The organism is Pseudomonadota bacterium (assembly GCA_027624955.1).
Lineage (GTDB): Bacteria > Pseudomonadota > Alphaproteobacteria > UBA828 > UBA828 > PTKB01.
In genome coordinates this window covers 1-57,671 of the sequence record JAQBTG010000003.1, presented here as the reverse complement: position 1 = coordinate 57,671, position 57,671 = coordinate 1, and the positions used below count along the sequence as shown (strand labels likewise).

48 protein-coding genes and 1 tRNA gene (1 of these 49 running past the window's edge) are annotated in these 57,671 nt (G+C 56.9%); 28 read left to right on the top strand and 21 right to left on the bottom strand.

The annotated features are described in order from the left end of the window. Window positions 1-1,194 carry the 5' portion of a class I poly(R)-hydroxyalkanoic acid synthase gene (gene phaC, locus O3A94_01900; protein MDA1355003.1) on the bottom strand. Its footprint begins 588 nt before the window's first position, so 1,194 of the gene's 1,782 nt are visible here — the first part of the coding sequence; it begins with the start codon at window positions 1,192-1,194; the stop codon falls past the left edge of the window. Window positions 1,195-1,351: 157 nt separating this feature from the next. Here phaC and O3A94_01895 point away from each other — a divergent pair, with 157 nt between their 5' ends. The 6 genes from O3A94_01895 (at window position 1,352) to O3A94_01870 (ending at window position 7,847) form a co-directional block, all read left to right on the top strand. Next, the gene (locus O3A94_01895) at window positions 1,352-2,551 is read left to right on the top strand and encodes an OmpA family protein (protein ID MDA1355002.1); all 1,200 of its coding nucleotides are present in this window, start codon (window positions 1,352-1,354) and stop codon (window positions 2,549-2,551) included. 85 nt (window positions 2,552-2,636) lie between these two features. Continuing rightward, window positions 2,637-3,947, top strand: a complete 1,311-nt coding sequence (locus O3A94_01890) for a homoserine dehydrogenase (protein MDA1355001.1) — start codon at window positions 2,637-2,639, stop codon at window positions 3,945-3,947. Between the two features lie 27 nt (window positions 3,948-3,974). Beyond that, a complete protein-coding gene (gene glpX / locus O3A94_01885; GenBank protein MDA1355000.1) occupies window positions 3,975-4,952 on the top strand; it encodes a class II fructose-bisphosphatase in 978 nt (325 codons plus the stop codon). A gap of 17 nt (window positions 4,953-4,969) precedes the next feature. After that, window positions 4,970-6,775: a single-stranded-DNA-specific exonuclease RecJ gene (recJ, locus tag O3A94_01880; GenBank protein MDA1354999.1), complete on the top strand. Its 1,806-nt coding sequence runs from the start codon at window positions 4,970-4,972 to the stop codon at window positions 6,773-6,775. A gap of 99 nt (window positions 6,776-6,874) precedes the next feature. After that, window positions 6,875-6,949, top strand: a tRNA-Glu gene (locus O3A94_01875). 70 nt (window positions 6,950-7,019) lie between these two features. Next, the gene (locus O3A94_01870) at window positions 7,020-7,847 is read left to right on the top strand and encodes a sterol desaturase family protein (protein MDA1354998.1); all 828 of its coding nucleotides are present in this window, start codon (window positions 7,020-7,022) and stop codon (window positions 7,845-7,847) included. A gap of 605 nt (window positions 7,848-8,452) precedes the next feature. Here the strand turns inward: O3A94_01870 and O3A94_01865 are convergent. Further along, window positions 8,453-8,662 (bottom strand): cold-shock protein, encoded by a 210-nt coding sequence (locus O3A94_01865; protein MDA1354997.1) that lies wholly within the window; start codon window positions 8,660-8,662, stop codon window positions 8,453-8,455. A gap of 309 nt (window positions 8,663-8,971) precedes the next feature. Between O3A94_01865 and O3A94_01860 the strand changes: the two genes are divergently transcribed. Then, a complete protein-coding gene (locus O3A94_01860; protein MDA1354996.1) occupies window positions 8,972-9,589 on the top strand; it encodes a BON domain-containing protein in 618 nt (205 codons plus the stop codon). A 44-nt stretch (window positions 9,590-9,633) separates the two neighbouring features. Here O3A94_01860 and O3A94_01855 read toward each other — a convergent pair whose 3' ends face one another. Next, window positions 9,634-10,986, bottom strand: a complete 1,353-nt coding sequence (locus tag O3A94_01855) for a HAMP domain-containing sensor histidine kinase (GenBank protein ID MDA1354995.1) — start codon at window positions 10,984-10,986, stop codon at window positions 9,634-9,636. 217 nt (window positions 10,987-11,203) lie between these two features. Between O3A94_01855 and O3A94_01850 the strand changes: the two genes are divergently transcribed. Continuing rightward, window positions 11,204-12,583 carry an aspartate aminotransferase family protein gene (locus O3A94_01850; GenBank protein MDA1354994.1) on the top strand — a complete coding sequence of 460 codons (1,380 nt, stop codon included), beginning with the start codon at window positions 11,204-11,206 and terminating at the stop codon, window positions 12,581-12,583. Window positions 12,584-12,587: 4 nt separating this feature from the next. On the opposite strand, the gene O3A94_01845 is transcribed toward O3A94_01850, so the two are convergent. Both O3A94_01845 and O3A94_01840 read right to left on the bottom strand, forming a co-directional pair. Then, window positions 12,588-13,361 (bottom strand): aspartate/glutamate racemase family protein, encoded by a 774-nt coding sequence (locus O3A94_01845; GenBank protein ID MDA1354993.1) that lies wholly within the window; start codon window positions 13,359-13,361, stop codon window positions 12,588-12,590. 57 nt (window positions 13,362-13,418) lie between these two features. Further along, on the bottom strand, window positions 13,419-14,705 hold the full coding sequence (locus tag O3A94_01840; GenBank protein ID MDA1354992.1) for an MBL fold metallo-hydrolase: 1,287 nt from the start codon (window positions 14,703-14,705) through the stop codon (window positions 13,419-13,421). Window positions 14,706-14,821: 116 nt separating this feature from the next. Between O3A94_01840 and nagA the strand changes: the two genes are divergently transcribed. Next, on the top strand, window positions 14,822-15,958 hold the full coding sequence (nagA, locus tag O3A94_01835) for an N-acetylglucosamine-6-phosphate deacetylase (GenBank protein ID MDA1354991.1): 1,137 nt from the start codon (window positions 14,822-14,824) through the stop codon (window positions 15,956-15,958). Continuing rightward, a complete protein-coding gene (locus O3A94_01830; protein ID MDA1354990.1) occupies window positions 15,951-16,853 on the top strand; it encodes an ROK family protein in 903 nt (300 codons plus the stop codon). The genes nagA and O3A94_01830 overlap by 8 nt, the downstream gene beginning before the upstream one ends. Window positions 16,854-16,873: 20 nt before the next feature. Here the strand turns inward: O3A94_01830 and O3A94_01825 are convergent, their stop codons facing one another. The 3 genes from O3A94_01825 to O3A94_01815 all read right to left on the bottom strand — a co-directional run bounded on the left by O3A94_01825 (window position 16,874) and on the right by O3A94_01815 (window position 19,515). Continuing rightward, window positions 16,874-18,007, bottom strand: a complete 1,134-nt coding sequence (locus O3A94_01825) for an ATP-binding protein (protein MDA1354989.1) — start codon at window positions 18,005-18,007, stop codon at window positions 16,874-16,876. A gap of 196 nt (window positions 18,008-18,203) precedes the next feature. Continuing rightward, window positions 18,204-18,671, bottom strand: a complete 468-nt coding sequence (locus O3A94_01820) for a nuclear transport factor 2 family protein (protein MDA1354988.1) — start codon at window positions 18,669-18,671, stop codon at window positions 18,204-18,206. 40 nt (window positions 18,672-18,711) lie between these two features. Next, window positions 18,712-19,515: an enoyl-CoA hydratase gene (locus O3A94_01815; protein ID MDA1354987.1), complete on the bottom strand. Its 804-nt coding sequence runs from the start codon at window positions 19,513-19,515 to the stop codon at window positions 18,712-18,714. 227 nt (window positions 19,516-19,742) lie between these two features. Here O3A94_01815 and O3A94_01810 point away from each other — a divergent pair, with 227 nt between their 5' ends. Beyond that, window positions 19,743-20,150 carry a RidA family protein gene (locus tag O3A94_01810; protein MDA1354986.1) on the top strand — a complete coding sequence of 136 codons (408 nt, stop codon included), beginning with the start codon at window positions 19,743-19,745 and terminating at the stop codon, window positions 20,148-20,150. Window positions 20,151-20,160: 10 nt separating this feature from the next. Here the strand turns inward: O3A94_01810 and O3A94_01805 are convergent, their stop codons facing one another. Next, complete coding sequence (locus O3A94_01805; protein MDA1354985.1) at window positions 20,161-21,072, bottom strand: phytanoyl-CoA dioxygenase family protein; 912 nt, start codon at window positions 21,070-21,072, stop codon at window positions 20,161-20,163. A 225-nt stretch (window positions 21,073-21,297) separates the two neighbouring features. Between O3A94_01805 and O3A94_01800 the strand changes: the two genes are divergently transcribed. From O3A94_01800 to O3A94_01780, 5 genes are all read left to right on the top strand, one after another. Further along, window positions 21,298-22,002, top strand: coding sequence for a cyclase family protein (locus tag O3A94_01800; GenBank protein ID MDA1354984.1), 705 nt, complete (start codon window positions 21,298-21,300; stop codon window positions 22,000-22,002). 26 nt (window positions 22,003-22,028) lie between these two features. Beyond that, window positions 22,029-23,090: a GTP-binding protein gene (locus O3A94_01795; GenBank protein ID MDA1354983.1), complete on the top strand. Its 1,062-nt coding sequence runs from the start codon at window positions 22,029-22,031 to the stop codon at window positions 23,088-23,090. A 27-nt stretch (window positions 23,091-23,117) separates the two neighbouring features. Then, window positions 23,118-24,545 (top strand): amidase family protein, encoded by a 1,428-nt coding sequence (locus O3A94_01790; GenBank protein MDA1354982.1) that lies wholly within the window; start codon window positions 23,118-23,120, stop codon window positions 24,543-24,545. A gap of 113 nt (window positions 24,546-24,658) precedes the next feature. After that, window positions 24,659-24,796 carry a hypothetical protein gene (locus O3A94_01785; protein ID MDA1354981.1) on the top strand — a complete coding sequence of 46 codons (138 nt, stop codon included), beginning with the start codon at window positions 24,659-24,661 and terminating at the stop codon, window positions 24,794-24,796. Then, entirely contained in the window at window positions 24,783-25,229 is a 447-nt protein-coding gene (locus tag O3A94_01780) for a DUF2155 domain-containing protein (GenBank protein ID MDA1354980.1), read from the top strand. Before O3A94_01785 ends, O3A94_01780 begins: the two co-directional genes overlap by 14 nt. Here the strand turns inward: O3A94_01780 and aat are convergent. From aat to aroQ, 4 genes are read right to left on the bottom strand one after another with little or no spacing between them, the layout of a single operon-like run. Beyond that, window positions 25,169-25,816, bottom strand: coding sequence for a leucyl/phenylalanyl-tRNA--protein transferase (gene aat, locus O3A94_01775; protein ID MDA1354979.1), 648 nt, complete (start codon window positions 25,814-25,816; stop codon window positions 25,169-25,171). The genes O3A94_01780 and aat overlap by 61 nt on opposite strands. 25 nt (window positions 25,817-25,841) lie before the next feature. Further along, on the bottom strand, window positions 25,842-27,182 hold the full coding sequence (gene accC / locus O3A94_01770; protein MDA1354978.1) for an acetyl-CoA carboxylase biotin carboxylase subunit: 1,341 nt from the start codon (window positions 27,180-27,182) through the stop codon (window positions 25,842-25,844). 36 nt (window positions 27,183-27,218) lie between these two features. Continuing rightward, window positions 27,219-27,704, bottom strand: coding sequence for an acetyl-CoA carboxylase, biotin carboxyl carrier protein (locus tag O3A94_01765; protein MDA1354977.1), 486 nt, complete (start codon window positions 27,702-27,704; stop codon window positions 27,219-27,221). Between the two features lie 4 nt (window positions 27,705-27,708). Beyond that, window positions 27,709-28,152, bottom strand: a complete 444-nt coding sequence (gene aroQ, locus O3A94_01760) for a type II 3-dehydroquinate dehydratase (GenBank protein ID MDA1354976.1) — start codon at window positions 28,150-28,152, stop codon at window positions 27,709-27,711. A 217-nt stretch (window positions 28,153-28,369) separates the two neighbouring features. Here aroQ and thiS point away from each other — a divergent pair, with 217 nt between their 5' ends. Beyond that, window positions 28,370-29,365 carry a sulfur carrier protein ThiS gene (thiS, locus tag O3A94_01755; protein MDA1354975.1) on the top strand — a complete coding sequence of 332 codons (996 nt, stop codon included), beginning with the start codon at window positions 28,370-28,372 and terminating at the stop codon, window positions 29,363-29,365. Window positions 29,366-29,762: 397 nt separating this feature from the next. Here the strand turns inward: thiS and O3A94_01750 are convergent, their stop codons facing one another. Further along, window positions 29,763-31,118, bottom strand: a complete 1,356-nt coding sequence (locus O3A94_01750; protein ID MDA1354974.1) for a M48 family metalloprotease — start codon at window positions 31,116-31,118, stop codon at window positions 29,763-29,765. Between the two features lie 127 nt (window positions 31,119-31,245). Here O3A94_01750 and O3A94_01745 point away from each other — a divergent pair, with 127 nt between their 5' ends. Further along, window positions 31,246-32,766 carry a gamma-glutamyltransferase gene (locus O3A94_01745; protein ID MDA1354973.1) on the top strand — a complete coding sequence of 507 codons (1,521 nt, stop codon included), beginning with the start codon at window positions 31,246-31,248 and terminating at the stop codon, window positions 32,764-32,766. A 15-nt stretch (window positions 32,767-32,781) separates the two neighbouring features. After that, window positions 32,782-33,930: an aminotransferase class I/II-fold pyridoxal phosphate-dependent enzyme gene (locus tag O3A94_01740; protein MDA1354972.1), complete on the top strand. Its 1,149-nt coding sequence runs from the start codon at window positions 32,782-32,784 to the stop codon at window positions 33,928-33,930. A 36-nt stretch (window positions 33,931-33,966) separates the two neighbouring features. Here O3A94_01740 and O3A94_01735 read toward each other — a convergent pair whose 3' ends face one another. After that, window positions 33,967-36,669 (bottom strand): ribonuclease E/G, encoded by a 2,703-nt coding sequence (locus O3A94_01735; protein ID MDA1354971.1) that lies wholly within the window; start codon window positions 36,667-36,669, stop codon window positions 33,967-33,969. 494 nt (window positions 36,670-37,163) lie between these two features. Between O3A94_01735 and O3A94_01730 the strand changes: the two genes are divergently transcribed. The 3 genes from O3A94_01730 to prfB all read left to right on the top strand — a co-directional run bounded on the left by O3A94_01730 (window position 37,164) and on the right by prfB (window position 42,153). Continuing rightward, entirely contained in the window at window positions 37,164-38,414 is a 1,251-nt protein-coding gene (locus tag O3A94_01730; protein MDA1354970.1) for an N-acetylmuramoyl-L-alanine amidase, read from the top strand. Between the two features lie 119 nt (window positions 38,415-38,533). After that, window positions 38,534-40,942 carry a penicillin-binding protein 1A gene (locus O3A94_01725; protein MDA1354969.1) on the top strand — a complete coding sequence of 803 codons (2,409 nt, stop codon included), beginning with the start codon at window positions 38,534-38,536 and terminating at the stop codon, window positions 40,940-40,942. A 67-nt stretch (window positions 40,943-41,009) separates the two neighbouring features. Next, a protein-coding gene (gene prfB / locus O3A94_01720; protein MDA1354968.1) for a peptide chain release factor 2 occupies window positions 41,010-42,153 on the top strand; the annotation gives its coding sequence in 2 pieces (ribosomal slippage) (window positions 41,010-41,078 and window positions 41,080-42,153; 1,143 coding nt in all). Between the two features lie 7 nt (window positions 42,154-42,160). Here prfB and O3A94_01715 read toward each other — a convergent pair. Genes O3A94_01715 through O3A94_01705 form a run of 3 tightly spaced genes read right to left on the bottom strand, consistent with a single transcriptional unit; the run spans window position 42,161 to window position 46,396 of the window. Beyond that, the gene (locus O3A94_01715; protein MDA1354967.1) at window positions 42,161-42,997 is read right to left on the bottom strand and encodes a ferritin-like domain-containing protein; all 837 of its coding nucleotides are present in this window, start codon (window positions 42,995-42,997) and stop codon (window positions 42,161-42,163) included. After that, window positions 42,960-43,430 carry a peroxiredoxin gene (locus O3A94_01710; protein MDA1354966.1) on the bottom strand — a complete coding sequence of 157 codons (471 nt, stop codon included), beginning with the start codon at window positions 43,428-43,430 and terminating at the stop codon, window positions 42,960-42,962. Before O3A94_01710 ends, O3A94_01715 begins: the two co-directional genes overlap by 38 nt. Next, window positions 43,427-46,396 carry a bifunctional [glutamine synthetase] adenylyltransferase/[glutamine synthetase]-adenylyl-L-tyrosine phosphorylase gene (locus O3A94_01705; GenBank protein MDA1354965.1) on the bottom strand — a complete coding sequence of 990 codons (2,970 nt, stop codon included), beginning with the start codon at window positions 46,394-46,396 and terminating at the stop codon, window positions 43,427-43,429. Before O3A94_01705 ends, O3A94_01710 begins: the two co-directional genes overlap by 4 nt. A gap of 144 nt (window positions 46,397-46,540) precedes the next feature. On the opposite strand from O3A94_01705, the gene O3A94_01700 reads away from it, so the two are divergent. Next, a complete protein-coding gene (locus O3A94_01700) occupies window positions 46,541-49,672 on the top strand; it encodes an AsmA-like C-terminal domain-containing protein (protein ID MDA1354964.1) in 3,132 nt (1,043 codons plus the stop codon). A 7-nt stretch (window positions 49,673-49,679) separates the two neighbouring features. On the opposite strand, the gene O3A94_01695 is transcribed toward O3A94_01700, so the two are convergent. Both O3A94_01695 and O3A94_01690 read right to left on the bottom strand, forming a co-directional pair. Beyond that, window positions 49,680-50,333 carry a DsbA family oxidoreductase gene (locus O3A94_01695; protein ID MDA1354963.1) on the bottom strand — a complete coding sequence of 218 codons (654 nt, stop codon included), beginning with the start codon at window positions 50,331-50,333 and terminating at the stop codon, window positions 49,680-49,682. A gap of 63 nt (window positions 50,334-50,396) precedes the next feature. Next, window positions 50,397-51,740: a diguanylate cyclase gene (locus O3A94_01690; protein ID MDA1354962.1), complete on the bottom strand. Its 1,344-nt coding sequence runs from the start codon at window positions 51,738-51,740 to the stop codon at window positions 50,397-50,399. Between the two features lie 169 nt (window positions 51,741-51,909). Here O3A94_01690 and O3A94_01685 point away from each other — a divergent pair, with 169 nt between their 5' ends. The 5 genes from O3A94_01685 to O3A94_01665 all read left to right on the top strand — a co-directional run bounded on the left by O3A94_01685 (window position 51,910) and on the right by O3A94_01665 (window position 56,945). Continuing rightward, window positions 51,910-52,188, top strand: a complete 279-nt coding sequence (locus tag O3A94_01685) for a DUF4242 domain-containing protein (GenBank protein MDA1354961.1) — start codon at window positions 51,910-51,912, stop codon at window positions 52,186-52,188. Window positions 52,189-52,324: 136 nt separating this feature from the next. Next, the gene (locus O3A94_01680; protein MDA1354960.1) at window positions 52,325-53,959 is read left to right on the top strand and encodes a long-chain-fatty-acid--CoA ligase; all 1,635 of its coding nucleotides are present in this window, start codon (window positions 52,325-52,327) and stop codon (window positions 53,957-53,959) included. Between the two features lie 56 nt (window positions 53,960-54,015). Then, window positions 54,016-55,218: an acyl-CoA dehydrogenase family protein gene (locus O3A94_01675; GenBank protein MDA1354959.1), complete on the top strand. Its 1,203-nt coding sequence runs from the start codon at window positions 54,016-54,018 to the stop codon at window positions 55,216-55,218. A gap of 71 nt (window positions 55,219-55,289) precedes the next feature. Beyond that, complete coding sequence (locus tag O3A94_01670; protein MDA1354958.1) at window positions 55,290-55,682, top strand: acyl-CoA thioesterase; 393 nt, start codon at window positions 55,290-55,292, stop codon at window positions 55,680-55,682. A 30-nt stretch (window positions 55,683-55,712) separates the two neighbouring features. After that, window positions 55,713-56,945 (top strand): MFS transporter, encoded by a 1,233-nt coding sequence (locus O3A94_01665; protein ID MDA1354957.1) that lies wholly within the window; start codon window positions 55,713-55,715, stop codon window positions 56,943-56,945. Between the two features lie 62 nt (window positions 56,946-57,007). Here the strand turns inward: O3A94_01665 and O3A94_01660 are convergent, their stop codons facing one another. Further along, the gene (locus O3A94_01660; GenBank protein ID MDA1354956.1) at window positions 57,008-57,373 is read right to left on the bottom strand and encodes a hypothetical protein; all 366 of its coding nucleotides are present in this window, start codon (window positions 57,371-57,373) and stop codon (window positions 57,008-57,010) included. Between the last annotated feature and the right edge of the window lie 298 nt (window positions 57,374-57,671).

Genomic DNA, 57,671 nt, shown 5'->3' with positions numbered 1-57,671 from the left:
AAAAGTGGTCGCCATCTCACGGCCATCTAGATAGCCCTTTTCGCTCATCATCTTTTCCAGGCTGGCGAGCTGCTCCTCGTCGATGAAGACGCCGAGTTCGCCGGGCTCCTCGAAATCTACCAGGGTGGCGAAGAAAGTCGCGCTGGTAATCCGCTTGTCATCCTGCGCCGCCATATAGGCGAGCGTCGCCGACAAGAGAGTCCCGCCGAGGCAATAGCCGACCGCCGCCACCTGTTTTTCGCCGCAAGCCTGTTCGATGGCGTCGAGCGCTGCCAGCGGGCCCTCCCGCATATAATCCTCGAAGCCCTTGTGCGACAGGCGTTCGTCCGGGTTGACCCAAGATATAACGAACACGGTGTAGCCCTGCGCCACGGCCCAGCCGATGAAGGAGTTCTCCGGTTTCAAGTCGAGGATGTAGAATTTGTTGATCCAGGGCGCGATGACGAGAAGCGGGCGGGCATATACGCTATCGCCGGCCGGGGCATACTGGATCAATTGCATGAGATCGTTTTGAAAGACGACCTTTCCCGGCGTCAACGCGAGGTTTCCGCCAACTTCGTATGCGTCTTCGTCGGTCATGCGGATCGCGAGATTGCCGCCGCCGCGCTCGAGATCGTCGAGCATGTTGGCGAGACCACGGACCAAATTCTCGCCGCCACTATCGAGCGTCTCGCGAAGCACCGTCGGATTGCTCATAGCGAAATTGGTCGGAGACACGGCGTCGACGAATTGGCGCGTGTAGAAAGCCAGTTTTTGCGCGCTCTTCTCATCCAAATCGCCGGAGTTTTCTTGTACCGTCGACAGGAACCAGTTCGACGTCAGCAAATAAGATTGCTTGATGAAGTCGTAAAAGGGGTTTTCGCTCCAGTCGGCGGCGCGGAAGCGGCGATCGTCGGATGCGGGCACGACGACGGGTTCGCCCACTTCGCCACCCATCATGCGGGTCGCAGTATGCTGCCAGAGCTTCATATAGCCTTCAAACAGGCCCAATTGTGCCTGCACCAGACGGGCTGGATCGGACAGCATCTGTTGCGTCATGTCGGTGAAAGCCTGCCCGACATCGAACGGACCCTGAGACTTGAGAACGCCTACAGATTGTTGGCGCGCGATGAAATTAGCCACGATACGCTGGCTTTGCGCCGCCATACGCGCGAATTCATTGGCCTTGGCCAAAGTCTCCTCAGCGCCGCTCATCGTCTCATTTTGGTCCATCATTAATCTCTCCGCAGCCAATTGTAGTCCCCGCAAGGGGGCCAAAAAGCGTTGATATGTGGTTGATCTATGCTAGTAACAATGTTTCTTCCGCTCAATAATACAGCCAAATCGAGGCGCCGAAAAATCGCGAGTGCAAATGTCGAGTAGCTGGATCAAACATCGTATTTCCGCCCGCTACCTAGCCCCTGCGGTGCTCGCGCTCGTGTTGACGGGCGCAGTGGCCTGTTCGGCCATCTTAGATGATGCCGGCGGATTTTTCGAAGATGACGAAGTAAACGACCGCGCCTTGTCGCAAGACGGCGGAGATCAAGACTTTCCGAAGTTGAGCGAAGTGCCTGATACGCCAAGACCGGCATCAAGTCCAGAGGATTTGGACCAACTCAGCGAAGGCCTGGTGGCCGATCGAGATGAGGCGCGCTACACCAACGAAACATTGCGCAGCCGCTACGCGGACGATGGCCCTGATGTCGATGAGCCGCAGGTCGCCTCAGTAGCCACCGCGGTCGAGCCAGTTCGCCAACCTGACCCTCTGCCGATACCGGAAACGGATCCCGGCGAATTCATCGAGCGGCAGCCGGTTAGCGACATCGAACCGGCATCGGAATCGGTTTTCCGCGAACGTCAGGCAGCGGAACAGAACGTCGCCGTGACGGCAACGAGCAGCGAAAGCACAGTCAGGCAAATTGAACCCGTGCAAGCGGCGCGCCGCGTGGATGCAAGCGAAACCCGCGTCGCTAAGGTGACCGAGAGCGGCGTAATGGCGATAAACCAGTTCCGCGCGCTGTTCAATGAACGCTTTGATTCTTCGGGCAGCTCGCCTTATCGCCAAGCCAATGTCCAGCAGGTCTCGGCTCAGGTTCGCCAAGGCAGCCTATTGTCAGACCGGCCGCTTTCTAGCGATGGTGCAGATAACATGCCGGCGTCACTGTCGTCAGAGACGCCGTTCAGCGACCAAATTGCTGGCACCTCCGCCGGCTCCATATCTTTTCAGGCTGCTAGTATTCCGTTTTCCACCGGTTCCACCGCTCTCAATTCGGCGGACCGCGCAGCGCTCAAGCAGGTCGTCAAGCTACACCAGAAATTTGGCGGCCATGTGCGGGTTATCGGCCATTCCAGCCAGCGCACGCGTGACATGGATTCAGACAGCCATCGCTTGGTGAATTTTCAAATATCACTGGATCGCGCGACCGCCGTATCGATGGAATTAACACGCCTCGGCGTGCCGACCGAAGCGGTGATGGTCGACGCGCGCTCCGACAATGAGCCTCTGAGCTATGAATACATGCCCGCTGGTGAAGCGGAAAATCGCCGCGCCGACATATATATCGAGTTTTAGCGCCCCAGAGAGCTTATATTTAATTGTTATTTATCAACAAACTACACAATCAAATTAATGTAAAAAACGAGCGCCGGGGACAGCGATGAGCGACGCCGTGCGTATCGGTTTGGCCGGGCTGGGCGTTGTCGGCGGCGGCGTGCTAAAATTGCTCGACCAGCAAAACACTCTCCTGCAAAGCCGGCTCGGCCGACGGCTCGACGTAGTCGCTGTGAGCGCTCGCGAGCGCGAAAAGAACCGAACCGTCGATATCTCGTCTCTCAAATGGTACGACAATCCGCTCGATCTTGCGGCCGATCCAGATATCGATGTCGTGTGCGAGTTGATGGGCGGGGGCGACGGCATTGCTCTTGAGCTTTCACAGGCGGCCTTACGGAACGGCAAACATCTGGTCACGGCCAACAAGGCCCTGCTCGCATATCATGGTAATTCTCTCGCCGGTATGGCCGAGGAGAACGCTGTGAATTTGGGCTATGAAGCGGCCGTTGCAGGCGGCATTCCTATCATCAAAGCGCTTCGGGAAGGTCTTATCGCCAACAAATTTTCCGGCGTTTACGGCATTTTGAACGGAACCTGCAATTACATTTTAACTGAAATGCGCGACGGCGTGCGCGCCGGCGTGCCACGCGATTTTGATGCCGTCCTCAAGGAAGCACAGGAATTGGGCTATGCCGAGGCGGATCCGTCAACGGATGTCGACGGCATCGATGCGGCGCATAAGCTCGCGCTTCTCACCAGCTTGGTTTTCGGCTGTCCGGTGGATTTCGAGGCCGTCCAGATCGAGGGCATTCGCCACATTAACCCGATCGACATCCGCTTTGCCGAAGAACTCGGCTATCGCGTCAAGCTGCTAGGGGTCTCACGGGCCAGCGACGCTGGTATCGAGCAAAGCGTACATCCCTGCATGGTGCCCGAGAACACCGCCATCGCGCATGTCGACGGCGTGTTGAACGCGGTCGTCACCGAGGGCGATTTTGTTGGCACAACAACGTTCGAAGGTCCAGGCGCAGGCGCCGGGCCAACCGCGTCCGCCGTTATTTCAGACCTCGCCGATATTTCGCGTGGCTTGGTGGTGCCGGTATTCGGCGTTCCGGTGTCAGCGCTTGTGGCGCGGCCGAAGGCGCCGCCCGGGAGCCATGTCGGCAGCTACTATATCCGTCTCATGGTGGTGGACCGGCCCGGTGTGATCGCCGATATTGCGGCTTGCCTGCGCGACCAAGAGGTTTCAGTTGAATCGCTGCTGCAACACGGCCGCCGGCCCGATGAGGCCGTTCCGGTCGTGCTTACCACCCATGTGGCGGAAGAAGGTGCGCTCGTGCGCGCTCTCGCCGCCATGGACGAGTTGCACACGGTGTTGGAGACGCCGCGCATGATTCGTATCGTCAATTTATCATAAGCGCCACCCCGGCGCCGAGAGGAAATCATGGCCGAAGCTGTTTCTCTAGACCGTAACTTGGCGCTGGATGCCGTCCGCGTCACCGAATCAGCGGCGCGTGCGGCTTCGCACATGACCGGTCTCGGCGACGAAGTCGCAGCGGATCAGGCGGCTGTGGACGCCATGCGACGCGCCCTCAATGCCCTCGATATCGACGGCACGGTGGTCATTGGTGAGGGCGAGCGGGACGAGGCGCCGATGCTTTTTATCGGCGAGAAGGTCGGCACGGGGAACGGTCCCAAGGTCGATGTCGCGCTCGACCCGCTGGAGGGCACCACCATTTGCGCTACCGGCGGACCCAATTCTTTGGCCGTCCTCGCCATGGCCGAAGAAGGCGGCTTTCTCAATGCGCCGGACGTGTACATGGATAAGATCGCTGTCGGCGACGGCCTGCCCGAGGATTTGATCGATATCGACGACACGCCGGTGCAGAACCTCACGCGCCTAGCGCACGCCAAGAAGTGCGAAATTTCTGATCTCATGGTGCTGGTGCTCGACCGCCCGCGCCACAGCGAATTGATCGCCAAGTTGCGTGAAACGCGGGCCCGCATTCAACTTATTCACGACGGCGATGTCGCCGGCGTCATCGCCACGACCCGGCTCAACAGCTCGGTCGATATGTATATCGGCATTGGGGGGGCGCCGGAGGGCGTACTCGCGGCGGCGGCGCTGCGCTGCATCGGCGGGCAAATGATGGCCCGCCTGGTGTTTCGCAACAATGACGAAAAGAAACGTGCGCGCGCTATGGGCGTGACCGACCTGAACCGCAAATATTCGCTACACGAGTTGGCGGGCGGGGATGTCATGTTTGCCGCCACAGGCGTGACAGATGGCGCCATGCTGAAAGGGGTTCATCGTTTCCCCGGCGGCGCGCACACATACTCGGTGGTCATGCGCTCGCGCACCGGGACATTGCGATTGATTGAGGCCGAGCACGATTTCACCCGTCGCCCGCCGCTCGATTGAATTCTGGGGGCGGTGACATGTCAGCCGCTCAAACAGGGTCGGGTGCTTTTCTTAGCGTCGAGCGTTCGGTTTCCGGCAAGTTCTGGCGAGCCCGCCTGGAAGACGACCGGGCTGCACTGGCGCTGGCCCAGCAGTTGGAAATATCCGAGATCCTAGCGCGGGTTCTTGCCGCGCGCGGCATTACCGCGGATGACGCTGAAAGGTTCTTAAACCCGGCGTTGCGAGACACGCTGCCCGACCCATCCGTGCTGCGCGATATGGACAAGGCGGCCGATCTCTTGGCGGCGGCGATTCAATCCGGCGAAAAGATTGCCGTGTTCGGCGATTACGATGTCGATGGCGCCACCTCCGGCGCGCTCATCCTACGCTTCCTAAATGCAGTCGGCAGCACCGGAACTTATTACATTCCCGACCGCATGCGCGAAGGGTATGGCCCCAACGCGCCAGCACTCAAATCCCTGGCTGAACAGGGTGTGGCGCTTGTCGTCACCGTGGATTGTGGTATCTCCGCTTTCGACGCCTTGGACGCGGCCGCGACGGCCGGTCTCTCAGTCATCGTCGTTGATCACCATATCGCCGAGCCGCGCCTGCCGATCGCCACGGCAATCGTCAATCCCAACCGCCTCGACGACGATAGCGGTCTTGGCCAGCTGGCGGCGGTTGGTGTGACTTTTCTCCTGCTGGTGGCGCTCAACAGGACCCTGCGTCGGGCCGGACATTACAAAGCCGACTGCCCAGAACCGGACTTGCTCGGCTTGCTCGACCTGGTGGCACTGGGCACGGTCTGCGATGTCGTGCCGCTCACCGGGCTTAACCGCGCCCTAACGATGCAAGGTTTGAAGGTCATGGCGAAGCGCGGCAATATTGGTTTGGCGGCGCTGTCCGATAGCGCCGGTCTCGACGAGGCGCCAACCGCCTATCATGCCGGCTATGTGCTTGGCCCGCGCGTAAACGCAGGCGGTCGGGTGGGTGAATCGAGCCTCGGCATTCGTCTGCTCACGACCTCGGACGGCGAAGCCGCAAAGGCCATCGCGCTACATTTGGGTGAACTCAACAAGGAACGCCAAGCCATCGAGGCGGATGTTCTTGACGCGGCGACGGCCCAGATCGAGGCACGCGGCGAAACACCGGCGCCGATTATCATCGCCGCCGGCGCTGGCTGGCATGCCGGAGTGGTCGGCATTGTCGCAAGCCGGCTGAAGGAGCGTTTTTCGCGCCCGGCCATCGTCATTGCGGTGGCGGAAGGAATCGGCAAAGCGTCGTGCCGCTCGATCACCGGGGTGGATATCGGGGCGGCGATCACGGCGGCGCGCCAGGCCGGACTGTTGCTCAACGGCGGCGGACATGCGATGGCGGCCGGTTTTACAGTGGCCGAAGACCAGTTGGAGGCGCTTGGCAGCTTTCTAATGGACCGGCTCGCGCCATTTGTGACGGCAGCGCGTCAATCGGTGAGCCTTGGCATCGACGGCGCGCTGACGGTCGAGGGGGCGACGCTCGAACTAGTCGAAGAACTTGCCCAGGTGGGCCCGTTCGGCTCCGGCAATTCCGAGCCGCGCATGGTCATCACCGCGTCGCGCATCGCCAGTGCAAAAGTGGTCGGTAACGGCCATGTCCGCTGTATATTGGCCGGCGCCACGGGCAAACGGCTGACCGGCATCGCGTTCCGCGCGGCGGGCGAGGAATTGGGACATATGTTGCTTTCGCCGTCGGAAGGACCGCTCCACGTGGCCGGGAATCTGCGCATAAACCGCTGGCGAGAACGTGACGACGTGCAACTAATCATTCAGGATGCGGCGCATGCGAGCGGCGCGGACTGGACCTGACGGGGCTTGAACGGCATGAATTTCAGCAAATATCCTTCGCAACGCATTTGCTGCCTTGATTTTACGTCGCCACCCGACTAGATAGCCCCCTTAGCCTTCGACCCCTTCGTCTAGAGGTTAGGACACCACTCTTTCACAGTGGAGACACGAGTTCAATTCTCGTAGGGGTCGCCAATATTTTCACCTCAGATAGGCCGAGCGGTGTGCCTGCGGCGGATATTCCGAGGTAGGAAGAAGGGCAGGCATGGCTGGTTTCGGAGATATCATCGTAACGCTACCGGTCTGGCTAATGATACTTAGCGGCCAACTTTTACTGATTGCCATTCCAGCCGGCGCGGCATTCCTTTTTCTTTATCGGTGGCCGGGCAATCCCTTCCGGGGGCGTAAAATTCAACTTGGTTCTGCGCGCTCGGCGACAATTCGGCGGGAGGTGCGTTATTCGATCCTGACTGCGATGGTCTTCGCGCTGAACGGATTTTGCATCTATTTGCTGATGTCTCGAGGCTGGACACAGGTTTACGCTCAATCATCCGAATTGGGCTGGCTCTACGGTATCTTCAGTTTGATCGCTGCCATCGTCCTGCATGATGCATATTTTTATTGGACGCACCGCTTGATGCACCATCGGCGCCTCTTCCATCTGTTTCATCGGCTGCATCACGAATCGCACAGCCCGTCTCCTTGGGCGGCCTACGCCTTTGCGCCGCTGGAAGCCGTTGTTCAAACCATGTTTCTAACATTCCTAATCTTTGTCCTGCCGCTTCATGTCAGCGTCATATACCTGTTCATGGTTCACATGATCCTGCGCAATGTTGTCGGTCATAGCGGCTTCGAATTGTTTCCGCGTGGCATCGCGACGCATCGGGTGTTCGGCATTTTGACTACCACTACGCATCACGACCTGCACCACAGCGCTAAAGCAGGTAATTACGGCCTGTATTTCACTTGGTGGGACCGTATCTGCGGCACCGAGAATCCGGACTACCTTGAGACCTTCGCGGGTGTAACTGCCGCTCGACGTACTGCGCCTGAGCAGGACCAGGACAACGCGGCCCTCGCACTGAAAGTATAATATTCACCGGAGGGGAGTGGCACCCGGTTGCCCGAACTTGGCGTGCGGAGTAGCCCCGCCAAGGGCATAACATTTATCACTCAACGAGCCAGGCCCTAAACATATCACGGGCGGTGCCTGATCAGTGCGGCCGCATGGGGACGTGCCGCCTTCTGTAACCTGGTCGGCGGCGTGGGTGTGCAGTTCGGGATTGCCGGCGGCAATAGAGAATTTATCTCATCTGCCTGGTGTTGGTGACCAGGTGCTACATAATTAGCTGGTGCGTGGCGTCACATTCAGTACGAATTGCGAGCCTGCTTGGCTAGCCAAAAAGCGGTTTGATTGATGGCGAGGAAATTGAATGCAGGGGCGCCTGGAAAAGGTAAGAACCTCATACACACGGCCCAATATTTGCTTTTTTAGGCCGCATCCCGCCGTCCAGCGTTCGACTGTATTTCGACTGGCAAAAAATGCCAATACGAACGCCATACGCACCGCTCTAGTTGAGGTGGACTGCGGTGCTTCCCGGCGAATAACATAGTCTCGCCGGAACATTAATTAGAGGTCGGTGAGGCGGCAAAGTCCCTCAGTATTTCAAAAGGGATTTGCCACCCCGAAAACGCCTGCTAGTCGGCGAGAACCAAATTTTCAGCCGAACTTTTGCCGTTCTTACCCGGTTGCAGTTCGAACTCGACCCGTTGTCCCTCTGCGAGGCCCGGCAGACCGGCGCTCTCAACAGCGGAAATATGGACGAATGCGTCCTTCGAACCATCGTCCGGGCTAATAAAGCCATACCCCTTGACGGAATTGAACCACTTCACGGTTCCTACACTCATATTACTCTTGCTCTCTTTATCATTGCGATCATCCGCAAAATGCTTTTGCGAACGGTTTACAGCACGCCAATTCGCACGAAGTATTGTAGCTTAGCATAGTCGCCAGGCTGGATACTTCGATTGGTCGAAGGCTGATGTAGCCTATATATGCCCGAGAGCGTCAATATGCAAATAGAAGTATTAAGCAAAACCAACATTTGAAATGTCGATAATGCATAGCCAAATCACTTCATACATCTCAGTTTAGCCACCGAACCAAGTGACTTAACAGGTCGTCCAGACGTCAACCCTTCGGAAAAGAGAGTATTCATGCGCATCCACCTCAGTACCGCACTCCTTGCCGCGATCATCTCGTTTATTGCGTCGTCAGCCGCGCCTCCAGCCTCGGCGGGAATTCTCGACGACATTTTGGTGGCGCCCAAAACCCTGATCGACCGGGCCATTGAAGCACGCAGTAGTTCAGATATTTACAAGGACAATGAGATCGTCGTGAAGGTTAACGCGGTGATGGCGGATCTGGGCACGATCAAGGCGTCGACCGAGATTTACGAACAGCGCCTGCTGATAACGGGGCTGTTCGACGACACACAGCTTTATGAAAAATTCCTCGCCCGAGTGGAGGCTATCAATGGGATCAAGGAACTCTATTGGCATGTCCAATATATGAGCGAAGACGAGCAGGAAGCGCGCAAAGAGGAAATGCTCGATTGGGTGGATGCCCTGGAACTCGATGCACGTGTCGGCATCAGCCTAATCGAAACGGCCGGAATCGCCGACGTTAATTATCGCGTCGCGGTCGATGCATTTTCCAATGTCTATCTTATCGGCCGGGCGCGTTCCGAGGAAGAATTTCGCAAGGCGGTCCAAGTCTCTGCAGAAACGGAGGGCGTCGGCGTGATCGTCAACTATGTCGAAGTGCGCCCATAACGGCGCAGGCAGGCTGGAGGGGCGCTAGTGGAGTGGAACGCGACTCATATCTCAACGGGAGAAGCCGGCAAGGTCACAATAAAGCTGCTTCCCTCGCCGCTCTGGCTTTCCACCCGGATCGTCCCGTGATGCGCTTCCACGGCCGCCCTGACGATCGATAATCCCAGGCCGGTGCCGCCCACCCGTGACGTGCTGCTCACGCGGTAATAGCGTTCGAAGATACGTTCGACTTCGTCCTCGGCAATGCCTTCACCCTGATCGTCAACGCGAATCTCGACACTGTCGTCGCGGCGCGTCACTGTAAGCAAGACTTCGGACTCGCGCGGCGAATATTTAATCGCGTTCGACAGCAGGTTCGAGAGGATTCGTCTAACGATCCCTTCGTCCATAAATGCGGTTTTACAATCTCCGGAAAAATTGATTTTCAATCCCTGGCTTTCCTGGGCGCCAAGGCGCATTTGTCGCAGCATGTCCTCGCAGACATCGGCGAGCTTGATCGCCTCAGGCTGAAAAACGATATCGGTCGCGTCTTCTTCGCCGACCAGCAAAAGATTATCCAGGAGCCGTGTGATCGTTTTTACCTGCCGCGTGACATCGCGGAGGTACTCCGCCCCTTGAGCTTCGTCAATCTTATCGCGGTATCGCAACAGTAGGTCGACACCGGCCTGAATCGTCGTGAGAGGCGTACGAAATTCGTGCGAAGCGGTGGCCAAAAATCGCGATTTTGCGAGGCTGGCCTGATTCGCCGCGTCTCTTGCCTGACGATACCGAGCCGTCGTTTGTTGGTGCCGCATCAACTCGAGTTTCAAACGGCGCTGCGACAAATCATACAGGCTCAAATGAGAAAGCACGGCGCCCGATATGAATATGACGCACAGCGCGGCCGAAAAGATAAACGCCAGCGAGCGCCACTCTCCGACCACCGTCTGCGGAAACTCGTGCCCGGATAGATAGAGCAGGAGCATGGTCAAGAGTCCGGCCGTTGCCAGGAGGCAGGTCAAAATTGCGCCGCGCACGCCAAGAAACAACATGCCGATCACCGGAATCGAGGCAATCCAGGGGATTACGAACGATTGGATGCCGTTGAAATAGTAAAGCGCTGAAAAAATCAGCAGCGAAAACTGCACCAGAGAAGGTACGCTGGCGGCGCGGTAAGATAGTCCCCATTTGATAACAAAGGGATAAACGAAAAAGAGGGCGAACCCGAGGACCAACCAATAGAGGCTCGGTGTCGCAACATCGGCGCCAAAATAGAGCATGGCCGCGATGGCAAGCGCCAGGTTGGGCGACAGGAAATGCGCGACAACAAAAACTTTTGCCCGCAATCTGTCATCGAGGTCTGGGTAATCCTGATCCTTGACCCAGCACGACGCCAAACGGTCCAATGCACGCAACAATCCGATCGGCCGAGAAGTGGGTTGGCCAACTGGGGATTTTGAGTCGTCCCGTTTACCTTGTATCGACACCACTGACCTTATCGCCAAACTGCTTTTGCTTACGGTGTATCGAATCGCGTTTCTCAACTTAAGTCCGGGCGCTATCATGTGCCAGCGTTGCTTTGCATGAATTTATTGAACCACTGTCGAGAAATTATGGACCAGGGAGTTCGAAATAATGTCGCGTGATTGGGATCAATTAGAAAAATGGGACCGTTCCTACTACCTGCACGGTTTGCAAGCGGCGTCTGAACATACCTATGCCCCGGTCGATAGCATGGACGGCAATTGGTTTACGTTAGCGGACGGCACCCGCATGCTCGATTTTATGAGTCAGCTTATATCGGACAGCATGGGCCACCGTCATCCCGCTATCCATGCCGAATTAACACGCGCTATGGAGCGCTACGGCCATGTCTATTTTGGTATGGCCAATGAGTATCGCGCCAGGGCGGCCAAACTGATCATTGAGGATTTGCTCGGCGAGGCGGGCTGGGCTGGCCGGGCAAGGATTTTCTCTTCCGGCACCGATGCGGTGGAAAGCTGCATCACCATGGCACGGCTCTATACCGGGAAATCCGTCATCCTCACCCAGGCGCATTCGTTCCATGGCATGGTCATGGGCTCAACAATGGCGCGTGGGTACCGCGCGAATATCTCGCCGGCCGGAAATTTTAATCAAGTTCAGGACGTCCCCGGATTTCCGGCGCAGGGCTATATTCCCATTCCCGCGCCCGAGTTTGAGGATTGGCAGGGTACGGGTCGTCTTCCATCGCTGGAAGCCACCGAGCAGATCGTCCGTGCCATTGGCGGTGAGAATATTGCGGCGGTGATTACCGAACCCATGCTGGGCGCTGGCGGCACGTTTCCGCACCGTGACTACACCGCCGGCCTCAGGGATATTTCCAAGCGCCACGGCTTCCTGTGGATCGATGACGAAGTGATCTGCGGCGTCGGCCGCCTTGGCGAATGGTTCGGCTATATGCATTGGCCGGGAGTCGAACCTGATCTGATCGCCGCCGGCAAAGGGTTGAACGGCTCGGCATTGCCGGTCGGCGCGGTCATCGCCAGTAAGGAAATTTCTGAGCATTTTGAAGCTGCGCGCTGGTGGAGCGGCAGTACCTGGGATGGCCATCCGCTGGTCTGTGCCACCATCGTCGGCAATCTCGAATACATGCTGGCCAACAACATGCTGCAACAGGTGCGTCAGCGCGGCGCCTACCTCAAAGAGCGCCTCGACGCCCTTGATGAGAAACACCCGTCCATCGGCCGTGTGTCGGGGCGCGGCCTTTTCTATACGGTCGATCTGATAAACGGCGAGGGCACACCGATCGTGCCGGAAGACCGGTATTCGGCATTTACCGGTGATCTCACGCAGATGCCCAATAACATCATCGCCGGCGAAAACGCCAAGCGCGGCATCTTCCTCGGTGGATTCACGCCTAACACTATCAAGCTCGGGCCGCCGTTTACGATCACCCAGGACGAGATTGACCTGGCAATCGATTCTCTAGATCAGGCGCTCGATATTATCGACGACAAGTTCGTCAAGAATTAACGCGTCAATCCTCACCGTCAAAAGCTGCGGCACCATCCATCATGGCGTGGGCCAGATTGAGTTTGAGATAGCTTGGCGGCGGGTAGGCTTTGCGGCTGTGGCTGAGGCCCATGCCGAGCACTGTTTCAGCAAGTTTGTAGGTTAACGGTCCTGGATTAATCACCGGTACTGGCAGCTCGCGCGCTAGGAATTCATGCGCTTCATGCATGGTGGTGGAGCCAAGACAAATTGCCTCTGCGCCCATCTCAACCAATTCCTGGCCGCATTTGAGGAATTGCGGGAATACCACGTCTTCCTTGCCGCCGAGCAGGTTTACGGGATCAGGCGCGAGGCCTGGCGAACGGAAGCCGACGCATTTGTCGGCGAGGCCGTATTCTTGCAAGGTTTTGCGATAGATGATGTCCCAGCGGTCCCACTGGGTCAGGACGCCGAAGCGGGTGGCGAGAAGAAGACACATCAGGTAGGACGCTTTGGCGGGCGCGATGACAGGAATGTCCAATACCGAGCGCAACGCGTTGACGCCGGAATCGCTCATGGTATCGATGCACACTGCGTCATAGCCGTCTTGCTCGGCGCTGAGACCGGCCTCGAACATCGCGACATCGGCCAGGGCAAAATCGTGATAGCTGTCGTAGAGCGCGGGGCCGGCCTTAACCGGGCGATAATCAAACTCAATGTCGGGGCCAAGTTCGACCGAATTTTGCTGCGCCCGTCGTTTGGCAAGACCGCTTTCATCCAGCACCACCGGAACCAAGACCAAGACTCTTCTTTTCGTCATTGTGTGATCTCCGCGTGTGAACTCCGCTGAATTCAGCTTCCGGCGGCGCGATGGGGATTAGGATGGTTTTGAGCGATTGGTTTTCTTCTTGGCAACAGACTTGGTCCGAGGCTTGGCCCCTGATTTGGTTTTAGATTTGGCCGCCGACTTAACTGCTGACTTGGCCGTAACTCTCGACTTGGCTGAGGTTTTTGACTTGGTTGAAGCTTGCGACTTGGCTGAAGCCTTCGACTTGGCTGAAGTTTTCGACTTGGCTGAAGTTTTCGGCTTGGGCGGAGTTGTCGGCTTGGCCGAAGCTTTCGACTTGGACGGAGTTTTCAACTTGGTCGGAACGTTCGCCTTAGTCGCGGCTTCTAACCAGGAAACTGCCTCCAATCTGACCGCCGCCTGTGCATCGGCTGCCGCCTGTTGCTGCGCCGCGGCAGTTGGATGATCCAAGGGTTTGTATTTTTTGTTCTTTGGCGCTTGCTGTTTGCCCAGCGCCACCGACATGCCAAAACTCAATACCCGGCGTTGCTCCACATCGACGTTCATCAAATCCTCGCCGACCAAGATGGGGCCGTCAAAATCAGCACTCACCTGCTGCAACAACTCCTCTTCGTCGAATCGAGTGGGCACAAAATGGCTGAGCACGAGAACGCCAGCTTCCATTTCGCGTGCCACTTTGCCGACTACGTCGGAGCTGGTGTGATAGCTCATCACATTGATGCTGCCTTGATTTTCGCGCATCAACATCCGCTGTGGCGTGCCGTCATGGATATAGACTTCATGCACCAATACATCGACACCCTTGGCGGCCTTGATCAAGGCCGGGCAATAGGTGGTATCGCCGCTGATGGCCAGGCGAGCCGTCGAGGTTTCGAAGAGGAATCCAAAAGCCGGACTGACCGGGTAGTGATCGACTTCGACCGCGGTCACAACCATATCGCCGGAGCGGAAAACTTCACCTGACTCTATTTCCACCACTTCCGCTCCGAGCGCCGCAGTGGTGGAGCGCATCTCATGCGCGATGCGTTGACTGAATTCCGGTTTCCACAGCTTCAGCAAGCCTTCGACATAGCGCTTGGTGCCCTTGGGGCCGTAGATATATTGCGGCCGGTCGCGTCCCTGATGCCAACTCGAAATGAAGAGCTGAAAGAGGTCGACAATGTGGTCCGAATGTAGATGGGTGAGAAAGACGGCGTCCACTGCGGCGCCGTTGCTGCCCGCGCCATAGAGGCGCTGAGTCGTGCCCGAGCCGCAATCGACCAAATAGGTGCCGCCATGATGGCGCACGATTTGCGACGGGCCGAACCGACGGGTATCGACTTGCGGGCAGCCGGTGCCGAGGAGGGTTAAAAGCATGCGCCACGCTACCTAGAGCGCCGGGGCAAAACAAGCGCCGAAACGCTAGAAATTAATCCGCCTAGGTGTGGTGGCCTGATAGGCTGCAACGGCCCGAACGATTCGGAGATGTTTGCTTGTACGCCTTGACGAACTGTCGCATCCATATCGCTTCCAAGCGCCTGGAAGCGCCTGCTGTTCTTATCGAAGGCCGGCATATTTCGGACATTGTGGAAATGTCGGACATCCCGGCCGATATCCCCCAGCACAACTTGGACGGCGGCCATTTGGCACCCGGGTTTATTGATGTTCAGGTCAATGGCGGTGGCGGCGTCATGTTCAATACGGCGCCGACGGTAGAAACCATCGCGCGCATGGCTAAGACTCACCGGCGCTTCGGCACCGTCGGATTTCTGCCGACCCTGATCACGGACGAACGCGGACATATCAGGCAGGCGATTGACGCGGTATGCGAGGCCTTGGCGGCGGCAACGCCTGGCGTGCTCGGCATTCATCTCGAAGGCCCGATCATAAATCCGGAGCGCAAAGGAATGCATGATGCCGGCCATATAGGTGCGCTCGACGCGGAGATTATCGACGGGCTTGGCGCTGTGCCGGGGGCCCGGGTCGTCACGCTGGCGCCGGAATGCGCGCCGCCCGGGTTAATCGCTCAATTGACAGCGGCCGGCATCCGCGTTTCGGCCGGACATACACAGGCCACGGCGGAGCAAGTTACAGCAGCGCAACAAGCGGGCTTATTGGGTGTAACGCATTTGTTCAATGCAATGACCCAATTCACCGGCCGTGCGCCTGGCGCCGTCGGCGCAGCGCTCGCCAATGCCGATCTTTGGTGCGGCATCATTGCCGACGGCGTGCATGTCCATGAGACGTCGATTCTCGCGGCCTGGCGGGCAAAGCAAGACAAGCTTTTTCTCGTCACCGATGCAATGGCGCCGGTCGGCACCGAAATGGCCGCCTTCGAATATCGGGGAGAGAAAGTTACGGTGCGCGACGGATCATGTTTCCTGGCGAATGGCTGCCTTGCGGGCTCGACCCTCGATATGGCCAGCGCCGTGCGAAATTGCGTGCGAAACGTTTTGATTCCGCTCGAAGCTGCGCTTCGCATGGCTTCGACACATCCCGCTGAGTTTCTTGGGCTTGGAGATTCTCTCGGAAAAATCGCGACCGGCTATGACGCCAGTCTAGTCTGGCTGGATGATGACCTCATGGTCAAAGCGACCTGGGTGAAAGGGCATTACGAATATCATGGTTGAGCAAACCAACATGCGCATCGGCATCGATATCGGCGGCACCAAGATTGCCGCCGTGATACTGGACGAAGAGGGCAGGGAGCAGGCCCGCTGCCGTGCTGATATCTCACGCGATTATAACGGCACGATCGACATTATCTCCAAGACAGTGGCCCAATTGGAAAGCCAGGTACGGCCGGCGGCGCGGATCGGCATCAGCATGCCGGGAGTTGTCAACGGCGCCGGCGAACCGATGTTGGTGGCTAATTTGCCGTGGTTGCAAGGCAGGCCTTTTCGCAGTGACCTGGAGCGTCTGTTTGAACGCCCCGTGCATATCGGAAATGACGCGAACTGCTTTGCCTTATCGGAAGCGACCGACGGCGCGGCGGCAGGCGCCGCTGTGGTGTTCGGGGTGATTCTCGGCACCGGGGTCGGTGGCGGCCTGGTCGTCAATGGCCGGATCGTTGCCGGCGCCAACGCGACGGCGGGCGAATGGGGCCACAACCCCCTGCCGTGGCGCGAACCTTCGGACGGCGACGAGATCACCTGCGGCTGCGGTCAAACCGGGTGCATCGAAACCTGGCTGAACGGCGCGGCCTTGTCGCGCGATTATTTTTCGGTGGCCGGGCGAGCAGCAAAGCCCGAGGAAATATCCCGCCTCGCCAGCAGCGGCCAGGACCATGCGCGGCATGCTGTATCGCTTTATGAGAGGCGGTTGGCGCGAGCGCTCGCCGCCGCCATTAATTTTCTCGACCCCGATGTCATTGTGCTGGGCGGCGGGCTTTCTGCGATCCCCAGCCTTTATACCGAGGTGCCGCGGCTTTGGTCACGCTATGCCTCCTCCGGCGCCCCGGTGACGCGCATAGTGGAGGCTAAATATGGGCCGGATAGCGGCGTGCGCGGTGCTGCCTGGATTTAGGCAAAGCGCAGGCACAGGCGCTAACGGCTATTCTCCAGCGCATAGCGCACGAGCGCGCGGAGTTTTTCTGCGCGGATCGGCTTCTGTAAAATCTCAAATTCCAGGCCATCGACCACGACATCGAGCACCGCCGAAGGATCGCCAGACACGATGATTGCCGGAATCTTGCTATCGAAGTGCCGGTTAAATCCCATAATCACATCGACCGCCGTTTGCGCATTCCGCAATTTGAAATCCGAGAGCAGCAGGTCAGGGCACCTGCCGCCGGCGTTTGCCGCACAGTCGTCAATCGCCTCCTTGGCCGATGCGCCGCCAAACACCTGATATCCCCAACCGGCCAATAATTCCGAGGTCGCAAAATATACCTCGGGGTCGTCTTCCACGAGCGCGATCATGGCGTCGACCTCAGGCAAGGGTGCGGCGATTCCTGCGGAAGATACTTTCGGTTCGCCGCGCGCCGTCGCGACGCCAACCTCTAGCCAAACGGCAGTGCCACGTCCCGGCTCGGAAGATATCGACATGGCGTGACCGAGCATTGTGCCGAACTCGCGCGCGATCGATAGTCCCAAGGCAAAGCCACGCCAGGCCGAGCGCGATACCGAATCGCTACTCCTTCTCGACCCAGAAAATAGCGCAAGTGTCTGTTCATCTAAGTCCGGCCCGCTATTGAGGACGCCGATCAGCAATATATCTTTGTCTCGGCGGCATTCGACCAGCACCCGGCCCGACTCAGTATGGCGTATCGCATTTGAGATCAAATTATCCAATAGGCGCTGCAACAGAAGGGGATCGCTCCGCACACGGAGTGCGCAGGGAACGACGCGAAGCTCCAAGCCCTTGGTGGCCGCTTGGCCGGCAAATTGGTCGCGGCAATGGTTGAACAATCCGGCGATATCGAACTCCACCATATCCGGCTCCGCATCGGCGGCGCGCATAGCGGAAATGTCGAGAATTGCTTCGATCGCGCCTGATACCCCGTCGGCGGATATTTGTGCGCCATTTACAAGTGCTGCCGTGTCAGCGTCCTCGGCGCGGCCGGCAAGAGCGGCCAATAATAGATTGAGGGAATAAATAGGTTGGCGCATGTCATGCGCTGCGGCCGCCAAAATTTGGCTGATTTCCATTTCCGTCTTGGGCGGCCCAGGTTTCGGCATATCAATGTTGAACCATTTGGATCGCCTCAAACATATTGACTAAAGCGGTCCCAATTGGCGCGGCGATCGCCGGCAGGTCCACTTCGTCATCAGCCCGGCAACAGCCAGCAGCATTGGATGGACGCGAAGAATCCAGATTGTAATGTGCCGATCATGTGTCCTCGGTTGGACCGCAAGGGCGGTTCCGCAATTGACGTTAGCTTGCTTTGGGAAAACCGGTCGGTGCCGGTCCAGCGATCTTGGCCGCGTCTGGATTGGAATAATAGACAGTCATGTCGTGGATCTTACCTGCGCGGCACAGGAAGAAATTGCAGTTGTGCAGATTTAGAACACCGGACGCCACATAGGGTGAAACCGCCTTTGGCATGAGGCGCACCTTAAAATACGCGGCGCATCGATCGTTTTCCGCATCCACGAAATGGGTGAAGTCCTCGAAATGAGGATCGTAATTAGCGAGCAAATGATCGAAAAAACTGCGGAGCGGCGACGCGCCGGCATCGGCCGCACCACTAAACCGGCGTGGCTCATTGTCACCGTGATAGATCGTAACCCGCGCATCCTCGGTAAAACAGTCGAGGATGCCAGCAATATTCTGACGGGCGACATTGCCGAAATATTCTTGTTCGACAAGTTTGACGTAATGTTCGTGTGAATGGCTGCCCATACCGAAATTCTCCTCTCCTCAGACCCGCGAAAACCGCGCGCTATTTTCCTTTGAATTTGGCCTTACGTTTCTCGACAAACGCGCTGATGCCTTCGACAAAATCGGAAGTACCAGCGCAAGCCGCGAAGCTTTCGGCTTCCGCCTGCAATTGGTCGTCAAGGGTGGAGTGCAGCGAGGCATTTAGCAATTTTTTCGTATTGCCATAGGCACGGGTCGGCCCGCTTGCCAGACGCTGCGAAAGTTTTGCCGTCTCGCTCACCAAGTCTTTATGCGGGACCACCCAATTGACCATGCCGAGATCCTTTGCGGTTTCAGCATCGAAACGCTCGCACAGCAGGGCCAGCTCCATCGCCTTTTTTAGCCCTACGGAGCGCGGCAAAAAATATGTCGACGAGCCGTCCGGACTGGTGCCGATGCTGCAATAGGCCATTGTGTAGAAGCTGGTATCTGCAGCGATCACCAGATCGCAAGCCAGCATCAGGCTCACGCCGAAACCGCCCGCCGCACCCTCAACGCTAGCAACGACCGGCTTAGGCAGGCGCTTGATCACTTGGATCAAGGGATGCACCTGATAGACGAATTTTTCAAAGAAACGGCGGCGTTCATCCGATTCACGGTTGAGTTCGCCGTGAAACAATTTGAGATCGCCGCCGGCCATGAAATGCCCTCCCGCACCACGGATCACGACGCAGCGTATGCGGGAATCATTCTCTACCGCGGCTAGTTCATCGAACAACTGTTCGGTGAGCGGCCCATTCACCGCGTTCAGCACTTCCGGCCGGTTGAGTGTCAGCGTGAGAACGCTCTTTGATCTTTGCGTGAGAATTGCTTTCGCCTTCGTCATTTTTATTCCCGTTTCGTCGTTTATTTGACCGTCTGCATCCGGCAACGCACCGTTTGAGTTGGGTCAAAGCTTAGGGTCCAAGATAACCCGCACTGGCAGATAAGTCGCGCCATTGCGGAGAGTCTTCTCTAATGGCTCACAATGCCTGCCAATTTTGACATGTTGTTGCGGGACGCAAGGACGAATAGTCTCGAGCGGACAAACATAACTCAGGAAAGATATAGGAAATGGTGCAACAAGCGATCCGCATAAAGACCGACCCGGACCCATATGAGGCGTTTTGCCTCGCTCAGGCTTACCGGGTCGACAATATGATTTACGTCTCTGGCCAAGCAGCCTTCAGCTTGGAAGGAAAGGTCGTCGGCGCCGGAGATTTCGATGCCCAGGCGGTGCAGGTTTTTGAGAATTTACAGACCGTTCTGCAAGCTGGCGGATCAGATTTATCCAAGGTCATCAAGGTAACTATATTTTTGAAAGACATGGGTAATTTCAGCAAAATAATCGCACTGCGCAAAAAATATTTCACACCGCCTTATCCGGCAGACACCATCGTCGAAATTACCGGCCTCGCGCTGCCGGAACTAGAGATCGAAATAGAGGCGATGGCGTTCGTCGACGGCGAAATTATCGGCTGACCAGAACTGCTTACCCCTTAATACCGGCCGCTTTTTTGTCATCTTCCTGTTGGAGTGCAAAAATGGAGGAGTAGCCGCCGGACCAATCCGGCGGCAGGCGGGCCGGGAAGGGGTCGAACTCGGCATAGCGCGCGGCCTCACCGCGTACGATTCTGCCGTTATGGCGCGACGGCGTGGGATTGGGCGTGATCGGCAAGGCATCGGCTGAGGAAAAAGCGTTCAACAGGAGCGGGCGCGCTTTGCTCGGATGATTGTTGGCCATGGAGCCGTGCAGCGCCCGGCAATGGTGAACGGTGACGGAGCCGGCCGGACCTTTCATGTAGACCGCCTTGTCCAACTCGACCTTTTTCAGATCTTGATTGCTCAGGCAGCCAACCCACTGATTGTCGCCATTATATTGATCAAATAGCTCGCCTTTGTGGCTTCCGGGAAGGACACCCATCGGCCCCGTCACATCGTCGACATCATCGAGATAGACGCCAATCGTCAGAACGCTGAAATTGGTGTGCGGCCAAAATTGAATGTCCTGGTGCCATTTCACCTCTTCGCCGCCGCCAAACCATTTGAAATTGAGCTTCGAATGATGAAATTTGATGTTCGGGCCGAGTAAATCCTCGGCTAGATCGGTAATCATCGAATTCGACGCGAACTCCCAATATACCGGGTCATGGTCGACTGGTTGGGTAAGGCGGCGCAATTTGGGGGCATCCGCCGTGTGCGCCGGCTCTAGGTCGAACTTATCGTTTGATGTGCTCAACCCTCGGCTTTCGTCGACCATGCGCTCGGTCACTTCCCACAGTCGCGCCAACCAGTCTTCGCTTACAAAGCGTTCCTTGAGCAGATATCCGGTTTCGAAAAAATATTCGCGCTCCGATTGGTCCAGAATTTTAGGCGCGTGGGTCAACACCTTTTCGGGCGTCATGATTATGCATCCTCTGCCATTTTTTCGACTGCATGATTCTATGCTTCACCGGGCACCCATACAATAGGTTGAGCACTGCCGATGTGTGACAAATGTGCGCCGGCAATGGGGTTGTATCGGGACGTGCGCCGATAGTGCTCTTCTACTGGCGCCGCCATCGGCGCACTGCTATTGTTTTGGACTACAAGGGTCCAACACGGGATCGGCAATTATGGGGAGAGTAAAATGGGCCAACAAATGATCGATTTGACGTTAAAGCTGACCGACAATATGCCGGCGCATAAATTATTCCAGCGCCCCGTTATCGTTCCGCATTACACGCACGAGAAAACCATAAAAGATTTCGAGCTCGGCGTGCCCAACGACCGGCTCTCCTTCGCCACCACGTTCCTCGGCATGGTCGACCATATCGGCACCCATGTGGACGCCTTCTTTCACACCAACCCCAATGGCGCCACGGTCGACAATATGCCGCTCGATATGTTCATGGGTAAATCCGTGTGCTTCGACATGCGCCACATTCCCGACCTCGGCGATATCGATGTCGCCGATATGGAAGCCGCCCAAGAAAAAACCGGCGTCAAGGTGGATGGGCATATCGTGCTCATGTGCACTGGCCTGCACGAGCGCCACTATCCAGATGTGAAAGTGGTGTGGAGCAACGCCGGCATCACCGCCGACGCCACCAATTGGCTAGCCGATCGGGGCTCCAAACTGCATGGCGTCGAAGGACCCTCGACGGACAAACCGTCGGACAATCTATTTCCCAATCACCGCGTCTGCCGGGACCGCGGAATTACCCATTACGAATGGCTGGTGAATCTTGAACAGCTGATCGGAAAAGGTGAATTTCAGTTCTTCGGCCCGCCGATCAAGATCGGTGACGGCAGCGGCGCACCGGTTCGCGCCTGGGCCATGGTGGACGACTAAAGAGAGTAGCTTTCGGGAGATCGGAGATGTCTCGGGTAGATTCACGGGACAACGACCAACGCATACCGATCACGTTGCTGAGCGGCTTTCTTGGCTCTGGCAAGACGACCATGATCAACCACTTGTTGAGCGATCCGAACGCCGGAAAAATTGCCGTTATCGTCAATGAATTCGGCGAAATAGGCATCGATGGTGATCTGATATCGCGCGCCTCTGAGGATATGTTGGAGCTGACGAACGGCTGCATCTGTTGCGCCGCCCAGGGCGATTTGATGGATGGCCTCAACAAACTGTTCATGCGCAAGGTGGGCTTGGCCGAGCCGAAGATTGACTTTGATAAAATCGTCATCGAAACAACTGGCATTGCGGATCCGTCCCCCCTCGCCAAACTGCTTTACACGGATTTGAAACTCGATCTGACGTTTAAGCTCGATGCGGTATTGACGGTTGTCGATCTCAAGCACGTGGAAGCCGAGATCAAAAACTCGGTCGAGGCGCAAAAGCAGATTGCCATCGCTGACAAGATTATTTTTAACAAACGCGACATGGTGGACGACGCGGCGTTCGCCCGCGCAGCTTCGGTAGTGGGCGCGCTTAATCCTTATTCACGTAAAGAAGTCACGTCTTTTGGTGTGCTGGCGGTCGATAAAATTGTCGATCTGGATCTGTTTGATCCGAAAAATCGCGACGATGCGGTAGGCGAATGGCTCGGCAGCACGGACAATGAGGCGGATGACGTTCACCGCCACACCCCAAACGTCAGCGCGGTTTGCTTGCAGGATTCCCGTATCATGGACTGGAATTTGGTGCTGCGATTTTTTTACGAACTAACCCAAGAACTTGGCGATGATCTCTATCGTGTCAAAGGGCTGGTGCAATTCGACAATGTCGATAAGCCGGTCATCATACAGGGTGTTCAAGGCACTTTCAGCCCGCCAACCTATGCCGACACCTGGCCGCGCGGCGAGCCCGAAACCCGTATGGTTATCATCGGCAGGGGACTCAACAAGGCAGACCTCGAAGCCCGCTTTGCCACCTGCATATTGAAACAGCACACGGTCCTCGACCGTGGCTCCGGCGCCATCTAAGCGGTCATCCAAGAGGAGTTTGACGACATGGGTTTCGCCTATCATACCGCCCTCGACCTGACGCGCCTGATCGCCGCGAAAGAAATCTCGCCGGTCGAACTGGCCGAAGATGTCATCGAGCGCCAGGCCGCACTTGAGCCGGAAATAAATGCCTTCGTCACTTGCACGCCTGACATCGCGCGCGCGGCGGCGAAGCGAGCGGAGCAAGCGGTCATGGCGGGTGACGCGCTTGGCCTGCTGCACGGCCTGCCGCTTTCCGTCAAAGACTTGATTTCAATGAAAGGGGTGCCTTGGACATTTGGCTCTAAGCCGTTCGCAGGGAACATAGGCGCGGTCGACGCACCGGCAGTGGCGCGCGCCCGTGCCGCCGGCGCCTGCATCATCGGCAAAACCACCACCAGCGAATTCGGCTGTAAAGGCACCGGCGATAGCCCGCTCACCGGCGTAACGCGCAATCCTTGGAATTTAGCTAAAACACCGGGTGGTTCGAGCGCCGGCGCCGGGGCCAGCGTCGCGTCGGGACTTACGCCGTTTGCTCTTGGCACCGATGGCGGCGGCTCCATTCGCATACCGTCATCGCTGTGTGGCCTGTTCGGTATCAAGGCGCAATTCTCCCGCGTTCCGTTATTTCCCATTCCCGCGACGCCGACGCTTGCCCATGTCGGCCCACTAGCGCGAACCGTGCGCGACGCGGCACTGCTGCTCACCGCGATTTCGGGGCACGACCCTCGCGATCCCTTTGCCGTCGCCGGACCGGTGCCGGATTATCTTGGCGCGTGCGGACAATCGATCAAGGGGATGCGAATCGCCTGGAGCCCGACTTTCGGCTACGCCCGGGCGGATCCGGAAATACTCGAGATCACGGAACGTGCCGCTCGATCCTTCGAAAAACTGGGTTGTCATTTGGAGATGGTGGAAGCACCGTTCGGCGACGAGCCGCTGGAAATCTGGCGGGCCGAGTTTTATGGCGGCGTTGGCACCAAATTGAAAGGATTGTTGACGGATTCGCCGGAGCAATTGGACCCCGCTGTCGTCAAAATGCTGTCGGGTGTGCTTGACCAATCGATCGAAGATTATTTCATCAAGCTGTTCGCGCGCTATGCATTTCGCGAAACCGTCCGTGAATTCTTTGACAACTACGATTTGCTGCTGTCGCCGGTGCTCCCAGTTGCCGCTTTCGATACCGGGTTCGACATGCCGCCCGGATGGGAGGACCGCGATCCGGTTTCCTGGGTCTATTACACCTACCCGTTCAATACGACCGGACAGCCGGCGGCTTCCATTCCGGCTGGTTTTACCGATTCTGGCCTACCGGTCGGATTGCAGATGGTCGGGCGAATCAATTCGGAAATAGATATTTTCCGCGCCGCTGCGGCGTTCGAAGAGGCACATCCTTGGGCAGATAAAAGGCCGCCATTGGTCGCGGGTGGCGCGACCGCCGCAGCGTCGGCATAACCCGCGCGGCGATCACCCGGCGCATCCCTTTTGCGGGACTTGTCAATCGTCGCGATAGGGACAATGCTCCCTGCAATATCGGCATTACGTTGGATTGAGCGGAAAAGAGTTTCATGTCGAGAAGCATCTTAGGAACATTCTTGGGCGCGCTTGTGTTGGTGGTCGCCGGCGCGTTCGTTGCCTTCGCTTATTCGCGCACCAGCGTCGCTGCCGTAGATCGATACGAACTTTCGTTCGGTGCGGATAATTAGCCGCGCCTCGGGGAGCTGGCACCGCGGTAAATATCGTCATGCAGCGGCTCTCTCTATCGCGACAATCGCGGCTTTGCTCCTGTTGTTGCCGTTCAACCTGCAAGCAGCGGAACGCTCAGCCGTAGTGCTCCAGGGTCTCGACAAAGTAACCGCGCGGATATCGAAATTCACTGCCGAATTAGACACTCCCGTTGTCTTCGGCACGCTCGAAATCACTGCCCGGGCCTGTCACAAAAAACCGCCCGAGGAACCTCCCGAAAGCGCGGCCTTTCTCGAAATTCGCGAGAAACGACAGGGAACGTCGGTGGAATTGCTGTTCAGTGGCTGGATGTTCGCTTCGACCCCTGGCCTATCGGCGCTGCAACATCCGGTCTATGACGTCTGGGTGCTCGATTGCGCCATGTTGGAAGTGAATTCCGAATCAAACGGATAAAAGGTCGCCTGGCGCTCTAGTGCCGCCCGTAATTGCTCAAGATATGTTCCGCGCGGCAACTCGACAGCGCCGAAACCGGTCAAATGCGCAGTCACAAACTGGGTATCCAATAGCGTGTAGCCACCGGCGCGCAAGCGCTCAACCAGATGCACCAAAGCGACCTTGCTTGCATCAGTTTTGCGGCTAAACATGCTTTCGCCAAAAAAGGCGGCGCCAAGCGACACGCCGTAAAGTCCGCCGACCAATTCAGTACCGCTCCAGCATTCGACGCTGTGGGCGTTGCCGAGGCGGTGCAACTCGCCATAGACCTTAACGATATCACCATTGATCCATGATTCCATACGCTGTGCGGTACGCTCCGCGCATGTACGGATGACTTGGTCGAACGCCTGATCCACGGTTATTTGGAATTTTCCCGAGCGCACCGTGCGGCCGAGGCGGCGCGGCAAATGAAATTCGTCTAACGGAATGACGCCGCGCCAATCCGGGTCCACCCAAAACACGGAAGGATCGTCCTGGCGTTCCGCCATGGGAAATACGCCACACGCATAGGCCCGGAGAATCAGTTCTGGCGACAATTCAATCATCGGCTCAACCCATGCCCCCCGAAGCCTAGGCTTCTGCTATGAATTTCTCCAGCCAATGAATATCATAAGCGCCATTGGCGAAATCGGCATTGGCGATCAATTTGAGATGAAACGGAATCGTCGTTTCAACGCCGGTGATGACATATTCTTCGAGCGCGCGGCGCAAGCGCATCAGGCATTCGTTTCGATTCGAGCCATGCACAATGACCTTAGCGATCAGGCTATCGTAAAAGGGTGGCACCGAATAATCCTGATAGAGCGCTGAATCTACACGGACGCCAAGCCCACCCGGCGGGTGATACCCGGTGATCAAACCGGGAGAGGGGCGAAAGGTAAGCGGATCTTCAGCGTTCACCCGGCACTCGATGGCGTGCCCGTTAAAGACGATATCTTTTTGCTCGTAGCCCAAAGGCGCGCCGTCGGCGACACGGATTTGCTCGCGTACCAGATCAATACCGGTAATCATTTCGGTCACCGGATGCTCAACCTGGATACGGGTGTTCATTTCGATGAAATAGAATTCACCGGCCTGATATAGAAACTCCATGGTGCCGACGCCGCGATAGCCGATTTCGGAAACCGCTTTGACCACTCGGGCACCGATACTCTCGCGCTCTTCGGTGTTCAGCGCAGAGGAGGGAGCTTCTTCCAACATTTTTTGATGGCGCCGCTGCAGTGAGCAATCGCGCTCTCCGAGGTGCACAACGGTGCCGTGCTGATCGGCTAACACTTGAACTTCGACATGTCGCGGGGAGTCGATCAATTTCTCCAGATAAAGCGAATCATCGCCGAACGCCGATTTCGCCTCGGCGCGGGCCATCGCCACGGCCGCCGCCATATCTTCCTGGCGCTCGACCCGCTTCATGCCGCGGCCGCCACCACCAGAAACCGCCTTTACCAAAACCGGATAGCCGATCGTCTCGGCGACGGCACTGAATTCCGCGATATCTTGCATTGCGCCCGCCGAGCCCGGCACGACAGGGACGCCCAATTTCTGCATGGTCTCCTTGGCCCGTACTTTGTCGCCCATCATGGCGATATGTGCCGGCGTCGGTCCGATAAACGTAAAGCCGTGCTCCTCAACAATGCTGGCAAAATTGGCGTTTTCCGAGAGAAAGCCATAGCCGGGATGAATGGCGTCGGCATTGGTGATTTCCGCGGCGGCAATGATAGAGGGTATGTTGAGATAGCTGTCGCGCACTGAGGCCGGTCCAATACAGACCGATTCGTCAGAGAGGCGGGCATGCATGGCATCGGTATCGGCGGTCGAATGCACCGAGACAGTTTTGATTCCCAATTCCTTGCAGGCGCGATGGATACGCACCGCGATCTCGCCGCGATTGGCTATGAGAACTTTTTCGAACATTGTGTTGGGCAGCCTAAACGGACATGTGGGCCGGTGCTATTCTAGCAACAGTAGGACTTCGCCATATTCTACTGGCGTGCCGTTTTCGGCAAAAATTCTAACTACCCGGCCGCTGCGCGGCGAGCGAATCGGATTCATCGTCTTCATTGCTTCGACGATAAAGAGGGTTTGTCCTTCGCTCACTTGCTCGCCAACCCTGATGAAGGGCTCAGCGCCGGGCTCAGGAGCGTTATAGGCGACGCCAACCAAGGGCGAAATAACAGCGCCTGGATGGCTGGAATCCACGCTTACTGCCGTCAGCACATCGGCCATATCAGCTATCAGAGCATCTGAAGCCGCCGGCGCCACCGTGATTGCGTTGCCATGGAGGGTGCGCGCCACACGTACCCGTTCTGGCCCGCCGCCAATTTCGATCTCGCTCAAGCCGGTTTCTTCGAGAAGCGCCGCCAAATCACGAATGAGATCGAAATCGGGTCGACGTCGGTTTTTCTCAGATTCGTCCAAAGGCAATTCCACCGCCATTTGTTTAATCCTTATCCACTATTTGCGCTAAAGCGTCGAGCGCCAACAGATAGCCCTGCGCGCCCAGGCCGCAAATCACTCCGAGCGCCGCCTGCGAGATGAAGGAATGTTTGCGGAAGGATTCGCGACGATAAATATTAGACAAGTGAACCTCGATTGTTGGTAGGCCCGCCGCCCGCAACGCATCCAGAATCGCTATTGATGTGTGGCTGTAGGCGCCGCCATTTATTACGATGCCGGAGAAATCTACCACTGCCGACTGAATCCAGGTGACCAACTCGCCTTCGCTGTTTGATTGGCGAAAATCGATGGCCATGCCCAAAGCTTGACCCTTGTGCTGGCAGGCTGAGTCAATTGTATCAAGAGAGTCGCCACCGTAGATATCCGGCTCTCGCTGTCCCAACATATTGAGGTTTGGACCATTCAATATCAAGATTTTGTGTGTCATCGGAAAACCATACTAAACCAAATCCATGCCATTCGCACCAAGAGAGAGGCGCGATGGCCTCCGATTGCCAGCGCCCAGATATATTTTCGGGCGCACGCCTGCAGATGCGGCTCAAACAGTTGAAATGCAGAACGACGTGGCCATACTCTAATTCAGTGCGACGTGCAACATGATGGCTAGCGGCTTGCGCCGCCGGCCGAAGGAATTACCGCAAAGCATGCAAGTTCAAATAAATGGGGAAGCGCGCGAGTTTGACGGACCGCTGACGGTCGAATCAGTATTGCAACGGCTCGGTTTCGATCCGCGCAAGATCGCGGTCGAACGCAATTTGGAAATCGTCCCGAAAGGCGCCTACGGCGGCACTCCGGTCGCAGAAGGCGACAAATTGGAGATCGTCCACTTCATCGGTGGTGGCGCCAACACGGTGGAATCTCAAGCAGTGGAGAATCTTGGTTGGGAGGTTGCCGGTCGCAAATTTACCTCGCGTCTCATTGTCGGCACCGGAAAATACCGCGATTTCGCCGAAACGGCGCAGGCCGTAGAGGCTTCCGGTGCCGAGGTCGTCACCGTAGCGGTGCGCCGAGTCAACATCGGTAACCCTGGCGCACCGATGCTGATCGATTTTCTCGACCCCAAGAAATACACTTTTCTGCCCAATACCGCCGGCTGCTACACGGCGGATGACGCCGTTCGTACCATGCGCTTGGCGCGCGAAGCAGGTGGCTGGAAGCTGGTCAAATTAGAGGTTCTAGGCGACCAAACCACGCTGTATCCGAATATGGTGGAAACGCTGGTGGCGACTGAAATGCTCGTGAAAGAGGGTTTTGACGTCATGGTTTATTGCAGCGATGACCCGATTATGGCCAAAAGGCTAGAAGACCTTGGCTGTGTGGCGATCATGCCGTTGGCGGCGCCTATCGGGTCGGGCCTCGGAATTCAGAACCCTGTGAATCTGCGCATCATCATCGAAAATAGTGGGCTTCCGGTGCTAGTCGATGCCGGTGTCGGCACCGCTTCCGATGCGGCTATTGCCATGGAACTTGGCTGTGATGGCGTGTTGATGAATACCGCAATTGCCGAAGCCAAGGACCCAATAAGTATGGCCCATGCTATGCGCTTGGCGGTGCAAGCGGGGAGATTGGCCTATCTTGCGGGGCGCATGCCAAAAAAGCTCTATGCCGACCCGTCATCGCCGCTTGGTGGCCTGATTTAGTCCAGTCCGCACACCAAATTTCGCCGCGCCCAAGCTAACTTAATTCGCGTAATGCTTTGTTAGCTCATTGTGTTAACCATGTTATCCAATTAATTACATCGATTTTCTGCTGTAGTACAGAACGATCAGTGAACTAATATGGTTAATGCACCCATCTTCGGTTCGGGAATTTTCGCCTCTGTTTCGTCATACAATGCTCGATGTATGACACAATTCTCGACCATAACATCTTGAAAATAATACATGTTCTACACAAACACAGGTTTAAAATAGCACTCCGATTTGAGGCATTTTCGTTGCACCTTAGTTCTCCCGCCGGTATTGCAGTTGTTCAACGCCAGAACCTAAGCGCCGGTAGAACATGAAATCGGCGCAATAACATTCCCGACCAGAGATTTCAGGGCTTGCCCTTGTTCGCCACCAAAATGATGTCTTCTGCGCGTAAATAAGCTGGCGCACCGACAGGCAAGCCGCGCTTCGCTCTTTCGGCATGATATTTTGCCTCAGCAAGCTCGCCGCGCAGCATCGACGCTTCAGCCAAAGCGAGAGACGATTGCGCGAGTTGTTCGTCGCGCCCATAGGCGATTCCCAGGAAATGCCAGTGCGGCGCGTAGTTGGGCTCCGTTCGAGTGGCGACAACCAAGTGATCTATCGCTTTCTTATTAAATCCCAATTCATTGATCTCGATTAGGGCACGCGCTAGGCCCAACCGCAGGAGCGGCTCATCAGGCCGCAAGGCGACAGCCTTTTCATAGGGCGGAATGGAAAGCGCGATGTGACCATTTTCGAAAAGTATTTGTCCCTTTAGCTCCTGAAACCAGGGATCATCTGGAAATTCGCGCAATAAGCCATCGAGCTCGCCGATCGCCCGTTCTACGTCCGGAATTCGATAATAAGCAATCGCCCGCGCGTAACGCGCGGTGAGACTAGTGTCATCCTCACGGTAAATTCGCAACGTCTTGCCCGGTGAATTCAGATAGGCAAACAGCTTGGCCACCATCCGGCGATGCGCCAATAACTCGGCTTCATCCGAGATTATGGTCGGATAAGTCGAGGTTTCTACGAAGTTGCGTACGAAACTGATGCGATCGCGGGTCAGTGGGTGCGAGCGCAAATAGGGGTCTTGGCGTTCGGCCACCAATAATTCCTGGTCTTCCAGTTTATAAAAAACATCGAGCATCCCTGAGGCAGAGCGCCCGATGGCGCGGAGATACCCGACACCGGCCTGATCCGCCGACTGTTCCTGCGACTGGCTATAGCGAAAGAGCGATTGCTGGGCGATTGCCGTTCCGGTGCCCATTATCGCCCCTCCGGCTTGACCGCCACCGGCCAAAATCGCCGCGGCGCCGAGGATGTAGGCAAGCATCGCCTCTGTCGTCGCGTTTTCTACCGCTTCGCGGGTGCGCGCCAAATGGCCGCCGGCGATATGACCGGTTTCATGCGCAAATACACCAATAATGGCATCTGGGGTGTCGCTTGACATGAGTAGACCAGTATTGACGAACAAATTCATTCCGCCGGCGACAAACGCATTCAAGCGTGAATCATCGACAATATGCACATTTACCGCTGCAGCATCGAGGCCGGCCACCGCGAATAGTGGCGCGGCATAGCCGCGAATGGTATTTTCAATCTCGGTATCACGAATAAGCGACAGCCCTTGTGCCTTGATAGTCGGGGCAATCACTGACAATAAAATAACACATGCGAGGACGAAGCCGACCGCGCGCACAGGAAAAATGCTCAAATTCATATCCTTAAAGCTCTTTATTTTACGATGTAGCCTGTTCTCCGGTTTGCGCCTGCGCGCAACCTCGATGGTAGCCGCGCTGATTCTGTTGAGCGGATGCGAAGTTGCCCAGACTTTACCAGATTTCTCGATGTTTGAACCCACCAGCTATTTCGGCGGCGCGACGTCCGACGAGCCGCGCGCCGCCTTGGTCGCTCGCGACGTACTAGCGGCGGGCGGCAGTGCGGCTGATGCCGCCGTTGCGCTATATTTTACATTGGCTGTAACCTATCCCTCGACTGCGAGCCTTGGCGGCGGCGGCGTATGCTTGGTGTACAATCCGAATGAGGATGACGGCGACACCACCGAAGTTATTGAATTTTATGCCCTCGCAGCGGCAACCGGGGGCACCGCGCCTCGCCGCCCCAACGCGATTCCCGGCTCGGTGCGGGGCATGTACGGTCTACAAGCACGCTACGGCCGCCTGCCATGGTCGCGCTTGCTGGCACCGGCAGAAACATATGCGCGCCTCGGACATCAAGTTTCGCGGGCTCTGGCACGCGACATCCGGTTGGCAGGCCTGTCTTTATTTACCGACCCCGAAATGCGCAAAATATTTTTACACAGCGACGGCTCGCCAATTTCCGAAGGTCAACGGGTGTATCAGTTGGAACTCGGCTCCGTCATATCCCAACTGCGACTTAAGGGGGTTGGCGAATTCTATGGCGGCAGCGTCGCCAAAGTCCTGAGCGCCCGAGTCGCGGAGGCCGAGGGCGCGCTCACAATTGAAGAATTGCGGGCCTTTGCACCGGTCTGGCGGGAAAGCATCACATTGCCGTTTGGAAACCAAGTCTTTCATACTGCGCCACCCCCCGCCGCCGGCGGCCTCACGGCAGCCGCAATGTTTCACCTTTTGGCCGAAGACGATCGTTATCTTGACGCCCCGGCTGACGAGCGTGCTCATCTTTTTGCTGAAGCCTCGAAACGCGCCTTTGCGGATCGGGAGACCTGGCTAGACGTCAAAAATGGAGTGGCACTCGATTTGAATCGTCTGCGATCGAGCATGGATTCCTATAACTCCAGTCAAGCGACCGCCCTGGACAAATTGAGCCAGCTGCCGGAGCGCCGGCTAGAAAACCCGGCCGCAACCAGCTTTGTTACCATCGACAGGCGCGGCCTCACCGTATCTTGCGCCGTGACGATGAATAATTTGTTCGGAACCGGACGTATTGTACCTGGCACCGGCATCTTATTAGCTGCTTCTCCCGCAGCATCGGGAAACGCCGCGACGGCTCTCTCGCCGATTGTCCTAGTAAATCATAATACCAGTCAGTTGTTCTTTGCCGCTGGCTCGGTAGGCGGCGCTGCCGCGCCCTCAGCTTTGGCCAGTGTAATGCGTGGAGCGCTTCTCGACGCTCTGCCGCTGCGTGATGCGATGGATGCACCTCGGCTCCATCACGGCGGCATACCTGACATCGTTGTTACCGAACCTAATTTTGATACAGCTCTACGGGACAGTCTTGACCGGCGCCGCCATCGGGTTTCCGAAGTTCCGGAAATCGGCCGTGTGAATGCCGTCCATTGTCCGGGGGGCGCGCCGCGCAGCCCTGAAACCTGCGTATTCGACACCGACCGGCGCGGCTTTGGCCTTGCCAGTGGCGGCGTGCTGTAGGCTGGAGCGGATCAGATGAAAGTTTCTAGACGCGCCGATGTCGCGCCTTTTTACGCCATGGAGATTCTCAAGACCGCGAATGAAATGGCGGATGGCGGCGCTGATATCATGCATATGGAAACAGGCGAACCGGTCAGCGGCGCGCCGTCGAAGGTCATCGAAGCCGCGCATGCCGCGCTCGATCACGCCCATCTGGGCTATACCGAGGCGCAGGGTGATCCAAAATTACGCGCCCGCATCGCCCAACATTACGCGGAATATTACGGTCAACAGGTTGCGGCAGAGCGGGTCGCCGTCACCATCGGTGCTTCGGGCGGGCTTTTGCTCGCATTTCTCGCGGCTTTTGATGTCGGCGACCGAGTTGCCATGGCCGACCCAAGCTATCCCGCCTACCGCAACACGCTCGCTGCCCTCGGGTTAGAATCGGTTGGTTTGCCTGCCGGACCTGAAACCCGTTTTCAGCCGACGGTCGGGCTTTTGCGGGCACTGGAAAAACCAATCCAAGGACTCATCATCTCCAGCCCATCCAATCCAACAGGCACGATGATTCCGCGCGCCGAATTCGAGGCCGTAGCAAAATACTGTGACAGCGAAGGTATCCGCATCATTTCGGATGAGATCTATCATGGCATTACCTATCACGAGCGCGCCGAGACGATACTCGCATACAGCGACAGCGCCATCGTCGCCAACGGATTTTCCAAATATTTTGCGATGACCGGATGGCGGCTCGGCTGGATGGTATTTCCATCAGATTTGGTGCGACCAGTCGAGCGGCTGGCACAGAACATATTTATATCGCCGCCCGCGCTGTCTCAGCATGCCGCCCTCGCGGCGTTCGATTGCCGCGAAGAGCTTGACGCCAATGTCGCGCGCTACGCTGAAAATCGAAAAATATTACAACATGCCTTGCCGCAAGCGGGCTTCGGTGACCTCGCACCCTCAGACGGTGCTTTTTATGTGTATGCGGATGTCTCTCGCCTCACCAATGATTCGCAACAATTTTGCCAGGACATGCTAAAGGCGACAGGCGTGGCGGCCACACCCGGTATCGATTTCGACACCGCGCGCGGCAACCGCTATGTGCGCATTTCATTTGCGAGCGACCGCGCAACTGTATTGCGCGCCACCAACGCCCTCATTCGCTGGCTAAAAAGTGAATGAGATGACGTCGGGTCGGTCAGACAAGCCAAGCCGGCGTTAGGACAAATCGCGCTGCCACCATCCGGCGCGGCGCTGTGACGGCTCTGCCGCCTGTTCGCCGGGACCCCCATCGCTTGAACTATTTTCTGCTTTGTCCTCTAGGGAAACGGCCACCAATTTATCGCTGGCGGTATCGCCGCTGTCACTGTCAGGCGTTGCGGGAGTTTCGGCTATGGGAGCGGGTGAGGGCGCCTTTTCTTGCGGATCGCCACCATCATTGGAATTGCCAACATCGGCGGACACCAGAGGTTCATCGCCGCTTGCCTCTTCGCTTGACGCAGCATCATTATCCGGCTGTTTCTCAGTAGCGCGTTTCCATCTTGAACGGCTCGCACGTTTTGGCTTTATCTCGCTTTCGGCCGGCTCTGTGGTATGCCCCTCAGAAACCTCTTCCGAAACGGCTTCTTCCGATGCGGCAAGATTATCCGTCGGCAAATTACTTGATTCGCCCAAAATTGCTTCTGGTTCCGAATTCGCACCCTCTGCGCTGCCTTCTACCGTCCCGTCTGCGCCGGATACCTGCGCCGTTTCAGCGTTGGATTCTTCGCCGACGTCGTGGCTGCGCGCGTTGCGCCGGCGGCCACCACGTCGGCCACGCCGCCGCCGCTTTTTGAGGGCACCGTCTTCTTCGCCTTCCGCCGCAGCTGCTTCGCCGGATTCAACGGCCTCGGCGGGTTCAGCGGTTTCGCTAGCGTCCGTGGCTACTCTGGCTGCGGGCACTTCTTCTGTGCGGGCCGCAGGTTCTCCAGCCTCAGCACCCAGTGGTTTTCCCGTACGGGGCTTGCGTCGCCGCCTGCGTCGACGTGGCTGTTCTTCGCCATCGGCGGTCTCCACCACGACGGCCTCTTGCTCGCCGTCCTCCGCCTCATCTTCGACAAACACCGTGTCCGCCCGGCCCTCGGGGACTCCCCCTTCGTGAGCGCGCAGGGTTTCGATAGTGTACATGGGTGGCACAAGAGTGGGGTCGTCTTTGAACGCGATCTCCATCGCGTAGCGCGATTCGATTTCACCCAGCGTATCGCGCTTGTGATTGAGAATGTAGAGCGCGATTTCACCCGGTACATGTACGAGAATTTGACCGCTGCGCTCACGTAGGCCTTCTTCCTCGATGGCCCTCAGAACATGGACGGCAGAAGACGCTGTGGCCCGCACAACACCCGTGCCAGCACAGGTTGAGCATACTTCCGTGGCCGTTTCCAAAATACTCGGCCGCAGGCGCTGGCGCGAAAGTTCGAGCAAGCCGAAGGGGCTGATACGGCCTATCTGAATTCGCGCGCGGTCGTCGCGCATTGCTTCTTTGAAGCGGCGTTCGATATTTCTCTGGTTACGATTTTCATCCATATCGATGAAATCGATCACCACTAGCCCCGCCAAATCACGCAGCCTCAACTGCCGCGCAATCTCATCGGCGGCTTCCTGATTTGTCGTCAGCGCTGTTTCCTCGACCGTGCGCATTTTTGTCGCCCGGCCCGAATTCACATCGATCGACACGAGCGCCTCGGTCGGGTTGATGACGAGATAGCCGCCCGAGCGCAATTGCACTTGCGGGCTGTACATCGCGTCAAGTTGGCTCTCTATCTGGTAACGTGTGAACAGAGGGATGCGGTCGCGGTATGGCTGCACTCGGGAACTATGGCTCGGAATTAACGTCCGCATGAAGTCTTTGGCGATTCTGTAGCCTTCCTCGCCCTCAACCTGAATTTGGTCGATGTCACGAGAATACAGGTCACGTATCGAACGCCGGATTAGATTGGCTTCCTCGTTGATCAGAACCGGTGCGCTGGATTCCAGGGTCGCCTTGCGAATACCTTCCCATTGGCGCAACAGATACTCGAAATCGCGTTTGATCTCGGCGCGCGTCCGGGCGAGGCCGGCTGTGCGCACGATCACGGCCATGCGCGAGGGGACCTTCAATTCAGCGGTGATGGCCTTGAGGCGCTTGCGGTCGTCTGCATTGACGATTTTACGCGATATACCGCCGCCGCGCACCGCATTCGGCATCAGGACGCAATACCGGCCGGCCAAAGAAAGATAAGTCGTCAGCGCGGCGCCCTTATTGCCGCGTTCTTCCTTCACCACCTGGATCAGCATGACCTGGCGTTTCTTGATGACCTCTTGGATCTTGTAACGGCGCGATAGAAGCGACCGGCTGACATGGAGCCGACGCTGCGCTTCATCGTCTATATCGTCGCCGCCAAGCGTCTCCACCGATTCATCAGGGTTTGCTACGCGATCTTCACTTGGAGCATCGCTATCTTCATTGGCTTCGGCACCTGATTCGAGCTCCTCAGCGCCGAGATCGGTTTCTTCCGACGCCGCATCGCCATCGCGCGCATCTGCCGCATCTACGGTCGCCGGCCCGGATTCTTCATCCGTCAGGTCATCGGCGTTGTCATCGACATTATCGTCGGTAGCGTCTTGTTGTTCGGCGAACAACGCTTCCCTGTCGGCAACCGGAATCTGGTAATAGTCGGGGTGAATTTCGCCAAACGGCAGAAACCCGTGTCGGTTTCCACCATACTCGACAAACGCAGCCTGCAATGAAGGTTCGACCCTCATTACCTTAGCGAGATAAAAATTTCCCTTAAGCTGCTTCTTCGCCGCTGTTTCGAAATCAAATTCTTCGAGTCGTGTTCCATTCGCCACCACGACGCGAATTTCTTCCGCGTGGCTGGCATCGATCAGCATTCTTTTGACCATTTGTCAGTTTTCTCCGCGACTGCACCGCATCGGCCGCGAACTTGGCGCGGCGGCGCTGTCGGATTCGGGAAGCTGATTGCCCAGCGCTACTCTCCGTCGAACACGGCGGGAGATACTCTCGCCATGACGGACAGTGCGGGGCCAATTTATGCCGGAACATGTCCGGCTGCAGCTTCGTTGGTGTCATCAATTTCATCATTTGTCGTTTAAACCCAACTGAGTGTGTGACGAGCATTCCAACACTCTTGTTGAAGACCGTCATGTACATAGGCGGGTTCTGTTGCCACCTCCAACGGCGGAGGGATGAATAATCAAAACTTCGTTCGCCCGCCCATGCTACTCTGCGCGATGGGATGCGACAAATGTTTTAACGGACTTGGCACGTGGCCAATGTTCAAGACGCATAGTGAGCCGGTAAAGATGTTAGACATCGGAGCCTATAAACCAACAGGTGATTCGCCCCCGTGATACGCTTCTGGTGGGTATCTATTTGCGTGTTAACACTGTTCACAGCAGTTTTCCATCAAACCTCGCACGCCAAGCCGATCGTCAAGGATGCGCGAGTTGGACAGCACGAGAATGCCACGCGATTCGTGCTCGACCTCAGCGAATCTGTGCCGTTTCAAATATTTATTCTGAAAGACCCGCATCGGCTCGTCGTCGATTTGATGGGGGCGGGATGGGCGCTTGACGATAGTCAGCTTGCGTTCAATAGCGGCCTTGTCGGTTCCATACGATACGGGCAATTCAAATTCGAGACCGCGAGAATTGTCGTCGATTTGAGAGCGCCGGCAATGGTTAGTCAGGCATTTATTTTGCCGCCCGGAAAATCCGAAGACTATCGCCTTGTCATCGACCTCAGGCAGGTAGCCGAGGAATCATTCACGCCATCCACATCGGACTCGGCCGCAGCTTTCCAACCCACCACAGCGCCGCAAGAAGCGAACAATCGAAATGGCCAAGCGGAAGTTGCTAAAGCATCAGCCACATCACGAAGGTTTCTTTTGCCTGCGCCGCCGCGCCCGAGCCTCAAGCCATTCTCAAAACAGCCTTTCCTGATCGTCGTCGATGCCGGCCATGGCGGCGCCGACCCAGGCGCCGTGGTTACAAACGGAAAATATGAAAAAGATATCACTTTGGCGGCAGCACACGCCTTGGAAGTCATACTCATCGAACGCGGCTACAACGTGGTTCTCTCGCGCAGCGGTGATAAATATATATCTCTTTCTGATCGGGCCGAATTGGCGCAGGAACGAAATGCCGATCTATTTGTTTCCCTCCATGCCGACCGGCATAAAAATCCCGCCGTTCGCGGGGCCTCCGTTTACACCTTGTCGGAAAAGGCTTCGGACGCGGAAACCGAAGCCTTGGCGGCGCGTGAAAACGAAGTGGATTCCCTGTTTGATGTAAATAATTCGGAAGAATATGAAGAAGATGTTCGCAAAATTCTGATATCGCTCGTTCAGCGTACGACGATGACTTGTTCCGCCATGTTCGCCGGCGAACTCATTCCCGAACTGAAAAAATCAACCAAATTGCTTGGCCGCACTCACCGTTTCGCGGGGTTTCGCGTCCTCAAAGCACCGAATGTCCCTTCAGTGCTGGTAGAAATGGGCTATATGTCAAATCTCGAGGACCGCAAGATATTGTCGTCTGAGAAGGGTCGATACACGCTCATGCGAAGCGTTGCCCAGGCGATCGAGGACTATTTCTTACGCCATGAAGCATGCACGCAAGCGTCATAAACGCGCCACATTTTGACCTTAGAGACCTTAGATATATATCCACGTGTGTGTGGCGCTCATCTGTGGCGGAAACGGGTGTGGCAGAAGCGGATGAATCGAAAGGTTAGCGAGCGCTGATCATGAAATTTTTATATTATTCGCTAGCAGGGCTGTTGCTTGCTGCGGTCATCGTCGTCGCCGGCGTGGTTTATCTTTTTTATCACTATGGGCGGGATTTGCCTGACCATCGGCAATTGGCTGCCTACGAACCCGCCACGATGACGCGGGTGCATGCCGGAGACGGCAGGCTGGTCGCCGAATACGCCACCGAAAAGCGGGTGTTTGTCCCAATTGGCGCCATGCCTAACCGTGTGGTTGACGCTTTCCTGTCGGCGGAAGACAAGAATTTCTATGACCATTTCGGCCTCGATCCGATCAGTGTCGCCGGTGCGTTGATTCAGAATGTCGGCAATTTCGGCTCCGACAAGCGTCTGGTTGGCGCCTCGACTATCACCCAGCAGGTCGCTAAGAACTTTCTGCTGACCAATGAAACATCGATGGAACGAAAGTTTAAGGAAGCCATTCTCGCAATTCGCATCGAGGATGCGTTCAGCAAGGACCGCATCCTCGAGCTTTACCTCAACGAAATTTATCTCGGTTACCGCTCGTACGGAGTGGCTGCCGCCGCATTGAATTATTTCAACAAATCATTGGATGAATTAAACCTTGCTGAGGTCGCCTATCTTGCGGCCCTGCCCAAAGCACCGAATAATTACCACCCGACGAAAAAATACGACGCCGCCGTTGCCCGCCGTGATTGGGTGCTATCGCAAATGGTCGAAAACGACAAGATTAGCAAAGAGGAAGCCGGTGCTGCTGCGCTCAAACCCCTCGGGACCACGCGACGCGACAAGGAGGTGTTCGTGGAAGCCAGCTTTTTCACCGAGGAAGTCCGGCGCTGGCTGTTTGACAAATTCGGCGAGACTGAGCTTTACCGCGGCGGGCTTTCCGTCCGCACTACGTTGGATCCGATCCTGCAGCGACACGCCGACACGGCGTTGCGCGACGGCCTGATTGCCTATGACCTGCGCCACGGGTGGCGGGGGCCTCTGGCAAATATCGGCGCGGAACCTGAGAACTGGCAGGAACGATTTGGCGCCGTAGCGCTGAAATTGCCGCAGGTTCCTTGGCGCCTGGCGTTCGTGCACAAGGTCACGCCAAAGGCGGCACATTTCCTGCTTGGCGATGGCGAGACAGGCATATTACCTGTGGCTGATCTAGAATGGGCGCGGGAGACGCTGAAGGAACAGAAACTCGGACCGAAAGTAAAGAATACTGCTCAGGTGCTGGCCGCGGGCGATGTCATATATGTCGAACCGGTAGCCGTAAGCGAAAATGAGCTCACCAGTTTCGCCCTCCGGCAAATCCCAGAAGTGAGCGGCGCCGTGGTAGTTCTGGACCCACACACAGGGCGTGTCTTGGCACTTTCAGGTGGTTTCGATTTCGCTCTCAGCCAATTTAACCGGGCCACCCAGGCGAGTCGGCAGCCTGGCTCGGCGTTCAAACCGTTCGTCTACTTGGCAGCTCTCGACAACGGGTTTACGCCGGCAACGATGGTTCTTGATGCACCCTATGTGATTGACCAGGGGGAAGGGCTGGGGAAATGGAAACCGGAGAATTATTCGCAGAAATTTTACGGCCCTAGCACGCTTCGCCTCGGGCTGGAAAAATCACGCAATTTGATGACTGTGCGGATTGCGCAACAACTCGGCATGGAAATGGTGGCGGACTATGCCCGGCGCTTCAATGTACATCCCAACCTGCCACTTATGCCGTCGATGTCACTCGGCGCAGGTGAAACGACGGTCCTCAGATTGACATCGGCCTATGCCATGCTGGTCAATGGCGGGCGTCAAATTTCCCCGGCTTTTGTCGAGCGCATTCAGGACCGTCATGGCCGCACGATTTATACGCGTGACGGCCGAGCCTGCAAAATATGCAGCGGAATATCCTGGGACCACCAGCCGCCGCCGCAACTGCCCGATATGCGAGAGCAGGTAGTTGATCCTTTGAGTGCCTATCAAGTCGTCTCCATGTTGGAAGGCGTGGTGATGCGTGGCACCGGCCGTTCGGTCAATGAATTGGGCAAGCCGATCGGAGGTAAAACTGGAACCACCAACGATTTCAACGATGCCTGGTTCGTTGGCTTTACGCCTGACCTGGCGGTTGGCGTCTATGTCGGTTTTGATCAGCCGAAGACATTGGGGCGGAAAGAATCCGGCGGCAGGGTCGCGGCACCAATATTCCGCGAATTCATGCGCCAAGCCCTCGCCGATACCCCGGCGGTGCCATTCCGCGTCCCGCGTGGCATCCGCTTTGTACGCATTGACGGCGAAACTGGATTGGCGGCGAGAGAGGGCGACAAGAATATATTGGTGGAAGCTTTCCGGATCGGTACCGAGCCGAGCCCGCCGAGCAGGCAAGCCGGCAATGGGAACAAGGCCGATGGCACGCCGGTTTTGACCGAGGGCTCCGGCGGCTTATACTAGAGCTTCTTCTAACCGTCCGAACGTTCCGGCTTGCCAAACCCTAACCGCAACAAAAGAGACGCCCGATATGCGCGCCGATATTCTGTCCCTGGCCGAGAAGATCAAGCAGTCCATGGCGCTGCTGAGGAGGCATCTTTGACTTCGATCAGGCGGTCAAAAATCTAGAGGAACTGAATACCCGCTCCGAGGACCCGGCGTTGTGGAATGACCAACAAGCGGCGCAATCGATGATGCAAGAGCGCACCCGGCTCGATCAAGCGATCACCGGATTCCGCAGTCTGGAGCGCGAACTTGAAGACGCGCTGGGTCTTGCTGAGCTGGCGGAAGAGGAAAAAGACGAAGAAAGTTTCGCGGAAGCGGAAGGCGCGCTCCGGGAGCTTCAAAGTCGTGCAACCAAGCTGGAGTTGGAAAGTTTGCTCTCCGGCGAGGCCGATGCGAATGATTGTTTTTTGGAAGTTCATGCCGGCGCCGGAGGGACCGAATCGCAGGATTGGGCGGAAATGCTGCTCCGAATGTATATGCGTTGGGCCGGCGCCAACGGTCATAAAGTGGAATGGATCGAGGAAAGCGCTGGCGAGGAAGCCGGCATCAAATCGGCGACGATCCGAATATCCGGCGCGATGGCCTATGGCTGGTTGAAGACCGAAAGCGGGGTCCATCGCCTGGTGCGCATATCACCGTTTGATTCAAATGCCCGCCGACACACAAGTTTTGCGTCCATCTGGGTGTTCCCAGTCGTCGACGACGACATCGACATAGAAATCGACGAAAAAGACCTCCGCATCGATACCTACCGCGCCTCCGGCGCTGGCGGGCAGCATGTCAACCGCACCGACAGCGCGGTGCGCATCACGCATCTTCCGACCAATACCGTCGTGCAGTGCCAAGCCGAACGCTCTCAGCACCGTAATCGCGCAGCCGCGATGTCGATGTTGAAAGCCCGATTGTACGAGGCTGAGCTCCGACGCCGCGAAGAAGAGTCTCAGGCCTTGAATGCGCAAAAAAGCGACATTGGCTGGGGCCACCAAATCCGCTCCTACGTCCTACAGCCTTATCGCCTGGTAAAGGATATGCGCACCAATTTCGAAAGCACCAATCCAGACGCAGTACTAGATGGCGGCCTCGACGAATTTATGGCCGCGTCCCTGGCGCAACGCGTTGGCGTCCTCGGTGATGAACCGGTACTTAGCGCCGAAGCAGAAAGCCAATAGGCGCCTATCAGGCGGGTTGTCGGTAAAGCTCAGGCGCCATGCCGGCAGCTCGGCGTGCCGCTTCGTTGAATGGTGGTCTTGGAACACCGCGGTAGTGTGCCGCCACCAGTTTGCGCCAGGTTTCATGTTCTGAGAGGCCGCGTATGCGGCAGAGATAACCGAACCAGCGCTGGCCGGCCGCAACATGGGCGATTTCTTCGCGCAAGATAATCTCTAGAAGCGCCGCACTGGCATCGTCATCGACGCGGTGCAAGCGCGCGATCATGGCTGGCGTCACATCGAGTCCGCGCGCCTCCAAAACCATAGGAACCACGGCAAGACGGGCGAGGGGATCGTGCGACGTTTCCATCGCCGCTTCCCACAATCCGTCATGTGCGGGCAAATCACCATAGCTCGCACCAAGCTCGTTCAGGCGCGTCGAGAGCATGGAAAAATGGCGCGCTTCGTCAGCGGCGACGCCGACCCAGTCGTTAAAAAATTCCGTCGGCCAATCGAAAGCAGTAAAGCGCCCGATTAGGTCCCAGGCCAAATCGATCGCGTTCAATTCGATATGCGCGACCGCATGGAGAAGAGCGATACGCCCGCGGACGCCACCCACTCTGCGGCGCGGCATCAGGCGAGGTGCCATTAATTGCGGCAGTGCGGGCCGAGCCGGCCGGACCGGCATGGTGTTGGTGATCGTGGTGGTGGCCATTTGCGGCAGCGCTGACCTGCCGGCGTACCAATCCTCTGCGGCCGCATGGGTGCGCGCCACCTTGGACTGCGGATCGGGCTCGCAAAGGACCGCGCGCGCGGCGACGGCCAGATCAGAGGTCGGCAAGCGCACGCATGACTGCTTCGACATGTCCATCTACTTTGACATTCCGCCAGACCTTGCGAACACATCTTTTGTCGTCGATGAGGAAAGTCGCGCGTTCGATGCCCATATAGGTTCGACCGTAATTTTTCTTCTCCACCCAGGTACCGTATGCCTCACAGATTGCTCCGTCTTCATCCGACACCAGAGTGAAAGGCAGGCCGAATTTGCTTTTAAAGTCGTCGTGTTTCGCGACGCTATCTTTGGAGAGACCGACGATTTCAGCATTCTTGTCCAAGAAGTCTTGGTGCGTTTCCGCAAATCCGCAGGATTCCTTCGTGCATCCGGGCGTATCATCTTTGGGGTAAAAATAGAGCACCACATGCTTGCCCTTCAAAGACGACAGTTTCAATTTGCCGCCGCCATCCGTTGCAGCTTCGAAATCGGGCGCTTGCGATCCTTCAACGATATTTTTGCTCACAATCTCTCACTTTCGTTTTTGTTTTCGTCCAGGGTGCCGGCTTCAGCCGGCTGTTGCACATAGCGCGCATAATACGTACGCACGCTTTCTTCTGTTTTCATGAGCCGGTCTCTCACTTCATCGAAGGTCTCGACGCCAGCCGCTTTGGCAAGGGCTTGGCGCACGCCGGCAGGATATTGCGCTTCGTCGCGGCTAACGCCAACAGTCAAGCGGAGAAGGGCCTGCAGGCGCCGCATCAGTCGGGCAGCGTCAGCCAAGGCCGCCGCGTCTTCTTCCGCCATAATACCAGAATGTGCAAGTCGTTCGAAAACCCGATCGGTCTCCTGCGATAGAATCTCCGGGTGGCGGGACGCGTCACGAAGCTGGAGGTACTGGGCAATGAATTCGATATCGAGTAAACCGCCGCGCACATGTTTAAGTTTCCACGGATTTTCGGTGCGGCGTTCTTTGTCGATGCGTTCACGCATGCTCGCCACTTCGATGACCAGGCCGGGATCCTCGCGCGTCTTCGCCAGAACAGCGGCGACGACCCCTGTCACATGTTCACCAAGCGCCGGACTGCCGGTAATCACCCTGGCGCGTGTCAACGCCATATGCTCCCACGTCCAGGCAGATTTATTATGATATTCGGCAAACCCCGCGACTTCCGAGGCCAATGGTGAGGAGTTGCCGGACGGGCGCAGGCGGGCATCAACCTCATAAAGCTTGCCCTCCGGCGTGAGCGCGCTCACGGCCGTCACCAGACGTTGGCTCAGACGCCCGTAGTACTGGCTGAGCGGGAGGGGGCGTGGACCCACGGATTGACTCTGATCGGCCGAGCCACCGCGATAGACGAAGATCACGTCGAGATCGGACGAAAAAGTCATTTCCCGTCCACCGAGTTTGCCCAAACCGACAATGCTAAACTCACCGCCCGGCATCTCGCCATGGGCCCGTTGAAATTCAGATTCCACATATGGCAGCAGTCCGCGCAGGGTGGCATCGGCAACATCGCTGAGCGACGCGCCCGCTTGCTCGCCCGATATCATCGCGCGCAGCAGCTGCATGCCGATTTGGAATTCCCGGTCATGTGTCCAACGCCGTGCAGCGTCCAGCACATCCTGAAAGTCAGGTGACGCGGCCAGGCTTTCACTGAGATTCTCCGAAAGTTCGGATACCGTGCCGACGGGCTCGTAGAATTGGCCGGTCAGAACGCCGTCGAGGAGATTTGGGTGGCGGCTCAGATTCTCGGCCAGGCTGGGCGCATTTCCCATGATTTCGGCCAATGAATCCAACAAGCCGGGGCGCGCATAAAACATCGAAAACAGCTGTACGCCGGCCGGCAGATTGGTGAGAAATTCATCGAAATTCCGGAACGCCGCGTCCGAATTTACGGTCTGCGACAACGCACCGAGCAACCTCGGCATCAATTCGGTCAAGAGTTCGCGCGCGCGGGTGCTGCGGGTCGCCCGGATGCGGCCGTGATGCCAGCCGCGCACGGTCGCCGATACCGCCTTGCCGTCACTGAATCCGAGATCGCTCAGAGTTTGCAGCGTGTCGGGATCATCCTCCGTTCCGGTAAAGACCAAATTGCCTCCCGAGCCGCCGAGCTCGGGCGAATCCTCAAAAAGAGCGGCATAATGGTTCTCCACACGGGAAAGATGAAATTTTACATCACGCGCCATCTCGTCCGTCGTTCCATAGCCCATGAAACAGGCGATGGCAGCAAGGCCCTCCGCCTCAGCGGGCAACAAATGGGTTTGTTCGTCAGCAACCATTTGCAGACGGTGCTCAAGACGGCGCAGATAGGCGTAGGCGGCAATCAATTCATCTACGACGTCGGTGTCGGCGTGACCGGCCTCAGCCAAGGCGCGAAGCGCCTCGCAAGTCGCGCCGAGACGTAGTCCCGGCTCCTTGCCACCCCAGATCAATTGTTGGGTTTGAGCGTAAAATTCGATCTCGCGAATGCCGCCGCGGCCGACTTTGATATCGTGACCGGCCACGGCGATTTCATGATGCCCTTTGTGGGCATTGATTTGGCGCTTGATCGAATGGATATCCTCGATCGCGGCAAAATCGAGATATTTGCGCCAAACGAAAGGCACCAGGCGGCTGAGGAACTGCGCGCCAACTTCCTGGTCACCGGCCACGACGCGCGCCTTGATCATCGCCGCGCGCTCCCAATTCTGCCCCAGGCTCTCGTAATATTGTTCTGCCGCTGCGGTAGAAACCGCGAGCGGGGTGGCGCCGGGGTCCGGGCGTAACCGCAAATCGGTGCGAAACACATACCCGTCGGCGCTGCGCTCTCCCAATAGCGACACCATTTCCCGGACCATACGGTGCAAGCTCTGTTGCGGGCCCTCGCTGCCGCAATGATTCACTTTTTCGCCGTCAAACAGCACCAGCAGATCGATGTCGCTTGAATAGTTCAGTTCGCGGGCGCCGAGCTTTCCCATGCCGAGAACGACAACGCCCGAGTCGGATTCGGGATTTTCCGGATCCACCAGAAGCAGTTGCTCGGCCTTATGGGCTTGAAAGAGCAGGTAATTCAGAGCGATCGAAATCGACATTTCGGCGAATTGGGACAGGCTCCGGCAGACTTTCTCCAGCGGCCACGCACCCGCAATATCTGCCATGGCAATGGTCAGAGCGACGCCGCGCTTAGCCAGGCGAAGACCGGACATCACATCCGCTCGACCCTGACGCCACAATTGTCTGCCGGCCAGCGCCGTCAACATGTCTTCGAATGTCCGGTCGAATCCGAGTTGGGTCACATGTTGCAAAATCGCCGGATCATGACGCAGACCGAGCGACAGGAACGGGCTATTACCAAAGATTGCCCGTAGAAATTCTTGGCCTTCGTCCTGAGCGACAAGATCGGCCATGAAATCGGCCAATTCAGGGTCGCCGCCGGACCTTGTGTGCGCTTCGTGCCGCCACATATCTAGTTCACGCTGAGCACGCTCCGGCTCAGCGGGTTTCGGCAAAATGCCGTTATCTGTTAAGAAAGATAGACTCCGCATGTCTCAGACAGCACTTTGATTGATGTCGTGCGCGACCATAGTAGGCGCAACCTGCTCGACATAACGAGTTGGGTCAAGATTTCGACGACATGCCGACCATAGCCGCTTATGCATAAGACGTTAAAATACATTATTCATATCGCGGCGGCGGTGTTTGGCAGTTTGGCAATTATGTTCGCCGTCGTCTCGTGGCGGTTGTCGAACGGACCTGTATCGATCGCCTTTCTCTCGCCCTATATCGAAGAAGCGTTTGAGGCGGAAGATTTGAGTTATCGCTTCGAATTTGAAGATACGATTCTGACATGGGCCGGATGGAACAGGTCCCTTGATATCGTCGTCACAAATGCACACGCTATTGGGCCCGACGGCAACGTACTCGCCGCCGTGCCCGAGATTTCACTTGAGTTAAGCGCGCTGTCGCTACTCGAGGGCAGGGTCGCGCCGACCAGCATCGAATTGCTTCGGCCCGAGGTCCATCTTGTCAGAAACCTGCAGGGCGAGTTGGAATTTGCCTTTGGCTCGGAGTTCGAGAAACCCGACGCGGCCGTCAATGAGCTGGTAGCTGATTTCCTGGCAGCGCCGGGAACTGATCACCCGCTCGGCCAACTGAAACGGATCAGTATCTTGGGGGCGGCGCTTAGCGTCGATGACAAGCTGTTGGATTTGTCATGGAACGCGCCATTGGCCGACTTGATTTTCGACCTCAATGAAGCCAGCATAAACGGCGAACTGTTGGCCGATATTGAAGTCGCCGACGTCGTTCTCAAAGTCGTGGCCTCGACCGCCCTCGACCGGGCCAGCGGCAACCTCCAAACGAAACTCCAGTTCGGCGAAACAGTGCCTGCGCAACTCGCGGGAATTTCACCAATATTGGCCGAGCTAGGCGCATTGCGCCTGCCGGTTTCCGGCAATTTAGAATTCACCCTGACTCGCGATGGTAATTTGGTGGATCGAGTCAAATTCGATCTCAAAGGCGGGGAGGGGTCACTCCATCTGCCGGGTGTATTTCCGGTGCCGCCTCACATTGCGTCACTCAGCGTCCGCGGCGATGCCGATGCCGCCTATGGTTCGATTAATCTGGAAGACTTTACCATCGCCACAGATGGTCCCGTTATCAGCTTTCGCGGGCAAATTTCCGGCATGCCCGAGCAAACGGGAATTGTCGGCGATTTCGAATTTACCGAGATGCCGTTTACCGAACTCGGGAATTACTGGCCGGAATTCCTTATGGCCAACGCTAGGCCGTGGATTCTAGCTAACGTCCTTGACGGCGTGATTTCGAGACTCAGCGTGGCCCTGGATATAAAGCCGGGCGAGATTGACCTGCTGGAGACCGGCGAGCGCCCAGGTTCCTTTGACGTTACCTATGAAATTCGCGATGCCACGGTAAATTATTTTCCCGGACAACCCTATGTCTACGGCGTGGACGGTAAGGGCCATATCGATGGCAGCAGCATGACGCTAAGCATGCGCGACGGCACCATCGAGGACATATACGCGCCGAGCGGCATTGCGTTGATTTCCGACATCATGCTGGATTCGGCGACTCTCACAATTATTGGAAATTTGGAAGGTCCGGCGGAAAATGCCATCCGTCTATTGGACCGCCCCGGCCTCGAATTTCCGAGCGCGATTGGCCTGAAGGCGGATCAATTTACTGGCCATGTCAGCGCCGAAATGGGTGTTCAACTACCGTTCCGCAGCGACGTCAGGCTCGACGAAGCGCAATTCGCGGCGGTCGCGCGTCTCACCGATATCACAGTGCACGACCTGTTTGGCGATCGGGACGTCAGCCAGGGCAATCTTCGACTCACGCTGGATGAAAACAATATGGAGATCGGCGGCGATATTCTGGTTGAGGGCATGCCATCGACGATCAAATGGCTGGAGAATTTTTCCGCGCAAATGCCTTTCCGCAGCCGCTACGATGTCACGGCAGTCCTGGATATCGCGGCCCAAGAGGAATTTGGCATCAAATTGGCACCCTTCGCCAAGGGGCCTTTCGATATGAAATTTTCCTATACGATCTCCAATGATGGCGATCAGCATGTGACCGCAGCGCTCGATGCGCGCCAGGTGCGAATGGAAATTCCGGAGCTGTTTTGGCAAAAGGAGATCGGTGACGAAGCTTCGATCCTGATCCTGGCGGAGCTTCACGACAATGAAGATGTCGACGTCACAAATTTCGAATTTACGTCGAAGGATCTACGCATCAAGGGGCGCGCCAGTATCGAACCCGAAAGAGGTCGGTTGATCGAGGCCGAACTCAGCAATGTCCTTCTCGGCGACAATGACGTAACCGTCAAATACCGACGCGATGACGACAACAATATTATTCTCGACGTTGGCGGCAAGAGCCTCGACATTCGGCCATATATTGATCAACTGCTGGATTCGGAGCAGGGCAATTTGCCGCCCTTCATTCTCGAAACCAATGTAGAGCGGTTGATCACGCGTGCCGATCAGCAAATCACTGGCGTCCGGGCGCGTGTCACTAACACAGCCGAGCGGCTGGAATCAGCGTTTCTGAGCGGCACGCTGGTGACCGGCTCCGAACTTCGTTTGGTGCTGGAGCCTGACGGTGCCAAACGCCGCCTCTCCGTGCGTTCTGAGGATGCCGGTTCGGTCGCGCGCGCCTTCAGCGTTTATGACAACGCTGTAGGCGGTCGCCTGGTAATGGACGCCACCTTGCATGATGATGAGCCCGGCGCGCCGGTGAGTGGCCAAGTGCTGATCGAGAATTACCGCGTCATCAACGCGCCGACCTTGGCGCAAATTTTATCCATTGCTTCCTTTACCGGGATATTCGACACCCTACAGGGCGATGGCATTTCCTTTTCTTCATTTCGCCTGCCCTTTGCGCTGAAAGACGGCATCGTCACGATCGAAGACGCGCAAACTGCGGGCAGCTCGATCGGCGTCAACGCGGCGGGTAGGGTCAATCTCGACACCGACGAGGTCAACATTCGGGGGACCATTGTGCCGGCCTATTCAGTGAACAGCCTGTTGGGAAACATTCCGCTGATCGGCGATCTTCTGGTGGGCGGACCGGGCGAAGGAATTTTTGCCGCAACCTACTCAGTGACTGGCACCACCACCGAACCGACAATTAGCGTCAATCCCCTGTCGGTGCTGGCACCGGGATTTTTGCGCAATCTCTTTTCGATTTTCGATGGCACTGGTGGGGACACCGGCAACGGCTTACCAGACGCGCCACAAAGCCCCGACATTGATCGCTAACAATATATCAAAGAACCTCTACCTGATCGGCCTCATCGGGCTGCAGGGCGAGGTCAATCACTTGTGAAAAAACTTCTGGTTCTTGGGCGCCCGAGACTGCGTATTTTCCGTCAAATATAAAGCAGGGTACACCGGAAATTCCCAAGCGATGGGCTTCCAACGATTCGGCTCGAGCTTGCTCAACACCCTCCTCGCCGGAGAGATAGGCCCGGGCTTCAGTTTCGTCCAGGCCGGCCGCCGCCGCGACTTTGACAAGAACTTCGATATCGCCGATGTCTTGGCCCGCCATAAAATAACTGCGGAATAATCCCTCGACCACGCTGTCCTGTTGACCGGACGGCAGTGACCAGCTGATCAGTCGGTGCGATCCAATGGTGTTTGGCACACGGCTGATCGAATCAAACGCGAAGGGGATATTTTCCCCGTCTCCGGCAGACCGGATGGTCGCGTAAATTTCCTCGGCGCGCTCGTCGGTGCCAAATTTGGCGCGCATATAAGCCCCGCGGTCGAGGCCATCAGCCGGCATATCCGGATTGAGTTGAAATGGCCGCCATTCGATATCGGGCTTGACGTCGGTGCGCTCGGCAAAGGCCCGTTCGAAACGACGCTTACCCACATAACACCAGGGGCAGATTGTGTCCGACACGATCATGACTTTCATGACCAAGAGTATAGCCCGGCAATTTAGTTCGGGCCAATTACATCGGCAGCGCGGCGTGCGAGGTTAGGCAGCGTGTTTCGCCAGTGCCGCCGACGTGGCCCTGTCGAGCAAATCATCTACTGTATCACCGGGCCTGAACTCGACGCTGCCGAATGTTGGACGCACAATCAATGGTTTGGAGACCCCGACCAGTGAAAATTCAGTCGTGCGTAAGACGGCGGTTAAGCGTTGCATGGTCGGGCTGGTCGCTTCCAACGGGCTTTCCGGCAGCGCGATACAAAATGTGGTGTTATCGAGCCGCGCACAGAGATCTTCGCCGCGCACCAACTGCGAAATCTTAGCGCCTAATTGTTTGGTCAGATGGGTAGCCGCGGCGTCACCATATTCGTTCCAGATTTGATCAATTTCAGGCACCGCCATGATGTTGAGGGATAAATTCTTGTCCCAGCGAAAGGCGTCGTCCACAAGGGTTTGGAGGTGTTGACGGAAAAACTCGACACTGAAAAGGCCGGTGGCGCTATCGCTGACTGCTTGGCGCCAAGCCGCGCGGTAGGCATTCAACATATAGCCGCGCAGTCGATGTGCCGTCACACCCATCGACACGCGCGCGCGTATTTCGTCGCCAACCAAAGGCAAAGAGTAAGCGGGCGTGGCGCCATGACGATAAACTACTGAAATTTGATCCGGGTCGCCCGAGCAGATGGCCAGAATTGGCATGTGGAATAGCGCTGGATTGCAACGGATCTCTTCACAGATAGCGACGGCAGCAGGAAAATTGTTATTTGCCGCGATGACCACTAGTTCGACGTCGGAATCGCTCAATTGATCGACAATGCCGCTCCCGAAAATTTGGGTTTGCAGCAAAGCAAAACCCTTCAGAGCATCCTCGGTCGCATCGCCGTCGCCGTTTTCACCACGTACGAGTAAAACACGCGGATGCCCCTCGGTAGTTTCGGCTCGCCATTTTTCACCACTCTCAAGACCGAGGCGGTTCAGGGTCTCGCTTCGTCTATTGAGCTCGGCCCGCATCGTACCAAGTCGCAAGCCGGCGCGCATATGCGCCTGAATGTGCTCATCTTCGAAGGGCCACTGAATGACACCGTCGAAGCGCGTGACCCAGCTTTCAGACCAAGGCGGGGATTCATTCTCACCGCAAGTCAAAAAAACTGGGATATCCCGCGTGGCGACGTCGTTCTTGATATCCGAGATGATGCTGGCGCAGTCACGGTCGCTAAACTCATGGCCCACGAAAATGACTTCCGGCCGTTCCGCTTGAGCCCGGCTTACCGCCTTGTCCACCGCCGTTTCGAGCAAGTTGATATAGCCAAGCCGGCGCAGGCAACCGCTGACGTGATTCAGTGCCTGCAGATTACCGTTCGCCACCAATACACGAGCTGAATGCGCCATTGAGCAACCCTAATAATCTCTGTGATGTGAAAATCAGGATATTAGCAATTTCTTAACAAGGCTTTAACCTTGCCGCCGAACGGGCGCGCCGCGACAATAGGCGAAACGGCACGTGCAACAGAGGTAAAATTCTCGCTCAAAAGCAACCAACGATCAAAGGAGAAAAGTCATGAACAAATACATCATCGAACGTGATATTCCTGACGTAGGCAGTCTCGAACGCGAGCAACTGCGCGGCGCCGCGCAGAAATCCAATGAAGTTCTGGAGCAGCTTGGACCCAACATTCAGTGGGTCGAATCCCATGTTGCAGATGATAAGACGTTCTGCATTTATTACGCCATCAACGAGGATATTATTCATCGCCACGCCGAGCTAAGCGGTTTTCCGGCAACCAAAGTTACCCATATCGGAAAAATGATCGATCCGACGACAGCCGCGCCACAGTAATAATCGAGGAGCGCGCAATACTGTCAGTGCCTGGGTCCCAAATCACTGGCGGCGAATGCTTGACCTTTGGCCGCCAGCGAGACAAAAACCACGGCACAGCAGTTGTACGTGGGCAATTTGATTGGGAGGTCGCCGCTTGGACCGAAAGAGCCGCTACGACATAGATCTCGACCGCAACCCGGCGAACTATGCGGCGCTGACACCCTTGGACTTTCTATCCCGTGCGGCGAGCGTGCATCCTGGACGCACCGCCATTGTCCATGGCGCGCGGCGGCAAACTTACGCCGAGACATATGCGCGCTGCCGCCGCCTAGCCGGTGCACTCGCCGCGCACGGCATCAAGAGGGGAGATACCGTCTCCGTATTGGCGCCCAACATTCCTGAAACTCTGGAAGCACATTTCGCCGTGCCGATGTCCGGCGCAGTCCTAAACGCGCTCAATATCCGCCTCGATGCGGCCCTGATCGGACGCTTGTTGGAGCATGCCGAGAGCAAACTTGTATTCGTCGACCGTGAATTCGCGCCGCTTTTGTATGAGGCAATGGACCATTCGGGCGTGCGGCCCTATGTGGTCACGGTCGACGATCCCGAGGCAGAAGCAGGAGATGTCAGCCTGGGCGATGAATCTTTTGAGCACTTCATCGCCGGCGGCGCGGCAGATCATGACTGGCAACGGCCCGAAGATGAGTGGGACGCGATCACGCTGAGCTATACCTCGGGCACGACCGGCAATCCCAAAGGCGTGGTCTATCATCACCGGGGCGCCTATCTGAACTCCCTTTCGAACGCCTTTGCCGTGGCGCTGACATCCAAGAGCGTTTATCTGTGGACTTTACCAATGTTCCATTGCAATGGCTGGACCTACACCTGGGCGGTGACGGCAATGGCCGGCACACATATTTGTTTGCGGCGGATCGAATCGGCGCGGATCTTCCAGCTGATCGCCGACGAAGGTGTCACCCACATGGCCGGCGCGCCAGTGGTCCTCAATATGATCGCAAATGCGCCAATGGCGGAGCGGCAAAGTTTTGCCCAACAGGTCGAAGTAACTGTCGGCGGCGCGCCGCCGCCAAGTGCCGTGATCGCTGCGATGGAGGGAATGGGTTTCCGCGTGACACATCTCTACGGCTTGACGGAATGCTACGGCCCGTCGTTGATTTCGGAGTGGCAGGACGATTGGCCGGCTCTTACCGTGGAAGCGCGCGCCGAAAAAATGGCGCGCCAGGGCGTTCCGACATTGGCCGTCTCGGAAGCAATCGTTGCGGACCCGGAGAGCGGCCTACCGCTCGCGGCTGACGGACAATCGATGGGCGAGATTCTGCTGCGCGGCAATACGCTCATGAAGGGCTATCTCGCCAACCCCGAGGAAACTAAAAGGGCCTTCGCCAGCGGTTGGTTTCACACTGGCGATCTCGGCGTCATGCATGAAGACGGCTATATCGAATTGCGCGATCGCTCCAAGGACGTCATCATTTCAGGCGGCGAGAATATTTCCAGCGTTGAGGTCGAAAATGTTCTTTACCGCCATCCGAATGTGCAGGAGGCGGCGGTGGTCGCCAAGGCGGACGATAAATGGGGCGAAACTCCGCTCGCTTTTGTTTACCTCAAGGTGGACGCCGGTGATATCAGTGCCGAAAGTATCATTGCCTTTTGCCGCGACCATCTAGCGCATTTCAAAGTACCGAGCGCGGTGATATTCGGACCGTTGCCGAAAACAGCGACTGGCAAGATACAGAAATTCGTCCTGCGCGAGCGGGCGAACTCCTCCTGAATTCGAATTTAACCCGATCAAAACTACCCTCATCAAAATCATAAGGTGCAGTAAACATGGATTTTACTCTTTCAGCGGAAACCGAAGAGCTTCGCCAGCGCGTCCGCGAATTTGTCAGGGAAAATTGCATCCCGCTTGAAGGTCCACGGGAATCGTTCGATGAGCATGAGAATATCCCGTTGGAGAAATTAGCGGTCCTGCGTGGCAAAGCAAAAGCGGCCGGCCTGTGGGCACCGCAAATGCCGAAAGAACTCGGCGGCATGGGATTGTCCATGACCGAGCAAGCGGTGATTTATGAAGAGGCCAATTTTTCGATCTTTGGCCCGGCAGCGCTGAACTGTGCCGCACCCGATGACGGCAATATGCGCCTTCTATGGATGGTCGGCACCGACGCGCAGAAAGAAAAATGGCTACAGCCGATTATTGACGGCAAGGTGCGCTCCGCCTTCGTCATGACGGAACCGCATCCCGGCAGTGGTTCAGACCCGGCCGGTATGATGAACACCCGGGCCGAGAAAAAGGGCGATAAATGGGTGATTAATGGCCATAAATGGTTCATCACCGGCGCCGGGGCCTCAACCCATTTCATTATCATTGCACGCACCTCGGACGATCCGCGCAACGGCTTGAGCGCATTTTTGTTTCACAAGGATCAACCGGGTTGGGAGCTGGTGCGCAAGGTGCCGATCATGGGGCCGGAAGAGCATGGCGGACATTGCGAACTGCGCTTCGATGGATTGGAAATTTCCGAGGAGAACGTGCTGATGAAAATCGGTGACGGCTTGCGCGCGACACAAATCCGCCTCGGCCCGGCCCGCTTGACTCATTGCATGAGATGGCTCGGCATGTCGGAGCGCGCCATGTCGATCGCCGCCGAGTATGTAAAAGAACGCGAATCTTTCGGCTCTAAACTTGCCGATCATGAAGGCGTGCAATGGATGTTGGGCGAAGCCGCCATGAACATCCATACCGGCCGGCTGCTCACAATGTATGCCGCCTGGAAACTCGATCAGGGCGATCGCGCGCGCAAGGAAGTTTCAATGGCCAAGGTTGCGGTTGCGGACACGCTCAACAAGACCATCGACACCTGCATTCAGCTATGCGGCGCGCGCGGCTACTCGAAAGACACGTTGCTTGAATGGATGTACCGCTACGCCCGCCAAGCACAGCTTGTCGACGGCGCATCCGAGGTCCACAAAATGATCATGTCGCGTTTCTTCATTAATGAGGGACGCGATTTTTGGTCCTGGGATGTTTAACCGACGACCCGGCATAGTTTGTCCAGCGCTCTCGGAATTGATGAGAGCCGAGCAATAGGGAGCACTGCGCCATGTCGCAGACCGGCCAACCGCCTGGCAGCGAACCCGCTCTGCGTATTTTCGCTATGCCAAAGGATGCCAACGCCAATGGCGACGTTTTCGGCGGCTGGGTGATGTCGCAAATGGATTTGGCCGGCGCCGTTCCCGCTGTCGATCGTGCCGCTGGGCGCATTGCAACCGTTGCCGTCAACGCCATGCGCTTCCATCAGCCTATTGCGGTTGGCGATCTCGTCACCTGTTACGCGACGATCGAAAGTACTGGGACGACCTCCATTTCGGTCAAAGTCGAGACCTGGGCCAAGCGGCGTCGTACAACAGATCACGTCAAGGTCACCGAGGGGACTTTCGTCTATGTAGCCATCGACGACAGCGGTGCCAAACGTGCCCTCCCACCTGGTGATTGACAGGCCTCGAACCTGCCGGGCTGACATCTAGTGCGCGCGCCACAGCACAGCGAGGCGCAGAAATGGCTTTCGATTGGCCTGTTGTCACTGAGCGAGGTAATGGCTCTTGCCCTGTGGTTCTCGGCCACGGCGATTCTGCCATCTCTCAAAGCTGAGTTCTCCTTTTCCGACGGGCATGCGGCGTTGCTTACCAGTAGCGTGGCGGTGGGTTTCATCTGCGGCACACTGATCAGCGCTGTACTCGGACTCTCTGACCGCGTGGCGCCGCGCCGGCTGTTTATGTATTCCGCGTTAACGGCGGCGGCGGCCAACGCGGCCATTCTGCTGCTCGACCCGACGTCATTTGGCGTCGTCGCGTTGCGCTTTATTACCGGCGCCTGCATGGCTGGAATTTATCCGGTGGGGATGAAGATGGCCGCGACTTGGGCTAGGAAGGATACCGGCCTTCTCGTCGGCCTGCTAGTCGGCGCCTTGACCATCGGCTCGGCATTTCCCCATCTCTTCAACGCCGCCGGTGGCGTGGATTGGCGGTTCACCCTGGGGGCAACATCGGTGCTGGCGCTCGGCGCCGCGCTGATTGTCAATTTTGTCACCCTCGGCCCGGCGCTCGCCATGCGCTCGCGCTTCGAGCCGGCGGCGATATTGAGGGCGTGGAGCAACAAACCGCTGCGACTCGCCAATCTCGGCTATTTTGGCCATATGTGGGAGCTCTACGCCATGTGGGCGTGGATCGGCCTGTTTATCCATGCCAGCTTTCTGACACGGGCGGAGATGTCGGCCGGCGATGCCAAATTCTACGCCAATTTGGCGAGCTTTGCGGTGATCGGTGTCGGGGCGCTGGGATGCCTAATGGGCGGCCTGTTCGCTGACCGCGTCGGACGCACGACCTTGACTATGGCGGCGATGGCGATAAGCGGTGCTTGCGCCCTTTTGGCCGGCGCCGTGTTCGGCGCCGAGCCGTGGTTGCTGATGTTGCTATGCCTGATCTGGGGCATCTCAGTCGTCGCCGATTCAGCCCAGTTCTCGTCCTCGGTTATAGAGCTTTCAGAGCAGAGCTACATCGGCACGATGCTGACTATGCAAACCAGCATCGGATTCATGATAACGCTCGCCACGATCCATCTTGTTCCCTATCTGGTGGAGACGATAGGTTGGCAATATGCTTTCGCGCCGCTTGCCATAGGACCCTTCCTGGGTGTTCTGGCGATGGCCCGTCTCCGGGCACATCCGGACTCGGCGAAACTCGCAAACGGACGCCGCTAAGCTAGGAGACGATATCGAAAGCCACCGGTACGTTCGCCATTCAGCCGCCACACCACTTCGGCTCAGCGCAATTCTTCTGTGAAGAACATCATCAGCTTTGAAAACAGCGAGTGACTGGGGTTGGAAACGGCCCGCCCAAGCGCATGAGTGTTCCGGGCGGAGCTCATCAATTTTTCTCGCTCATGGCCGTTCGAGGGCAAACTGCCTAGATCGACATTTGGATTTTCATAAACAAGGATGCTCTTGAATTGGCCGTCGTCCTGGAGAGCGTAGTACGCGACCTTAGCGATCCTGCCGTCGGAGCCGCAGCGCTCCGTCGCATCCAATTCCGCATCCTGGCGGCCATGGATATCATTCGATGTAAAGAGCTTGCCCTTCTTCAAGGGCTGCCCCGGCTTGCAGACGTAAATCTCGGTAATAGAAGACATCTACCCGCCCTCTCAAGTTTTAAAATTAGCTCCGATCACTATATGATTGAAAATAATTAAAAAATTCTATCCTCGGGCAGAGAGTCTTCAGGGGCGGAGCTTAGCGTGCTCCCCTGATTCGTACAGATTAAGTAAAACCTTCATGATCTATATTTTGTTTGTGCAATGCATTGGATGGCATTGTCAGAGTAAATCGGCTTGAGCCTCTTGGGGAAGTTCCTTAGCCTCAGGGAATGCAAAACCCCTTTCGTTATTTCAACAGTTCGCCCGAGGTGATCCGCCTCGCGGTGATGATGTA

What these genes read in the sequence shown, in the direction of transcription:
- O3A94_01735 (MDA1354971.1), bottom strand. Translation starts at nt 36,669, where the DNA reads ATGGTCAAAAGAATGCTGATCGATGCCAGCCACGCGGAAGAAATTCGC.
- O3A94_01870 (MDA1354998.1), top strand. Translation starts at nt 7,020, where the DNA reads ATGGCTGGTTTCGGAGATATCATCGTAACGCTACCGGTCTGGCTAATG.
- O3A94_01890 (MDA1355001.1), top strand. Translation starts at nt 2,637, where the DNA reads ATGAGCGACGCCGTGCGTATCGGTTTGGCCGGGCTGGGCGTTGTCGGC.
- O3A94_01675 (MDA1354959.1), top strand. Translation starts at nt 54,016, where the DNA reads ATGGATTTTACTCTTTCAGCGGAAACCGAAGAGCTTCGCCAGCGCGTC.
- O3A94_01670 (MDA1354958.1), top strand. Translation starts at nt 55,290, where the DNA reads ATGTCGCAGACCGGCCAACCGCCTGGCAGCGAACCCGCTCTGCGTATT.
- O3A94_01830 (MDA1354990.1), top strand. Translation starts at nt 15,951, where the DNA reads ATGGTTGAGCAAACCAACATGCGCATCGGCATCGATATCGGCGGCACC.
- O3A94_01845 (MDA1354993.1), bottom strand. Translation starts at nt 13,361, where the DNA reads ATGACGAAAAGAAGAGTCTTGGTCTTGGTTCCGGTGGTGCTGGATGAA.
- glpX (MDA1355000.1), top strand. Translation starts at nt 3,975, where the DNA reads ATGGCCGAAGCTGTTTCTCTAGACCGTAACTTGGCGCTGGATGCCGTC.
- O3A94_01695 (MDA1354963.1), bottom strand. Translation starts at nt 50,333, where the DNA reads ATGAAAGTCATGATCGTGTCGGACACAATCTGCCCCTGGTGTTATGTG.
- recJ (MDA1354999.1), top strand. Translation starts at nt 4,970, where the DNA reads ATGTCAGCCGCTCAAACAGGGTCGGGTGCTTTTCTTAGCGTCGAGCGT.
- O3A94_01745 (MDA1354973.1), top strand. Translation starts at nt 31,246, where the DNA reads ATGTTTGAACCCACCAGCTATTTCGGCGGCGCGACGTCCGACGAGCCG.
- aat (MDA1354979.1), bottom strand. Translation starts at nt 25,816, where the DNA reads ATGATTGAATTGTCGCCAGAACTGATTCTCCGGGCCTATGCGTGTGGC.
- O3A94_01690 (MDA1354962.1), bottom strand. Translation starts at nt 51,740, where the DNA reads ATGGCGCATTCAGCTCGTGTATTGGTGGCGAACGGTAATCTGCAGGCA.
- O3A94_01700 (MDA1354964.1), top strand. Translation starts at nt 46,541, where the DNA reads ATGCATAAGACGTTAAAATACATTATTCATATCGCGGCGGCGGTGTTT.
- O3A94_01790 (MDA1354982.1), top strand. Translation starts at nt 23,118, where the DNA reads ATGGGTTTCGCCTATCATACCGCCCTCGACCTGACGCGCCTGATCGCC.
- O3A94_01810 (MDA1354986.1), top strand. Translation starts at nt 19,743, where the DNA reads ATGGTGCAACAAGCGATCCGCATAAAGACCGACCCGGACCCATATGAG.
- O3A94_01805 (MDA1354985.1), bottom strand. Translation starts at nt 21,072, where the DNA reads ATGACGCCCGAAAAGGTGTTGACCCACGCGCCTAAAATTCTGGACCAA.
- O3A94_01765 (MDA1354977.1), bottom strand. Translation starts at nt 27,704, where the DNA reads ATGGCGGTGGAATTGCCTTTGGACGAATCTGAGAAAAACCGACGTCGA.
- O3A94_01785 (MDA1354981.1), top strand. Translation starts at nt 24,659, where the DNA reads ATGTCGAGAAGCATCTTAGGAACATTCTTGGGCGCGCTTGTGTTGGTG.
- O3A94_01740 (MDA1354972.1), top strand. Translation starts at nt 32,782, where the DNA reads ATGAAAGTTTCTAGACGCGCCGATGTCGCGCCTTTTTACGCCATGGAG.
- O3A94_01685 (MDA1354961.1), top strand. Translation starts at nt 51,910, where the DNA reads ATGAACAAATACATCATCGAACGTGATATTCCTGACGTAGGCAGTCTC.
- O3A94_01865 (MDA1354997.1), bottom strand. Translation starts at nt 8,662, where the DNA reads ATGAGTGTAGGAACCGTGAAGTGGTTCAATTCCGTCAAGGGGTATGGC.
- O3A94_01895 (MDA1355002.1), top strand. Translation starts at nt 1,352, where the DNA reads ATGTCGAGTAGCTGGATCAAACATCGTATTTCCGCCCGCTACCTAGCC.
- aroQ (MDA1354976.1), bottom strand. Translation starts at nt 28,152, where the DNA reads ATGACACACAAAATCTTGATATTGAATGGTCCAAACCTCAATATGTTG.
- O3A94_01860 (MDA1354996.1), top strand. Translation starts at nt 8,972, where the DNA reads ATGCGCATCCACCTCAGTACCGCACTCCTTGCCGCGATCATCTCGTTT.
- O3A94_01800 (MDA1354984.1), top strand. Translation starts at nt 21,298, where the DNA reads ATGGGCCAACAAATGATCGATTTGACGTTAAAGCTGACCGACAATATG.
- thiS (MDA1354975.1), top strand. Translation starts at nt 28,370, where the DNA reads ATGCAAGTTCAAATAAATGGGGAAGCGCGCGAGTTTGACGGACCGCTG.
- O3A94_01715 (MDA1354967.1), bottom strand. Translation starts at nt 42,997, where the DNA reads ATGTCGAAGCAGTCATGCGTGCGCTTGCCGACCTCTGATCTGGCCGTC.
- accC (MDA1354978.1), bottom strand. Translation starts at nt 27,182, where the DNA reads ATGTTCGAAAAAGTTCTCATAGCCAATCGCGGCGAGATCGCGGTGCGT.
- O3A94_01795 (MDA1354983.1), top strand. Translation starts at nt 22,029, where the DNA reads ATGTCTCGGGTAGATTCACGGGACAACGACCAACGCATACCGATCACG.
- O3A94_01825 (MDA1354989.1), bottom strand. Translation starts at nt 18,007, where the DNA reads ATGCCGAAACCTGGGCCGCCCAAGACGGAAATGGAAATCAGCCAAATT.
- O3A94_01840 (MDA1354992.1), bottom strand. Translation starts at nt 14,705, where the DNA reads ATGCTTTTAACCCTCCTCGGCACCGGCTGCCCGCAAGTCGATACCCGT.
- O3A94_01850 (MDA1354994.1), top strand. Translation starts at nt 11,204, where the DNA reads ATGTCGCGTGATTGGGATCAATTAGAAAAATGGGACCGTTCCTACTAC.
- O3A94_01725 (MDA1354969.1), top strand. Translation starts at nt 38,534, where the DNA reads ATGAAATTTTTATATTATTCGCTAGCAGGGCTGTTGCTTGCTGCGGTC.
- O3A94_01820 (MDA1354988.1), bottom strand. Translation starts at nt 18,671, where the DNA reads ATGGGCAGCCATTCACACGAACATTACGTCAAACTTGTCGAACAAGAA.
- O3A94_01660 (MDA1354956.1), bottom strand. Translation starts at nt 57,373, where the DNA reads ATGTCTTCTATTACCGAGATTTACGTCTGCAAGCCGGGGCAGCCCTTG.
- O3A94_01750 (MDA1354974.1), bottom strand. Translation starts at nt 31,118, where the DNA reads ATGAATTTGAGCATTTTTCCTGTGCGCGCGGTCGGCTTCGTCCTCGCA.
- O3A94_01815 (MDA1354987.1), bottom strand. Translation starts at nt 19,515, where the DNA reads ATGACGAAGGCGAAAGCAATTCTCACGCAAAGATCAAAGAGCGTTCTC.